The sequence below is a fragment of the Paraburkholderia sp. RAU6.4a genome (assembly GCF_050435625.1).
In the GTDB taxonomy this organism is placed as follows: Bacteria; Pseudomonadota; Gammaproteobacteria; order Burkholderiales; family Burkholderiaceae; genus Paraburkholderia; species Paraburkholderia tuberum.
The window spans coordinates 3,213,082-3,269,300 of sequence record NZ_JBNDKQ010000002.1 but is presented as its reverse complement, the minus strand read 5'-3'; the positions used below and the strand labels follow the sequence as shown (position 1 = coordinate 3,269,300).

Annotated in this window: 54 protein-coding genes and 3 pseudogenes (2 of these 57 only partly in view); 13 read left to right on the top strand and 44 right to left on the bottom strand. The window is 63.6% G+C overall.

Annotation, left to right across the window (positions count from 1 at the left end):
• Positions 1-323, bottom strand: the 5' portion of a protein-coding gene (locus OKW40_RS19915) for a GDP-mannose 4,6-dehydratase (protein ID WP_429492003.1). The gene continues 616 nt to the left of window position 1, outside the view; only the first 323 of its 939 coding nucleotides appear in the window; the start codon lies at positions 321-323; its stop codon lies off the left edge, out of view.
• Positions 324-534: 211 nt separating this feature from the next.
• Here OKW40_RS19915 and OKW40_RS19910 point away from each other — a divergent pair.
• Positions 535-648: pseudogene (locus OKW40_RS19910) on the top strand (symmetrical bis(5'-nucleosyl)-tetraphosphatase); the annotation flags it as partial.
• Here OKW40_RS19910 and OKW40_RS19905 read toward each other — a convergent pair.
• From OKW40_RS19905 to rfbB, 10 genes are all read right to left on the bottom strand, one after another.
• Positions 636-1,298, bottom strand: coding sequence for a hypothetical protein (locus tag OKW40_RS19905; protein ID WP_184069180.1), 663 nt, complete (start codon positions 1,296-1,298; stop codon positions 636-638). The pseudogene OKW40_RS19910 and the gene OKW40_RS19905 sit on opposite strands and share 13 nt — an antisense overlap.
• 363 nt (positions 1,299-1,661) lie before the next feature.
• On the bottom strand, positions 1,662-1,817 hold the full coding sequence (locus OKW40_RS19900; protein WP_429491123.1) for a GtrA family protein: 156 nt from the start codon (positions 1,815-1,817) through the stop codon (positions 1,662-1,664).
• The gene (locus OKW40_RS19895) at positions 1,780-2,082 is read right to left on the bottom strand and encodes a GtrA family protein (RefSeq protein WP_429491121.1); all 303 of its coding nucleotides are present in this window, start codon (positions 2,080-2,082) and stop codon (positions 1,780-1,782) included. Before OKW40_RS19895 ends, OKW40_RS19900 begins: the two co-directional genes overlap by 38 nt.
• Before the next feature lie 74 nt (positions 2,083-2,156).
• A complete protein-coding gene (locus tag OKW40_RS19890; protein ID WP_429491119.1) occupies positions 2,157-2,897 on the bottom strand; it encodes an SDR family oxidoreductase in 741 nt (246 codons plus the stop codon).
• Positions 2,894-4,222, bottom strand: coding sequence for an FAD-binding oxidoreductase (locus tag OKW40_RS19885; RefSeq protein ID WP_429491118.1), 1,329 nt, complete (start codon positions 4,220-4,222; stop codon positions 2,894-2,896). Before OKW40_RS19885 ends, OKW40_RS19890 begins: the two co-directional genes overlap by 4 nt.
• A gap of 3 nt (positions 4,223-4,225) precedes the next feature.
• The gene (locus OKW40_RS19880) at positions 4,226-5,650 is read right to left on the bottom strand and encodes a UbiA family prenyltransferase (RefSeq protein ID WP_429491116.1); all 1,425 of its coding nucleotides are present in this window, start codon (positions 5,648-5,650) and stop codon (positions 4,226-4,228) included.
• Between the two features lie 121 nt (positions 5,651-5,771).
• Entirely contained in the window at positions 5,772-6,641 is an 870-nt protein-coding gene (locus tag OKW40_RS19875; protein ID WP_429491114.1) for an SDR family oxidoreductase, read from the bottom strand.
• A gap of 9 nt (positions 6,642-6,650) precedes the next feature.
• A complete protein-coding gene (gene rfbC, locus OKW40_RS19870) occupies positions 6,651-7,202 on the bottom strand; it encodes a dTDP-4-dehydrorhamnose 3,5-epimerase (protein WP_429491112.1) in 552 nt (183 codons plus the stop codon).
• On the bottom strand, positions 7,187-8,080 hold the full coding sequence (rfbA, locus tag OKW40_RS19865; RefSeq protein ID WP_429491110.1) for a glucose-1-phosphate thymidylyltransferase RfbA: 894 nt from the start codon (positions 8,078-8,080) through the stop codon (positions 7,187-7,189). The genes rfbC and rfbA overlap by 16 nt, the downstream gene beginning before the upstream one ends.
• A 10-nt stretch (positions 8,081-8,090) precedes the next feature.
• Entirely contained in the window at positions 8,091-9,152 is a 1,062-nt protein-coding gene (rfbB, locus tag OKW40_RS19860; protein ID WP_429491108.1) for a dTDP-glucose 4,6-dehydratase, read from the bottom strand.
• A gap of 733 nt (positions 9,153-9,885) precedes the next feature.
• On the opposite strand from rfbB, the gene OKW40_RS19855 reads away from it, so the two are divergent.
• Entirely contained in the window at positions 9,886-10,758 is an 873-nt protein-coding gene (locus tag OKW40_RS19855) for a symmetrical bis(5'-nucleosyl)-tetraphosphatase (protein ID WP_184062178.1), read from the top strand.
• A 46-nt stretch (positions 10,759-10,804) separates the two neighbouring features.
• On the opposite strand, the gene OKW40_RS19850 is transcribed toward OKW40_RS19855, so the two are convergent.
• From OKW40_RS19850 to OKW40_RS19810, 9 genes are all read right to left on the bottom strand, one after another.
• Positions 10,805-11,662, bottom strand: coding sequence for a lysophospholipid acyltransferase family protein (locus tag OKW40_RS19850; RefSeq protein ID WP_429491106.1), 858 nt, complete (start codon positions 11,660-11,662; stop codon positions 10,805-10,807).
• 38 nt (positions 11,663-11,700) lie between these two features.
• Entirely contained in the window at positions 11,701-12,981 is a 1,281-nt protein-coding gene (locus tag OKW40_RS19845; protein WP_429491104.1) for a dihydroorotase, read from the bottom strand.
• Positions 12,982-13,041: 60 nt separating this feature from the next.
• Complete coding sequence (locus OKW40_RS19840; RefSeq protein ID WP_090803276.1) at positions 13,042-14,067, bottom strand: aspartate carbamoyltransferase catalytic subunit; 1,026 nt, start codon at positions 14,065-14,067, stop codon at positions 13,042-13,044.
• Positions 14,064-15,470, bottom strand: a complete 1,407-nt coding sequence (gene iscB, locus OKW40_RS19835; RefSeq protein WP_429491102.1) for an RNA-guided endonuclease IscB — start codon at positions 15,468-15,470, stop codon at positions 14,064-14,066. Before iscB ends, OKW40_RS19840 begins: the two co-directional genes overlap by 4 nt.
• A 460-nt stretch (positions 15,471-15,930) precedes the next feature.
• Entirely contained in the window at positions 15,931-16,470 is a 540-nt protein-coding gene (gene pyrR, locus OKW40_RS19830; RefSeq protein ID WP_429356683.1) for a bifunctional pyr operon transcriptional regulator/uracil phosphoribosyltransferase PyrR, read from the bottom strand.
• Positions 16,457-16,897, bottom strand: coding sequence for a Holliday junction resolvase RuvX (ruvX, locus tag OKW40_RS19825; protein ID WP_429491099.1), 441 nt, complete (start codon positions 16,895-16,897; stop codon positions 16,457-16,459). Before ruvX ends, pyrR begins: the two co-directional genes overlap by 14 nt.
• A gap of 10 nt (positions 16,898-16,907) precedes the next feature.
• Positions 16,908-17,486, bottom strand: a complete 579-nt coding sequence (locus OKW40_RS19820; protein WP_090803272.1) for a YqgE/AlgH family protein — start codon at positions 17,484-17,486, stop codon at positions 16,908-16,910.
• A 308-nt stretch (positions 17,487-17,794) separates the two neighbouring features.
• Positions 17,795-19,201: a hypothetical protein gene (locus OKW40_RS19815; protein WP_184038464.1), complete on the bottom strand. Its 1,407-nt coding sequence runs from the start codon at positions 19,199-19,201 to the stop codon at positions 17,795-17,797.
• 379 nt (positions 19,202-19,580) lie between these two features.
• On the bottom strand, positions 19,581-19,751 hold the full coding sequence (locus OKW40_RS19810) for a rubredoxin (RefSeq protein WP_006047743.1): 171 nt from the start codon (positions 19,749-19,751) through the stop codon (positions 19,581-19,583).
• 384 nt (positions 19,752-20,135) lie between these two features.
• Here OKW40_RS19810 and OKW40_RS19805 point away from each other — a divergent pair, with 384 nt between their 5' ends.
• Positions 20,136-20,999 carry a hydroxymethylpyrimidine/phosphomethylpyrimidine kinase gene (locus OKW40_RS19805; RefSeq protein ID WP_090803266.1) on the top strand — a complete coding sequence of 288 codons (864 nt, stop codon included), beginning with the start codon at positions 20,136-20,138 and terminating at the stop codon, positions 20,997-20,999.
• Positions 21,000-21,307: 308 nt separating this feature from the next.
• Here OKW40_RS19805 and OKW40_RS19800 read toward each other — a convergent pair whose 3' ends face one another.
• Positions 21,308-21,475 (bottom strand): hypothetical protein, encoded by a 168-nt coding sequence (locus OKW40_RS19800; protein WP_429407261.1) that lies wholly within the window; start codon positions 21,473-21,475, stop codon positions 21,308-21,310.
• 21 nt (positions 21,476-21,496) lie between these two features.
• On the opposite strand from OKW40_RS19800, the gene OKW40_RS19795 reads away from it, so the two are divergent.
• Together OKW40_RS19795 and cysC are read left to right on the top strand one after the other, a co-directional pair.
• Positions 21,497-22,516 carry a chondroitin 4-O-sulfotransferase gene (locus OKW40_RS19795; RefSeq protein ID WP_429407263.1) on the top strand — a complete coding sequence of 340 codons (1,020 nt, stop codon included), beginning with the start codon at positions 21,497-21,499 and terminating at the stop codon, positions 22,514-22,516.
• 26 nt (positions 22,517-22,542) lie between these two features.
• On the top strand, positions 22,543-23,181 hold the full coding sequence (gene cysC / locus OKW40_RS19790) for an adenylyl-sulfate kinase (protein WP_429407265.1): 639 nt from the start codon (positions 22,543-22,545) through the stop codon (positions 23,179-23,181).
• 203 nt (positions 23,182-23,384) lie between these two features.
• Here the strand turns inward: cysC and groL are convergent.
• The 5 genes and pseudogenes from groL to OKW40_RS19765 form a co-directional block, all read right to left on the bottom strand.
• Positions 23,385-25,026, bottom strand: a pseudogene (gene groL / locus OKW40_RS19785) (chaperonin GroEL).
• A 53-nt stretch (positions 25,027-25,079) separates the two neighbouring features.
• On the bottom strand, positions 25,080-25,370 hold the full coding sequence (gene groES / locus OKW40_RS19780; RefSeq protein ID WP_008923887.1) for a co-chaperone GroES: 291 nt from the start codon (positions 25,368-25,370) through the stop codon (positions 25,080-25,082).
• A 534-nt stretch (positions 25,371-25,904) separates the two neighbouring features.
• Positions 25,905-26,615, bottom strand: coding sequence for an FkbM family methyltransferase (locus OKW40_RS19775; RefSeq protein WP_429491097.1), 711 nt, complete (start codon positions 26,613-26,615; stop codon positions 25,905-25,907).
• A 361-nt stretch (positions 26,616-26,976) separates the two neighbouring features.
• Entirely contained in the window at positions 26,977-27,969 is a 993-nt protein-coding gene (locus OKW40_RS19770; RefSeq protein WP_090812378.1) for an IS5 family transposase, read from the bottom strand.
• A 279-nt stretch (positions 27,970-28,248) separates the two neighbouring features.
• The gene (locus OKW40_RS19765; protein ID WP_090803262.1) at positions 28,249-28,638 is read right to left on the bottom strand and encodes a hypothetical protein; all 390 of its coding nucleotides are present in this window, start codon (positions 28,636-28,638) and stop codon (positions 28,249-28,251) included.
• A 350-nt stretch (positions 28,639-28,988) separates the two neighbouring features.
• Here OKW40_RS19765 and OKW40_RS19760 point away from each other — a divergent pair, with 350 nt between their 5' ends.
• Together OKW40_RS19760 and OKW40_RS19755 are read left to right on the top strand one after the other, a co-directional pair.
• Positions 28,989-29,612, top strand: coding sequence for a hypothetical protein (locus OKW40_RS19760; RefSeq protein WP_429472670.1), 624 nt, complete (start codon positions 28,989-28,991; stop codon positions 29,610-29,612).
• A gap of 83 nt (positions 29,613-29,695) precedes the next feature.
• Positions 29,696-31,081 carry a hypothetical protein gene (locus OKW40_RS19755; RefSeq protein ID WP_429491095.1) on the top strand — a complete coding sequence of 462 codons (1,386 nt, stop codon included), beginning with the start codon at positions 29,696-29,698 and terminating at the stop codon, positions 31,079-31,081.
• A 96-nt stretch (positions 31,082-31,177) separates the two neighbouring features.
• Here the strand turns inward: OKW40_RS19755 and OKW40_RS19750 are convergent, their stop codons facing one another.
• The 5 genes from OKW40_RS19750 to OKW40_RS19730 all read right to left on the bottom strand — a co-directional run bounded on the left by OKW40_RS19750 (position 31,178) and on the right by OKW40_RS19730 (position 38,779).
• Positions 31,178-33,421, bottom strand: a complete 2,244-nt coding sequence (locus OKW40_RS19750) for a polysaccharide biosynthesis tyrosine autokinase (RefSeq protein ID WP_429491094.1) — start codon at positions 33,419-33,421, stop codon at positions 31,178-31,180.
• Between the two features lie 49 nt (positions 33,422-33,470).
• Positions 33,471-34,610 carry a polysaccharide biosynthesis/export family protein gene (locus OKW40_RS19745; protein ID WP_429407277.1) on the bottom strand — a complete coding sequence of 380 codons (1,140 nt, stop codon included), beginning with the start codon at positions 34,608-34,610 and terminating at the stop codon, positions 33,471-33,473.
• 40 nt (positions 34,611-34,650) lie between these two features.
• A complete protein-coding gene (locus OKW40_RS19740) occupies positions 34,651-36,036 on the bottom strand; it encodes an undecaprenyl-phosphate glucose phosphotransferase (RefSeq protein ID WP_184062192.1) in 1,386 nt (461 codons plus the stop codon).
• 55 nt (positions 36,037-36,091) lie between these two features.
• Complete coding sequence (locus tag OKW40_RS19735; RefSeq protein ID WP_429491092.1) at positions 36,092-37,693, bottom strand: sugar phosphate nucleotidyltransferase; 1,602 nt, start codon at positions 37,691-37,693, stop codon at positions 36,092-36,094.
• Between the two features lie 90 nt (positions 37,694-37,783).
• Complete coding sequence (locus OKW40_RS19730; RefSeq protein WP_429492001.1) at positions 37,784-38,779, bottom strand: helix-turn-helix domain-containing protein; 996 nt, start codon at positions 38,777-38,779, stop codon at positions 37,784-37,786.
• Positions 38,780-39,657: 878 nt separating this feature from the next.
• On the opposite strand from OKW40_RS19730, the gene OKW40_RS19725 reads away from it, so the two are divergent.
• On the top strand, positions 39,658-39,807 hold the full coding sequence (locus OKW40_RS19725) for a hypothetical protein (RefSeq protein WP_176109418.1): 150 nt from the start codon (positions 39,658-39,660) through the stop codon (positions 39,805-39,807).
• A gap of 288 nt (positions 39,808-40,095) precedes the next feature.
• Here the strand turns inward: OKW40_RS19725 and OKW40_RS19720 are convergent, their stop codons facing one another.
• From OKW40_RS19720 to OKW40_RS19680, 9 genes are all read right to left on the bottom strand, one after another.
• A complete protein-coding gene (locus tag OKW40_RS19720; RefSeq protein WP_184062194.1) occupies positions 40,096-41,598 on the bottom strand; it encodes an MFS transporter in 1,503 nt (500 codons plus the stop codon).
• Between the two features lie 61 nt (positions 41,599-41,659).
• Positions 41,660-42,907: a CaiB/BaiF CoA transferase family protein gene (locus tag OKW40_RS19715; RefSeq protein ID WP_184038399.1), complete on the bottom strand. Its 1,248-nt coding sequence runs from the start codon at positions 42,905-42,907 to the stop codon at positions 41,660-41,662.
• Positions 42,904-43,920: a hydroxymethylglutaryl-CoA lyase gene (locus OKW40_RS19710; protein ID WP_184062196.1), complete on the bottom strand. Its 1,017-nt coding sequence runs from the start codon at positions 43,918-43,920 to the stop codon at positions 42,904-42,906. Before OKW40_RS19710 ends, OKW40_RS19715 begins: the two co-directional genes overlap by 4 nt.
• Before the next feature lie 245 nt (positions 43,921-44,165).
• Entirely contained in the window at positions 44,166-45,059 is an 894-nt protein-coding gene (locus OKW40_RS19705; RefSeq protein ID WP_429491090.1) for a LysR family transcriptional regulator, read from the bottom strand.
• Between the two features lie 194 nt (positions 45,060-45,253).
• Positions 45,254-45,757 (bottom strand): lysozyme inhibitor LprI family protein, encoded by a 504-nt coding sequence (locus OKW40_RS19700; RefSeq protein ID WP_429356670.1) that lies wholly within the window; start codon positions 45,755-45,757, stop codon positions 45,254-45,256.
• A 73-nt stretch (positions 45,758-45,830) separates the two neighbouring features.
• Entirely contained in the window at positions 45,831-45,998 is a 168-nt protein-coding gene (locus tag OKW40_RS19695; protein ID WP_409259510.1) for a glycoside hydrolase family protein, read from the bottom strand.
• Between the two features lie 565 nt (positions 45,999-46,563).
• A complete protein-coding gene (locus OKW40_RS19690; RefSeq protein WP_429491088.1) occupies positions 46,564-47,493 on the bottom strand; it encodes a 3D domain-containing protein in 930 nt (309 codons plus the stop codon).
• Between the two features lie 2 nt (positions 47,494-47,495).
• Positions 47,496-47,927: a hypothetical protein gene (locus tag OKW40_RS19685; RefSeq protein WP_429407289.1), complete on the bottom strand. Its 432-nt coding sequence runs from the start codon at positions 47,925-47,927 to the stop codon at positions 47,496-47,498.
• A gap of 129 nt (positions 47,928-48,056) precedes the next feature.
• Complete coding sequence (locus tag OKW40_RS19680) at positions 48,057-48,230, bottom strand: hypothetical protein (protein WP_429491086.1); 174 nt, start codon at positions 48,228-48,230, stop codon at positions 48,057-48,059.
• A 121-nt stretch (positions 48,231-48,351) separates the two neighbouring features.
• On the opposite strand from OKW40_RS19680, the gene OKW40_RS19675 reads away from it, so the two are divergent.
• Both OKW40_RS19675 and OKW40_RS19670 read left to right on the top strand, forming a co-directional pair.
• A complete protein-coding gene (locus OKW40_RS19675; RefSeq protein ID WP_184062202.1) occupies positions 48,352-48,999 on the top strand; it encodes a LysE family translocator in 648 nt (215 codons plus the stop codon).
• A gap of 255 nt (positions 49,000-49,254) precedes the next feature.
• Positions 49,255-50,043, top strand: a complete 789-nt coding sequence (locus tag OKW40_RS19670; RefSeq protein ID WP_429491084.1) for a sulfite exporter TauE/SafE family protein — start codon at positions 49,255-49,257, stop codon at positions 50,041-50,043.
• A 41-nt stretch (positions 50,044-50,084) separates the two neighbouring features.
• Here the strand turns inward: OKW40_RS19670 and OKW40_RS19665 are convergent, their stop codons facing one another.
• Both OKW40_RS19665 and OKW40_RS19660 read right to left on the bottom strand, forming a co-directional pair.
• Positions 50,085-50,333 carry a hypothetical protein gene (locus OKW40_RS19665; protein WP_184055491.1) on the bottom strand — a complete coding sequence of 83 codons (249 nt, stop codon included), beginning with the start codon at positions 50,331-50,333 and terminating at the stop codon, positions 50,085-50,087.
• Between the two features lie 348 nt (positions 50,334-50,681).
• Positions 50,682-51,026 (bottom strand): BON domain-containing protein, encoded by a 345-nt coding sequence (locus tag OKW40_RS19660; protein ID WP_184055489.1) that lies wholly within the window; start codon positions 51,024-51,026, stop codon positions 50,682-50,684.
• Positions 51,027-51,590: 564 nt separating this feature from the next.
• On the opposite strand from OKW40_RS19660, the gene OKW40_RS19655 reads away from it, so the two are divergent.
• The 3 genes and pseudogenes from OKW40_RS19655 (at position 51,591) to OKW40_RS19645 (ending at position 54,963) form a co-directional block, all read left to right on the top strand.
• Complete coding sequence (locus OKW40_RS19655; protein WP_429491082.1) at positions 51,591-52,994, top strand: TAXI family TRAP transporter solute-binding subunit; 1,404 nt, start codon at positions 51,591-51,593, stop codon at positions 52,992-52,994.
• Positions 52,995-53,154: 160 nt separating this feature from the next.
• Positions 53,155-53,811 (top strand): 2-hydroxychromene-2-carboxylate isomerase, encoded by a 657-nt coding sequence (locus tag OKW40_RS19650; RefSeq protein ID WP_187617873.1) that lies wholly within the window; start codon positions 53,155-53,157, stop codon positions 53,809-53,811.
• Positions 53,812-54,011: 200 nt separating this feature from the next.
• Positions 54,012-54,963 (top strand): annotated as a pseudogene (locus OKW40_RS19645) (LysR substrate-binding domain-containing protein).
• On the opposite strand, the gene xdhC reads toward OKW40_RS19645, so the two are convergent.
• Together xdhC and xdhB are read right to left on the bottom strand one after the other, a co-directional pair.
• Positions 54,960-55,550, bottom strand: a complete 591-nt coding sequence (gene xdhC, locus OKW40_RS19640) for a xanthine dehydrogenase accessory protein XdhC (RefSeq protein WP_429491080.1) — start codon at positions 55,548-55,550, stop codon at positions 54,960-54,962. The pseudogene OKW40_RS19645 and the gene xdhC overlap by 4 nt on opposite strands.
• Before the next feature lie 31 nt (positions 55,551-55,581).
• Positions 55,582-56,219, bottom strand: the end of a protein-coding gene (xdhB, locus tag OKW40_RS19635; RefSeq protein ID WP_429491078.1) for a xanthine dehydrogenase molybdopterin binding subunit. The gene runs 1,732 nt beyond the window's last position; 638 of the gene's 2,370 nt are visible here — the last part of the coding sequence; its start codon lies beyond the right edge, outside the window; its stop codon occupies positions 55,582-55,584.

The window sequence follows — 56,219 nt, the reverse complement described above, 5'->3', positions numbered from 1 at the left end:
GCGGCACAGGCTTCGAGCAGGTTCTGCGTGCCGATCACGTTGACGCGATAAAAGTCGAGCGGATCGTTGTGCCCCACGAAGCTGATCGCGGCCAGATGCACGATGAAATCGGGCCGCACGGTGTCGAGCACGCGCCGGCAGTCTTCCGGTGAGGTGATGTCGAGTTTGACGCGTGTCGGCCTGTCGGGCTCGTCGCGGCCGGACACCGCTTCGATCACGGTATGGCCGCGCCCGGTCAGCTTCTCGACCAGATAGCGGCCGGTAAAACCGTTCGCACCGGTGACGAGCGTGCGAAATGATTGCTTCGCCGCGGAAGACGGCATGCTGGCTTCGTTCACGAGAGAGTCATCCTGTTGTTGTATTGGAATCGCGCGCGGTCCATGCGTGGCTGCCGCCGTGCCGTGTTACGGCGGTGTTCCACCCGCGTCCCGCAACGTGATCGCGCGATACCCGAACCCCAAACGGGCTATTATGTCACGCTAGGTTGCCGCGCTGCGCAGCACGGCACGCGCCTTGCAACGCCTCGCGTATCGAATCGCCTTGATTTCCTCTATGACTCCGTCCACCGCTTCCAACACGTCTGCTCCCCTCGTCCCTCTTGCTTTCGGCGATCTGCAAGGCTGCCGCGCACCGTTTCAGCAACTGCTCTGCATGCCGAACAGCAGCGAGGAGCCCAGGTAGATCTGACTCGAAAGACTCAATAGCGTCAGCGCCAGCCACAGAGACCAGACGGGTGCAGCGACACCTGCGAAAATCCGGCGCCCAAGCACTAACCCCGCGATCAGGACCAGCAGCAACAGACCGAGTCCGAGGTATTGATAACCTTCGTACTGTCCCGCGGTGCCGGTCGGCAACGGCGAGACATACATCGACGTATTGTGTCCGTTCGCGCCGAGCGGGTTGATGAGCGCGTTCAGGTTCATCGAGGAGAAGCCGAAACCGTAGCTGTCGCTGCGGAAATCCTGGAAATAGCCCGCCACAAACATTGCCGACAGCATGACGACGAGAATCATGCAAGCCTGACGTGCAACGAACCGCAGCGTCGCCGTGTCGACGCGATAGTTGCAAGCACGCCACTGCGCCAGAACTGCCATCAGCACGAGAGGCGACGTGAAGTAGAAGTGCGTGAACGGCGAAAAGAGGACTAGCGCGAGAAAGATGCGTAACCGACCGGTAGACCTCATTGATGCCGAAAGAAGCGTGCCCCAACCAATGATAATCAGAAAATGCGGCAGCAGGTTGAGGTGGCCAATCCGGTAGTAAAACGTGGGCAGGAGCCCGATCAACAGCGTGCCCAAGAACGCGCACACCGACGAGACTGCGTGCTGCCTCAGCGCCCAATAAATCGCCCACAACTGCAGCAGCGCGCACAGGCAGATCCACGCGCCGTATGTCTGCGCGGACCGGGCCGAGGAACGGCCCGAGCAACTTCGTGACGATCGCCAATAGCAGGTTGCCGTCCATGAACACGATATTCGTGCCGACAGGAAAATCGCTCGTCCCGATATGTCCAAGCGGAAATTGCCACGGCGCGCTACGGAACAGGTTGATTGCGGCCAGGTCCCGCCGGTAGTCCCCGATGTACAACCATTCGAGTTGCGAAGGACGCAAGGCCGACAGGCGGCGACGATTCGGATGCGGGGCCGCGCTGTGCGCCCGCCTCACGAAAAAACGAATCGCTTGTCGAGTTGGTATTTCACTACATAGCCGATCGTGAGGCCAATGGCGCCGCCGACGAAACGCGCTGGCTCGGAATGAAAGATGGCGTCCGCTCCGAACTCAAATCCCCAGAAGATGACCGTGGTCGCCACGCCCATCAACGAGTACAGGAAGAAAACTCGCCACGCCATGCGAAATATTCTTGTGGCGGTAGCGAAAGATCCAGATCTTGTCGAGTACGAACTTCAGCACGAGGCCGCCTCCGGTGCCGACCAGCACCGAGAGCATCACGTCGAAACGGCCGCCATAAGCCATCAGCGACAGCTTTTGCAGACCGATGTTCGCGACGATGGACAGCGCCGCGAAGAGCGCATAAAGGACCACGAGGTGGGGCGTGGCGAGTGGTTTGGCCGATGAATTCACGGTATCGATGCGTTGATGTATCGAGTGCCGGAAACGGTCGGCCTTCGCGAGCGCGACAGGCCGACCGCCTTCCATTACAACGACAGACGGTTATAGATGCGGCGCGGAATCGATCGAATGATGAGCATGATGCCCGCCCAGAACCACGGGGTATACAGCACGTCGCGGTGACGCGACACGGCTTTCACGATGTCGGCGGCCACGGCTTGCGGCGTCGCCACGAGGGGCTTTGGCAGCGGCAGGCCCTGCGTCATCGGCGTGGCGACGAAGCCCGGCTTGATCGTCACCACATGTGCGCCGACCTTCTTCAGGCGCGCATTGAGCCCTTCGCAGAATGTGGCCAGTGCGGCCTTCGCACTGCCGTACAGGTAGTTCGATGGCCGACCCCGATCCCCTGCGACCGAGGCGATCACCGCCAGGGTGCCGCTGCGCTGCTGCTCGAGGATGTTCGCGAAACGCGTAAGCAGTGCGATCACCGAAACGACGTTCGTCGTGAATTCGCGCACCGCGACGGCCGCGTCGCGCTCGCATTCATGCTGATCGGGCAAGGTGCCCGGCGCAACCAGCACGATGTCGATGCTGCCGAGGGCGCTCTGGCATGCCTGCACAACGGCCGCGTGCGCATTCAGATCGTCGATGTCCAGATGGTGGCAGGTGACGAGCTCGGCGCCGCGCGCCTTCAGGTCGTCTGCAGTTTCCTGAAGGCGCCGCGCGTTGCGGGCGACCAGCGCGAAGCGCACGCCCGGCCCATTCCATGCACGTGCACAGGCCGAAGCGATGGCCGAAGTTGCACCAATGATCACAATGTTCTTCATAAGCGAGTCGTTCGCTCCCAAAATCGAGAAAGCAATGCAGGGTCCCTCAGTGCCTCCAGATCCGTCCAACGGGGGTAGGCTGCGCGAAAATCGTTCCCCGACATGTGCGCATCCTTTGCCGGATAGAGGCGTCCACCGCTCTCGCGGACGATCGCATCGAGTGTGTCGAACAGGCGCTGGTTCGACGCCTCGCGCTGCGGGAAGTCGAGCGCAAGGGAAGTCCCCTCCCGCGGAAAGGAAAGCCACCCCGGCGACAAAAGATCACCGCAGCGCTTGAGCACGGCGAGGAACGAGCCGGTGCCGCTGCGCGAAATCGCATCGAGCACTTCGCGTATAGCTTCGCGTGCGCAACTCGGCGGAATCACGCATTGATATTGCTGGAAGCCGGAGCGGCCATAAACCCGGTTCCATTGCAACAGCGCGTCGAGCGGATAGAAATAGCTATCGTATCCGACCTTCGCCTTTATCTCGCCCGCAACCTGGCGGCGATAATACGCCTCATTGAGCACGCGCAGCGTCACCTTGTTGAACACGGGGACTGGTGAGACGATCGGAATCGTGTGCTTCTTGCGGCGCTCGACTGCGAGCGGCCCTTCCGCCGCATGGTCGCCGACCATGAAGATGCCACGTCCGAGCGCCGCACCGCGGCTTTGGCAATCGATCCATGCGACGCTGTATTCATGAAGCGGATCGAGGCGCTCGGACAGGACAAAGAATTCGTCAACGTTGTCGAAGCGGATGCTCGATACATCCATCAAGCTCGTGCGGATCGGCATGAGTTGAATCTCAACCCAGGTAATCAGTCCCGTGAGCCCCAGTCCGCCGATGGTCGCGCCGAAAAAATCAGCCTCTGCGCCAGCCCCGTCCCCAGGGGTACATTCGTGCTCGCTGCCATCGCTGCGCAGTAGGCCGAAGCGGCGCACGTAGCGGCCGAAGGTACCTCGCACGTGATGATTCTTGCCGTGAACGTCATTGGCCACGGCTCCGCCAAGCGTAACGTACTTGGTCCCCGGCGTGACCGGCAGCATCCAGCCGCGCGGAATCGCGAGCTCGAGAATCATTTCCAACGTTACGCCCGCCTCCGCGCGCAACACGCCGCTCGCGGTGTCGAAGTTGATCAGACGATCGAGGCCGCGCATGCACACGACATGGCCCGAAGACGCGAGACAGCTGTCGCCATAGCTGCGGCCCTGGCCAAATCCGAGCGTCGTGCCGCTATGTGAAGCGGCCGCGCGCCACGCCGTTACTACTGCGTCGCGCCACGCGGGTGTGTGCGGATTCTGCGGTGCATACGGATAGAGCCCCCAGGACTGAACGTGCGCCATCTTCTAGATCGCCAACCAGAAAACGACGGCGCACAACCCGATTACAACCCAACTACCACGATCCTTGGCGGCGAAAACGACAGGATCGTCATGCATGTGACCACGATGGGCGATGATCCAGATACGGCTTACCCAGTAGAGTAGAAGCGGGCAGGCAAGCCAAATATATTGGGGATGGCGATACAGCAAACGTGTATTGTCGTCCTGGATATAGAGCGCCAGCACCAGCACCGACAGATAGCCCGCAGCCGCACCGAGCGATGAGACGAGCGACAGGTCACCCGCCATATATCCCCGGCCCCGCGACTTGACGAGTCCGCGCGCCTGCAGCAGATGCAGTTCGGCAAACCGCTTGACGAGGGCGAGGCTCAGGAAGATGAACATCGAGAAGGCGAGCAGCCAGAAGCTCAGTCGCGCGTCGATGGCCGCGCTCCCCGCAACGATGCGCGTAGTGTAGAGGCAAGCGAGCGCCACCACGTCCACCATGACTTGCTTCTTCAGATAGAACGAATAGGCGAGCGTGAGCGCGTAGTACGCGAACAGCACCAAGGTAAATCGGATGGGCAACAACAGGTGGGCGATACAGAATCCGATCACCATTAAAACCGGAAATAATATCGCGCCCTGCCATAGCGGCAAGGTCCCTGCCGCGAGCGGGCGCCGACGCTTGGTCGGGTGATGCCGATCGTCCTCGAGATCGAGCAGGTCGTTCAGCAGGTAGACGCTCGACGCGCACAGCCCGAACGAAACGAAACCGAAGACGGCCGCGGCGAGCAGATGCATCGACGATACCTCGTGCGCAGCCAGCAGCGGCAAGAATATGAGCAGGTTCTTGAGCCATTGATGCAGCCGCAATGACTTCGCCCAAACCTTGGTACGCGGCGGACGCGTCTCGATGACGTTCTCGACATTACCTTGCCTGCGCGCGACCCGCTCGACTCCTACCGACGGATTGACCACGTAGGCACGGTCGGCGGCCTGCCACACGGCGATGTCCGCGTGCGAATTTCCGGCGTAGTCGAAGCCCTTTTCGCTGAATTCGGCGACGAGCCGATCGCGCTTGTTGCGCGAGCTCAGATTGACGTTGCTATTGGTAGCGAAGGTTTGGTCGAACAGACTCAGGTGATCGGCAATCGCGTACGCGAAGCGCTCATGGCTCGCGGTGGCGAGGACAAGACGGCGCCCGGCCGCGCGTTCCTGCTTGAGCCATTCCAGCACCTTCTCGTCATAGGGCAGCACCGTCACGTCGATATCGGTCGTCTCAGCGAGACGGGACTTGAGCCCTGGCTTGCCAAAGCGCATCAGCCAAAGCAGCGGCTGATAAAAACGATGAGGCGCGGCCTTGAAAAACGCAAAGACGGATTCGATCAGAACGTCGGAGCGCATCAGCGTTCCATCGAGATCGACTACGAGGGGCTTTTGGCTCATTTGAATGGCCTTGAATTCCGAAAAATGTGAATGAGCAAAAGTCTGCTCCGCTCCTCGTGACATTGAATGATGGCAGTAAGTGACGGCCGGCGCGAGAGTCTCGCTCGGCAGAGACGCTGCGTCAGCAACGATTGACAGGCGAGCTCGGAAACCCATCCGTCAGGCACAACCTCAACGCATCCTTCCAATGCGGCGCGGCGAGCCCGAACACGCGCGCCAGCTTGTCGTTCGACATTCTGGAATTGGCTGGGCGCCTCGCGGGCGTCGGGGAATCCGTGGCCGGAATCGGCAGCGTGTTCGGCCTGTTCGGCAAATCCGCGAGTTCAAAGATCGTCGACGCGAAACCGTGCCACGACGTCGAGTCGCCCGCGCACAGGTGATAGATGCCCGAACGCTCGTCCCACCACTTCGCGCCGTCTTCGGCGGCGAAGGACTGCGCGCACAGATGCGCGCTCAGCGCCGCGATCGTGTTGCACCAGGTGGGCGCGCCGAACTGGTCGGCCACCACCTTCAGCTCCGGACGATCGGCGCCGAGCCGCAGCATCGTCAGCAGAAAGTTCTTGCCTCGCGTGCCGTACACCCAGCTCGTGCTGCGGCCGTAGACGTTCTGCGGATCGGTTGGATCGTCTTCGACGTACGCGCCTTCTTTCGTGCCGTTGAACACGTAGTCGGTCGAATAGTGGATCAGCGCGGCGCCGAGCTTTTTCGCTTCCTCGGCGAGCACGCCCGGTGCTTCGCCGTTGATGCGCATTGCCAGGTCGCGTTCTTCTTCGGCCTTGTCCACCGCCGTATAAGCGGCCGGATTGACGATCAGCGCGGGACGCAGGTCGCGCACCACCGCGCGAATCTGATCGAGGTTCGACAGATCGAGCCGCGAGCGGTCGACCGCGACCACGTTGCCGAGCCCTTGCAGCGTGCGCGCGAGCTCATAGCCGAGCTGGCCATTTACGCCGGTGACGAGAATCGTCCGTTTCGCGTCGTCTGCGCTCATGCGATCCCCTTATGCGTAGACTTCGGCGTCGGCGAGACGCTTGCCCGCCGCATCCTTGGCCGCGAGCAGCGGCTCGAAGTCGAGCGGCCATTCGATCCCGATCGCCGGATCGTTCCACACGATGCTGCGCTCGTGCTCGGGGAACCAATAATCCGTGGTCTTGTAGAGGAACTGCGCGGACTCCGACAGCACGACGAAGCCGTGCGCGAAACCGGGCGGCACCCACAGCTGCCGATGGTTCTCGACCGACAGCGTCACGCCGACCCACTTGCCGAAGTTCGACGAGCTCTTGCGGATGTCGACGGCGACGTCGAACACCTCGCCCTCGACCACGCGCACGAGCTTGCCCTGCGCATGCTGGATCTGATAGTGCAGACCGCGCAGCACGCCTCTCGCCGAACGCGAATGATTGTCCTGCACGAACTCGACGCCCGGCTCGACCTTCTCGGCGAATTCGAGCGCATTGAAGCTTTCGAAAAAGAAGCCACGCGCATCGCCGAACACCTTCGGCTCGATGATCTTGACTTCGGGCAGCGAGGTTGCGGTTACCTGGATGGCCATGCGACGTGATCCGTGAGAATGTTTTGCAGGTATTGCCCGTAGGCATTCTTCGCGAGCGGTTTGGCGAGCGCGAGCAACTGCTCGCCGTCGATCCACTGACGCCGGTACGCGATCTCTTCCGGACACGCGACCACCAGACCCTGGCGCTTTTGCAGCGTTGCGATGAAGGTCGCGGCTTCGATCAGCGAGTCGTGCGTGCCGGTGTCGAGCCACGCATAACCGCGGCCCATGATCTCGACGTTGAGCGCCGCGTTCGCGAGGTAGCGCGAGTTCACGTCGGTGATTTCGAGCTCGCCGCGCGGCGACGGCTTGATGTCCGCGGCGATGTCGCAGACCTGCTTGTCGTAGAAGTACAGACCCGTGACCGCGTAGTTCGAACGCGGCCTGGCAGGCTTTTCCTCGATCGACAACGCGCGGAAATGCTTGTCGAATTCGACGACGCCGTAGCGCTCCGGGTCCTGCACGTGATACGCGAACACGGTGGCGCCGTCGGTTTGATCGTCGGCGCGTTCGAGTTGCTTCGCGAGATCGTGGCCGTAGAAGATGTTGTCGCCGAGAATCAACGCCGACGGATCATTGTTCACGAACTCGCGGCCGATGATGAAGGCCTGCGCGAGTCCATCCGGCGACGGCTGCACCGCGTACCGGATGTTCATGCCCCACTGGCTGCCGTCACCGAGCATCGCCTCGAAGCGCGGCGTGTCCTGCGGCGTGGAGATGATCAGCACGTCGCGAATACCCGCCACCATCAGCGTGGACAGCGGGTAGTAGATCATCGGCTTGTCGTACACCGGCAGCAGCTGCTTGGAGACGACGTGCGTGATCGGATACAGGCGGGTGCCCGAGCCGCCCGCGAGAATAATGCCTTTGCGCGCCATTGCCGTGCCTTTACGCGCGCTGCGCGTAGTTGGTCTCGACCCACTTCCGGTATTCGCCCGAAGCGACCTCGTCGACCCATTGCTGGTTGTCGAGATACCACTGGACCGTTTTGGCGAGCCCCGTCTCGAACGTTTCCGCCGGCTTCCAGCCGAGTTCGCGCTCGAGCTTGCGGGCGTCGATCGCGTAACGGCGGTCGTGACCCGGACGATCCTTTACATAGGTGATCTGGTCGCGATACGAGCCTGCCGCCTTCGGGCGCTGCTGGTCGAGCAGGTCGCACAGCGTGTGCACGACCTCGAGATTCTTCTTCTCGTTCCAGCCGCCGACGTTGTACGTCTCGCCCGGCGTGCCGCGCCCGAGCACTTCACGGATCGCGCTGCAGTGGTCGCCGACGTACAGCCAGTCGCGCACGTTCTGCCCGTCGCCATACACGGGCAGCGGCTTGCCGCCGAGCGCGTTGGCGATCATCAGCGGAATCAGCTTTTCGGGGAACTGGTACGGGCCGTAGTTGTTCGAGCAGTTGGTGGTCAGCACCGGCAGGCCGTACGTGTGGTGGTAGGCGCGCACGAGGTGATCCGAACCGGCCTTGGTCGCCGAATAGGGGCTATTCGGCGCATAAGGCGTCGTTTCGGAGAACTGCGGATCGGTTGCCGACAGCGAGCCGAACACTTCGTCGGTCGACACGTGCAGGAAGCGAAACGCGGCGCGCTCCGCAACGCCCAGCGTGTTCCAGTAGCTGCGCGTCGCTTCGAGCAGCGTGAAGGTGCCGACGACGTTGGTTTGCACGAAATCGGCCGGACCGTGGATCGAGCGATCCACATGGCTCCCGGCCGCGAAATGCAGCACGGCGCGCGGCTTGTGCTCGGCCAATAGCGTATCGAGCGCGGCGCGATCGCAAATGTCGACGCGCGCGAAAATGTGTTTGGGATTGCCCTGTAGCGACTTCAGCGTGCCCAGGTTGCCGGCGTAGGTCAGTTTGTCTACGTTGAGCACCGCTTCGTCCGACGCATTCAGCCAGTCGAGCACGAAATTAGCGCCGATAAAGCCGGCACCGCCCGTTACCAGGATCATGTAATTCCCTTGTCGATGTGAGTGGCGCCCGGAATCGACTCGCCGACCTTCCCATGATGCGTGATGGTTTCCGATTCTGCAGCAGTCCGTTGCATCCGCTTGTGCGCAAGCAAACGCTCGGACGCTATTCTTATGATGACCCGATTATAAGGTTGTCCACGCCAAAACTCGAACCCAACAACTTGAAACAGCTTCACCAGTCTGGTTGCCGTTGACTGTCGTAGTGACCATTTATGCGGCCGATAGCGCGAACCGAGCACAGAAACGCTATGCCATCTCGCGATCGGCACCGCCGGTGAATCGTGTCAAGCCGAGCGGACGCCGCCGCGACACGTGCCGAGTCCGACGCGTGTCGGCCTGTCGGGCTCGTCGCGGCCGGACACCGCTTCGATCACGGTATGGCCGCGCCCGGTCAGCTTCTCGACCAGATAGCGGCCGGTAAAACCGTTCGCACCGTGACGAGCGTGCGAAATGATTGCTTCGCCGCGGAAGACGGCATGCTGGCTTCGTTCACGAGAGAGTCATCCTGTCGTTGTATTGGAATCGCGCGCGGTCCATGCGTGGCTGCCGCCGTGCCGTGTTACGGCGGTGTTCCACCCGCGTCCCGCAACGTGATCGCGCGATACCCGAACCCCAAACGGGCTATTATGTCACGCTATCTTGCTGCCCTGCCCTGCCCAGCGTGGCATGCGTCGTGCAGCACCGCGCGTATCGAATCGCCTTGATTTCCTCGATGACACCCCTCAACGCTTCCAGTACCTCCGCTCCCCTCGTCCCTCTTGCTTTCGGCGATCTGCAAGGCTGCCGCGCACCGTTTCAGCGACTGCTGGCCAAAGCCGCGCCGCCGGACGGCACACCGCTGTGGTTCGCCGGCGATCTGATCAACCGCGGCCCCGACTCGCTCGACACCTTGCGCGACGTGATCGCGTTCGGCGAGCGCGCGGTGCCGGTGCTCGGCAATCACGATCTGCATCTGCTGTCGGTGTCGGCGGGGATTCGCAAGTCGAAGAAAGGCGACACGATCGAAGAGATCCTCGCCGCGCCCGATGCCGCCGATCTGCTCGAGTGGATACGCCACCGCCCGCTCGCGCATTTCGACAACGGCATGCTGATGGTGCATGCGGGCGTGCTGCCGCAATGGGATGCGACGCTGACGCTCGAACTCGCCGACGAGTTGCAACGCGCGCTGCGTGCGCCGAACTGGAAAGAGACGCTTGCCGGCTTGTACGGCAATGAACCGAACCGCTGGAAGCCGGGCCTGAAGGGTATCGAGCGTCTGCGCGTCACGTGCAGCGCGTTGACGCGCATGCGCTTTTGCAGCGCCGATGGCGTGATGGATTTCAGCAGCAGCGGCACGCTCGCATCCACGCCGAGCGGCTGCATGCCGTGGTTCGACGTGCCGTCGCGCCGGACCGCCGACGTGACCGTCGTGTTCGGTCATTGGGCCGCGCTCGGCCTGATGTTGCGCGACAACCTGATCGGCCTCGACTCGGGTTGCGTGTGGGGGCAGAAGCTGTCGGCGGTACGGCTCGCGAATAACCCGGCTGAGCGGACGTTGACGCAAGTCGATTGCGATTCGCGCGGCGTGCCGCGCGGGGGCAACTAAACAGAACTAAACAGAAGACGGCGACGCTGCCCGGCAGCGCCGCCGCTTAGACCGAGCGGCGCGGCTGCTCGACAGGCTCGATCAGCGTTTGCGCCGTCTCAGCGGCGTCGCTCGACGACGCAGCATCTACAACGTCGCCCTCTTGCGCGACCGTCCCCGCTACTGCGTTGCCGGCCTGCATGTCCCGCAACGCGTTCGCCACCACCTGCTGAGCCTGCGCCGCGAGCACCCGCCGGTCCGCGTCCGGCGCGAGCGGTGCGCCAACATATACGTGGGCGGTCAGCGGACCGCCACGCAACAGCATGTCGAGCGAGTCGGACAACGACACGTCGTCGATATATGCGGGTGCCGTCGACTGCCGGCCCTGCGCGTCCTCGTACATGATGCACAGCGGCTGCACCGGCACACCGGCCGACACCGCGGCCTGGAACATGTTCGCGTGAAACGGCAGCAACTCGAGCCCGTTCGACGTCGTGCCTTCGGGGAACACGCACATCAGTTCACCCGCGCTGAGCCGTGTGGCGAGTTCGTGCATGATGCGCTTCGCGTCACTGCGCTTCTCGCGCTGGATGAACACCGTATCGAGCTGCTGTGCGAGCCATCCGACCACCGGCCATTGCCGGATCTCCGCCTTCGAGACGAACGGCGTCGGCCGCCACGCGTTGATTACGTAGATGTCGATCCACGAGATGTGATTGGCGACGACGAGCACGCCACGATCGAGCCGCACCGCGTCGTTATGCACGACGAGGCGCATGCCGCACAGCCGCAGCATCTTCAGCGACCACGCGCGATTGAGCGCGTGACGCCGCTCGGCGCTCGCGTTCGGAAAGCGCGTCGCGACGGTCCACATGCCGTGCAGCAGATGCGTGATGAGACGGACCTTGCGTAACGCGAGCTTCATGGCCGGAGCTTTCCTTGACTGGACCGAAACGATACCGCTCAGCGCTGTTCGTAGGCGAGCTGACCGGACACGACGGTCGCGCGCACCTGTGCCGGCAGCTCGTAGCCGAGGAACGGCGTGTTGTGCCCCTGGCTCTTCAGCGCACGCGGCTCGACGCGCCAGTGAGCGTGACGGTCGAACACGCAGAGATCGGCCAGCGCGCCGAGCGCGATGCGGCCAGCCGCTTCGAGGCCGAGCACCTGCGCCGGCGCCGCGGTGATGCGATTGAGCGCGGTCGCGAGCGGCACGCCCGCTTCGTCGGCCCACTTCACCGTCAGCGACAGGAACAATTCGAGGCCGGTTGCGCCCGGCGTCGCTTCGGCGAACGGCAGCAGCTTTTCGTCGTCGTCGACCGGCGTGTGCGCGGAGCAGATCGCATCGATCGTACCGTCGACGAGGCCCGCGCGGATCGCTTCGCGATCGCGCTGCTGGCGCAGCGGCGGATCGAGCCGGAACTGCGCGTCGAAGTAACCGATGTCGAGGTCGATCAGATGCACGTGGTTCACGGTGACGTCGCACGACACCGGCAGGCCCTCGCCCTTCGCCGCGCGCACGAGCGCCACGCCCGCCGACGACGACACATGCGACACATGCACGCGCGCGCCGGTTACGCGCACGAGTTCGAAGATCGTATGCAGCGCGATCGTTTCGGCCGCCACCGGGACACCCGACAGCCCGAGCCGCGACGCCAGCGCGCCGCTCGCGGCGACGCCGCCCTTGCCCAGATACGCATCGACGGGACGCAGCCACACGGTGAAATCATAGGTCTTCGCGTATTGCAGCGCGCGCATCAGCACCTGGGTATCGACGATCGGCGTGTCGGCCTGCGAGAAGCCGACGCAGCCCGCCTCGGTCAGCTGGACCATCTCGGTGATGGTCTGCCCTTTGAGACCGACCGTCAGCGCGCCGAGCGGATACACGTGCGCCTTGTTCTGATTGCGCGCGCGGAACTTCAGCATTTCGACGAGGCCCGGTTCGTCGAGCGTCGGATCGGTGTCCGGCGGACATACGAGGCTCGTCACGCCGCCCGCGAGCGCCGCGGCCATTTCCGAGCCTAGCGTCGCCTTGTGCTCGTAGCCCGGCTCGCGCAAACGCGCGCACAGGTCGACGAGACCCGGCGCGATCGACAGACCGCGCGCGTCGAGCGTGCGCTCCGCCTGGAAGCCGGCCGGCGCGTTGCCCAAGGCGGCGATCTTGCCCGCCTCGATAAAGATGTCCTGCTGCTGTTCGGTGCCCGCTGCCGGATCGATCAGCGTGCCGCCTTGAATATGAATCTTCATGCGCTGCCTTTGTTAAACCTGTGGTTCAGCCTATCGTTCGGCTTCCTGATCAGTCGTTGCTTAGTCGTTATTGCCCGCGACGATCCCCATCACCGCCATGCGCACCGCGATACCGAACGTGACCTGATTCAGGATCACCGATTGCGGGCCGTCCGCGACCTGCGAGTCGATCTCGACGCCGCGGTTCATCGGGCCGGGGTGCATCACGATCGCATCGGGGGCGGCGAGCGCGAGACGCTCGGGCGTGAGCCCCCAGCTCTTGAAGTACTCCTGCGACGACGGCAGCAGCGCGCCGCTCATGCGTTCGTTCTGCAGGCGCAGCATGATGATCACGTCGACATCCTTGAGACCTTCGTCGAGGTTGTGGAACACGCGCACGCCCATCTGTTCGAGCCCGCCCGGCAGCAGCGTGCGCGGACCGATCGCGCGCACTTCGGGCACGCCGAGCGTGGTCAGCGCATGAATGTCCGAGCGCGCGACGCGCGAATGCAGGATGTCGCCGACGATCGCCACGCGCAGCTTCGTGAAGTCCTTCTTGTAGTGGCGGATCGTGTACATGTCGAGCAGACCCTGCGTCGGGTGCGCGTGACGGCCGTCGCCGGCGTTGATCACGTGCACGTGCGGCGCGCAGTGCTGCGCGATCAGGAACGGCGCGCCGCTCGACGCATGACGCACGACGAACAGATCCGCGTGCATCGCCGACAGGTTGTTGATCGTGTCGAGCAGCGATTCGCCCTTGCTCGTCGACGAAGCGTTGATGTTCAGATTCAGCACGTCGGCCGACAGCCGCGTGGCCGCGATCTCGAACGTGGTACGCGTGCGCGTCGAGTTTTCGAAGAACAGGTTGAACACCGACTTGCCGCGCAGCAGCGGCACCTTCTTCACTTCGCGATCGGTCACGCTGACGAACTGGTCGGCGGTCTCGAGAATGTGATTGACGATGGCCTTCGGCAGCCCCTCGATCGACAGCAGATGTTTGAGCTCGCCGCTCTTCGTGAGCTGCGGGTTGCCCTTCAGGAAGCCGTAGCGGAAGCGCTCGGATGCGCTAGCGGAGGAATCTTGCGGAGCCGGGGTGGCGGTGTTCATCCTTCATCGCGGGAAACCTCGGCCGCCGGGCCGGGGAGGGATGGCGCGGGCCGCATAACAGCCCCTACTCCCGCTTCTCCTTTGTTAGTTGCCATCCTTGAGTAGCCATAGCCGTCTGCGCGCTGCAGCAACCGACAATAGCGGTGAGCAACGCCCTGTACGACCCGGTCGTGGGTTTGAATGTTGAAATTCCCCTTGGCGCGCACGGCTACACGCCCATGATATGTGCCTGCTTTTTTGCCTGTAGGCACGTCCGCCCGCACAACGTCTCCCGTCCCGAACCCTTGAACGCGTTTTGCCCGCATCAGATAGCCGACAGGAAAACCATACTTGTTTCGGCGCGTTCGCTGATAGCTGCCCCGACCAGTGCACTTCACCTGCAATGTCGGCTTTCGCCACCCCAACACAGTCGAAACGTCGCCCACGCACACGGCATCCAGCGCATGAGTCTTCGGGATGCCAAGTTGGCTACGGTTGTGTTTCGTTCGTCCCCCGGAAGCTGTTTCGACAGGAACACCCGTGGCGCGCAAGGCATTGACCAGCGCCCAACGGGTGGTATTGACCGCCGATGCATCCTTCAGGGGGCGCAGGGCTTGGGCAATGATGCGCGCGAGGCGCGCCTCGTCCTTTACGAAGACGTCGAGCCGCCGCGCGCCCTTGCTGACGTTGCAGGCTACACAAGCAATTGCCAAGTTGGAAACCCGTTTTGAGCCACCGCGCGCGCGCGGCACCAAGTGCTCGATATTCAGAGGCACGTTCTGAGCGTCACAGTAGCAGCACTTGTGTGTCCACTTCTGCAACAGATACTCACGCAGCTCATATCCGAAAAGAGTTCCATGCTGATACTCGATGCCGGTGACTTCTGGGTTATCGAGTGCCTGCATGTCAAAGCGTACGAGTTCAGTACTCACCGCCACTATCGGGGCCCAACACCGAAGCCGTTCGACCCAAGCGAGCGTCGTATCCACCCGGTGTTGCAGCGATGGGGGGAGCCATCCTGCAGGCCGGGTACGGTTTAGAAATCGCGGTGCACGATAGCGCAGGGTGCTGCGCCGATGGCGCCGCATGGTGCGGCGCGCAGTAAGCGCCTCACTGATTTGCCGACCGCGGTGGATCAACTCGAACAGGTTAAGCACCACGGCGCCGCGATGGATTTCTCCCGTCGAGGTGTCGACGTGTTCCGCGTCGCGCACAAGCGCCAGTCCGGTGGCCTTGCTGCCGGGGTCCAGCTTGATGCGCAGGGGTTGCAATGCACTGCTGTGAAGCTCCCGGTCGACGAGCCGAATAGCGAAGGGCATGAGGCGATGAACCCGCGCACGTCCACGCGCGAGCAACAGCCTCGCGCGCTTCTCGCTGCACGGCATCAACGGCCGCCCAACCTTGTCTAAAACGAATACCGCCAACTGTAGCTCCTGGTGCCCAACCGGAAAAACTCCGGCGCGTTGCCCTTACGGGCCTGGTGACGGGCGCCTCGCGGCGCCGCTCCCCTCGACCATGTTGTGCAGCAGGGGCGGATTACTCCTACCGGCCGCAGCCCGTTTCACACCTACCCGTGGCTTGTCTGCTGCTGCGACTTCCAGAGCGCCAGACTGAGGAAGCATCCGGCGGTGGGTCTGCAATCTTCTGCACAACGGTGCGTCTTGCGACGCATGGTCTGGTCAATCTCAGACTCGCGGACTTTTACCCCCGCAAGCCTCGGCCTATAGGCCGGGGTGATTGACGATGTACCTGCTTCAAACACGGACCTCAAGTCTATCGCTGCAGATGCACGCTGCTTGCCACGGTTCGGGGCGACTCCAGCATCTCACCAAACGCAGCGCGCTCCACGTATGTTGCGTGGCATTGCGTTGCGCAAAACTGCCTTCAATCGACGCGTGCTTCAGTGTGAAAAGAAAACCGTTGGCCGCCCGCGCCGTCGTCTTCACGGGCCAGCACGAGCGTCGCGTCGGCGGGTACGTCGACCACGCCACCGACGAAGCGCGCCGCCACCGGCAACTCGCGTCCGCCCCGATCGGCGAGCACCGCGAGTTCGACCGATGCCGGCCGGCCATAGTCATACAGCTCGTTGACTGCCGCGCGAATCGTGCGGCCGGTGTACAGCACGTCGTCGACCAGCACGATGCGGCGGCCATCGACCTCGAACGGCAGCGAGGTCGGGCTTGCTTGCGCGTGCAGCCCTTTCTTCGCGTAGTCGTCGCGATGCAGCGCGACGTTCACCACGCCGAAGCTCGGCAGTTTCAGGTCGCGCGCGAGCCGCTCGGCGAGCCACGCGCCGCCGCTATGGATACCCGCCAGAACCGCCGCGTCGGCACCGTCTTGCGTGGCGGCGAGATGGTCGCCGTACGCCGCGCGAATCTGGTCGAGCAACGCGCGATACAGCGCTTCGGCGTCAATGGAACTCATGATCGTCGGAAAGTCCGTCAAGATATTGCTGGAGGATGATGCTCGCGGCTTCGGCGTCGAGCATGTCGGCGCGGGCATTGCCGGCGCGGATTTCCGCCTCGGCCTCGACCGACGAGTAGCGCTCGTCGACCCACGTGACCGGCAGATTGAAGCGGCCGTTCAGCTGGTTGCCGAAGCGCTTCGCGAGTTGCGTGCGCTCGTGCGGTGTGCCGTCGGGGTGCATCGGCAGGCCGACCACCAGCGCATCGGGCTTCCATTCGGCGATCAGCTTGCCGAGCGCTTCGAAGCGGTAGTCCCTGCTGCGGTTTTGCACGACGACGAGCGGCCGCGCGCGGCGCGTCAGCGAATTGCCGACTGCCACGCCGATGCGTTTCTCTCCGTAGTCGAACGCAAGCAGCGTCGCCTCACGTCCGGCCGACAGATTCATGCGCGGCCCCTCATGCGTGCCCGGCCTCGCCCGACAGCATCGACAACGACACGCCCAGGAGCGCGAGCGCCGCTTCGAGACGATCTTCGGCGGGCACGTCGAAAACGATCTTCGGATCGGCCTCGACCGTGAGCCAGCCGTTCTTGGAGATTTCGTCTTCGAGCTGACCCGCGCCCCAGCCGGCGTGGCCGAGCGTCAGCAGGAAACGCTCCGGACCGTTGCCGCTCGCGACGGCCTCGAGCACGTCTTTCGACGTGGTCATTTCGAGCCCGCCCGGCACCGACATCGACGACGTGTATGCGCTGCCGCCTTTCGGATCGTGCAGCACGAAGCCGCGCTCGGTTTGCACCGGGCCGCCGAAATACACGGGGACATGGAGAAGCGGTTCGATCTCGAGCTTCAGATCGATGCGATTGAAGAGCGCTTGCAGGTCGATATCGGTCGGCCGGTTGATCACGAGGCCGAGCGCGCCGCGCTCACTGTGATCGCAAAGGTAGACCACCGTTCCTGAAAACGTCGGATCGGCCATGTTCGGCATGGCGATCAGGAACTGGTTGGTCAGATTGATGCGATCGGTACTCTTGGACATAGTTCGGATTTTAGCAAAGACGATGCGTCATGGCGGGCTGCTTTGAGCATTGCAACGCGTTGGGTTGCACGCTACGCGACGCGCCATCGACGCCGGATCAAGTTGCACTCTATCACGCGCGCGACTTGCGCCATGCCGCGATCAGGCGCCGAAACACCGCGTAGAACGGCACGTTCGGCGCCCGTCGCGAAGTTGCGGCATTGTGACTTGTCACAATGGGTTTCAGCGGGTTCGGCGCGCGTCGGTCGAAGCGTTGCGGACGCAATTCGCGCGCCACGTCGCGCGTTTGGTTCGACCCGGCTTGCGCTTCACGCGCCGCCCTGCTCGATCGCACGCGTGAGCGCGGCGAGCGCCGCCTGCGTGAAGCTGCCGCCCGCCGGCCCAACGCCCGCGGCGACCTTGTGCAGCGACGCACGCAAGGCCTCGGCGGCCTGCTCGAGCGTGTCGGCCGGCGGCGCGCCGACGATCACGTGCGCGCGCACCGCCGGCGTCGCGACGCTCGCATGCGCACGACGCCGCCATGCGAGACCGAGCGCGTCGGCGAGCAGCGCCACGTGACCGAGACCGAGCGCGCAGGCGGCCGAGCCGAGCCGGTAGGCGGCGTCGCCCGCCTGCAGCGCTTCGCTCGGGTCGGCTTTTTCCGGCTGATCGGCCGCGCGCGCATGGGCGGCCAGCGCCTCGATGGACGCGTCGGCGGTCTGCAGGAAGTCTTCGTACGCGTTCGCGTTGACGCTCAGCACGCCGAGATCGCGCGTGTGCGGCAGCGACTGCGCCTCGAGCGCGCCCGCCTCCCACAGCGCTTCCGACGACTGCGTGCCGGCGACGTGCCAGTCGACGGTCAAGCCATAATCGTGCAGCACCTCGACCTGGTCGGCGTCTTGTGCGGCCGCGCCGAACAGCGCGTAGTCGCGCCACAGCAGCGCGAGCGTCGCGCGCACCAGCGAACGCGGCGCGCGCTCGATGCCGCGCGCGTGATCGGCGAGCGCCAGGTTGCAGCGCGCGTAGAAGCGCCGCGCCTCGATATCGCGGATTGCGTGGCCGCGCGCGCGCAGCGCCTTCGCGCAGGCGCGCGCGAGCCGCCAGAAGTCATACGGATCCGGGCCGGCGAGTTCGGTGAACACGGCGTCGAGCTCGTCGAGCGCGGCGTTCGTGACCGCAAGCGCTACCGCGCTGCCTGTGTCGGCCTGCGAGCGCAGCACCGGCAGCAACGCGCGCTCGTAGCGCGCCCGCAGATGGGCAAGCTGATCGGCCGATTGCGCGTGCAGCGAAGCCGGCGGCACTGGCCGCGCGCACAGCGCGAGGTCTTCGAACGCAACGGCGGAGCCCGGCGTGGGTTCGATGAGTTGCGCACACAGCTCGCGGTAGTGGTTGAACAGCGTCGGCGAGCAACTGAGCTCGCGCAGATTGTGACGCTCGAGCGCCGCGCGGAAGTCGCGCAGCGCCGCGCCGAACACTGGCCGCGCGCTTTCCGCTTCGGCTGGCTCGCCGCTCGCGAGCGGCGAGAGCCGCACGAGGGCGTCGGTGAAACGCTGCGCGCTGAGCCAGCCCGCCGTGCGCAATGCATGCGACGCGCGCAGCAGCGCGGCACCGCTCTCGTCGCGCTGCTCGAACGCGAGCGACGCCTCGGCGAGCGCGAGTTCCGCAGGGCGGACCGCGCCGCCGCGCGGGTTCGGCAGTGCATCGATGGAAACGGGTGCTGCGGATCGAAGAGTCATGGGCAGGCGACACGAAGCTGACGGGGCCGTCGCTTCGCGCCGCATGCTGAGTGAGCGGCCACCGCGCGAACCGGCGACAGGACAATGACAGACTACCGTTGCGACACGACGCGACCGGCGATGTTCCGCGCCGGCGCGCTCAGACAGGCGCCGGGCGTGCCGGACGCATCAAGCGATTGCAGCAATTGCGCGGCGGATGACGCCGCTGACTTTTCGGGATCGAAGCTCAGGGTTCAGGTTCGGGACCGAATCTAGGGACCCGGTTTGGGGGCCGAAGCTTCCGGCGTGTCGCACGAGCCCATCAAACCGCGACGCCGGAACAATGATCAAGCGACGCGAACGACCGACCGACCGGCTGACGCCGGCGGCTTGCCGAACTTCAGATCTGGACCATTTCGAAGTCTTCCTTGCGCGCTCCGCACTCCGGACACGTCCAGTTGATGGGCACGTCTTCCCAGCGTGTGCCCGGCGCAATGCCTTCGTCGGGCAAGCCGGCCTCTTCGTCGTAAATCCAGCCGCAAATCAGGCACATCCAGCTTTGATATTCCATTCTTTTGTCGCGTCGTTGAGTCCGTGGAAGCGGGAGCCATGATGGTACCGTGTTGCCGCCCCCATGCCTAGCAATCGAAAACTCGCAATCGTAGCGTGGACCGGGCTTCGGCGGTGCGCCCGCGCGCCGTGCGCACGACGCTCGCGGCGTCAGGCCGCATGGCGGTGGGGGACACCCGGCAGCGCCATAGAGGGCGCCCTCGGCAAGCTCGCGGCGCTAGCGTGACAACCTCAACGCGATCCCCGCCGGCTGCGCGTCAGCGGGCCGCGAGCCAGCCTCTGGCGATCCCCGCCGCGCGAAAAAACGCCCTCTCCACGGTTTAGGCCGCATAATTGAGCCAATTGCGCATTGCGCGCCGAAATCCTGCTTTCCTTATCCATTTTCATGCCCAGCGACACGCCTCCGATCGTCCTCACCTTCGGTCTCTCCGACCCCACCGGCGGCTCCGGCCTGCAGGCGGACCTGTTGACACTTGCCAGCATGGGCTGCCACGGCGTTTCCGTGCTCACGGGCTATACCGTGCGCGACTCGGCGAACTGCGACGAAGTCACCGGGCTCGACCCGGACATCGTCGCGACGCAGGCGCGCATGCTGCTCGAGGACATGCCGATCGCCGCATTCAAGGTCGGCGCGTGCACGCGCGCCGAAGTGGTCAGCGCGATCGCGGAAGTTGTCGCCGACTACGACGACATCCCGCTGATCCTCGCCCCGGACTTCACGCTCGACGACGAGCACGTGCTCGCCGCCGACGAACTGCGCGAAGCGATCGCCGATCTGCTCGCGCCGCAAACCACGCTGCTAGTCGCCGACTCGGCGACGCTGCTCGCGCTCGCGCAGCCCGACGGCGACGCTGAGGCGCCGAGCCTCGACGCGGCGATCTCGCATCTGCTGTCGCAGGGCTGCGAGTACATTCTGTCGACCGAAACCGGCACGCATCGGCTCGTCAACACACTCTTCAGCGAGGACGGCCAGTTGCGTCAGGACATGTGGGACCGCGCGCCGCATCGGTTGACGGGCCTGACCGATACGCTCGGCGCGGCGATCGCCGCGCTTCTCGCCAACGGCCAGGAGCCCGCGGAAGCGGTGCGCGAAAGCCAGGAGTATCTGTATCAGGCAGTGCGCAATGCGTTCCGGCCCGGCATGGGGGCGTACATGCCCGATCGCTTCTTCTGGGCGCGCAGCAGCGATGAAGACGAAACGCCGCCCGCGCAAGGCAAGGGCGCGGCGCCGGGGGAAGCGCGGCACTGAGCTCGCCATTCGTCGGCATCGACTAAAAACCCGCTGTCAGCCGTTTTTTTCATTAATGCGACTTTCGCGATTGGTGCGACTTTCCATTCGATTTATCCAAATTTAACAATGTAATTAGCGCGTAGCTATCGATACTGCCGCGCCCAATTCGTCTCGCAGGCATCCTGGTCAATTTATTTTGCATAGTCGCATGAATCTTGCTGTCGGCGATGCAGCCAGGCGTTTTACCGCGTAATCAAACGTTACAACGCCGATGACATCTTTTGTCTAGACTTTACGCATCACGATCAGTCATATGTCCCCACATGTCATTTCCCACCTTCTTCATCCATCCACCGAAATGCGGCGGTTCGACCGTTATTTCGTTTTTTGATTTGAATAAAGGTAATGACCAATTCATTAGCTTTGTCTGGGATCAGGATGGCTGGGGAAACTGTCGCGCAAAGCTGCTCGCGACGCAGGTAGGCGGCGGTCATCTACCGTATGGCATTCATCGGATGATCAAACATCCGGTCAACTACTGCACGATCCTGCGCGATCCGCTCGCGCGCCAGATCTCGCACTACTGGTATGCGGCGAACGGCAAGAACGGCCAGATCACGCGCGGCGTCAGCGTGTCGGCGACCGAGGCTCTGGCGCTGCAAGGTGTACTGTCGCTCGACGAGTGGGTCAGCGAATCGCTCGGCGGCAGGAACCTGTTCGTGCAGATGCTGAGCGGCGAGCCGGCGGTCAACGAAGCGAGCCTCGCCGTCGCGCAAATCCATTTGCGCGAACAGATCGGTACCGTCGGCGTCTGCGAGGACATGAGCGAATTCTTATTGCGGCTGTGCGGTTCGACAGGGATGAAATTACCTTTCTGTTTCGTAGCGAATCGCACCAATGGTGCGCCGAAAGGCAAAGCTCACATCAGCGAAGCAGCCAGACAAAAGTTCATCGACGACAATAGCCTCGATTACGAACTGTTCCGCGACGCGAACCGAATCGTCGAAGCCTATGCGAATGAAACGGGCAGCGTCTTTTCGAATGCGCTCGAATTGGTCCGCGTGATTCAGTCCGAAATAAATCAGCTCGAGAATCCGCACGTCTACAGCGCGACGGTTTTCGGCATCGATGGCTCATTCCTGTCGCGCGTGCATGAGGTGATCCGCCGCTTCGATCTCGCGCCGATCGACACCTATCTGGAGTTCGCGCGAAGCCGGCAGCGTCCGCCGGTCGACCTGTTCGACGGTTTTGTCGACACGGTGCGCGACGGCGTAGTGTGCGGCTGGGCCGTCAACCTGAGCGAGCCGCAGCGGCAGGTACCGCTCGAGGTGCGGGTCGGCACGCAGATCGTCGCGACCGGCTGCAGCGGCGAGCCGCGGCCCGATGTGGCGAGCGCCGGCTATCCGAGCGCATACAGCGGATTTTCGATTCCACTGCCGAATGATATTCCGGAAGGCTTTCGCGTTACCATTGCCAATTCCACCGAAAGCCTGCACAACGCCGGCACGTGGCGGCAAGGCTGGCACTGCGAATGAGCCAGAAGAGCCAAGAGAACCGATCCATGAAAGAGCCGCCCCAGTTCGTGCAACGCTTCCACGGCAAGATCGCGGTGCAGGACCGCATACGCATGTTCGATCAGATGCCCGCCACGATCTGGCTGACCGGCCTGTCCGGCGCCGGCAAATCGACGCTCGCGTTCGCGCTCGAGGAGCAGCTGATCGCGCTCGGTCACGCCTGCTATGTGCTCGACGGCGACAACATCCGCCACGGTCTGGCGAGCGACCTTGGATTCGAGCCCGACGACCGGCGCGAAAACATCCGCCGGGTCGCGCACGTCGCCCAATTGATGAACGACGCGGGTCTGATCGTGATTTCCGCGCTGATTTCGCCGCTACGCGAAGATCGGGCAATGGCGCGCGCGATCATCGGAGCCGACAAGTTCGTCGAAACCTATGTGTCCGCCTCGCTCGCCACCTGCGCGAGCCGCGATCCCAAAGGTCTTTACGCGAAAGCGAGGTCTGGCGAGATCAGCTCGTTCACCGGCGTATCAGCGCCCTATGAAGCGCCGATCGATCCCGACCTGCACGTCGACACGGGAACGCTGAGCCCCGCGCAAAGCGTCGCGCAGATCTTCCACTACCTGCGGGAAAAGTGCCTCGGAAGGTCCTCTCATCGCACGGCTCGCGCCGCGGGCGCCTGATCCGGACAAAAGGGCGTCCGGAAGCGCTCGCCAGCAAGCGCATCAACGCCGGCCCCAAACGAAAAAACCCGCATAAGCGGGTTTTTTCGTTTGGGGAAACGCCTCGCGGCGCACTCCCCACATGGACTTCCAGCCGGGCCTCGGCCGTGATCCAGACGCGCGGCAGTTCAACCACGCGGCCGGACCACGAGGCCCGAGCGGAATTACATGTCCATGCCCATGCCGCCCATGCCGCCGGGCATGCCGCCAGGCATCGGAGCATCTTCCTTCGGCAGTTCGCAGACAGCTGCGTCGGTCGTCAGCAGCAGGCCAGCAACCGAAGCTGCGTTTTGCAGCGCCGTGCGCGTCACCTTCGTCGGGTCCACGACACCTGCGTCGACCAGGTCGACGTACTCGCCGGTCGCTGCGTTGTAGCCGTAGTTGCCCTTGCCAGCAGCAACCGCTGCCACGACGACGCTCGCTTCTTCGCCACCGTTGGCGACGATCTGGCGCAGCGGCTCTTCCATGGCGCGCAGAACGATCTTGATACCTGCGTCCTGATCGGCGTTAGCGCCCTTCAGGCCAGCGATTGCCGTACGTGCACGGATCAGCGCGACGCCGCCACCCGCCACGATGCCTTCTTCCACAGCCGCGCGCGTTGCGTGCAGTGCGTCTTCGACACGTGCCTTCTTTTCCTTCATTTCGACTTCGGTCGCAGCACCGACCTTGATCACTGCAACGCCGCCTGCCAGCTTGGCGACGCGTTCTTGCAGCTTTTCACGGTCGTAGTCCGAGGTCGCTTCTTCGATCTGCGTGCGCACTTGCTTGACGCGAGCTTCGATGTTCGCTGCTTCGCCAGCGCCGTCGATGATCGTGGTGTTTTCCTTGCCCACTTCGATGCGCTTCGCCTGGCCCAGTTCAGCCAGCGTTGCCTTCTCGAGCGTGAGGCCGGTTTCTTCAGCGATGACCTGACCGCCGGTCAGGATCGCGATGTCTTCCAGCATCGCCTTACGACGATCGCCGAAGCCCGGAGCCTTGACGGCAACGGTCTTCAGGATGCCGCGGATGTTGTTGACGACCAGCGTTGCGAGCGCTTCGCCTTCGACGTCTTCAGCGATGATCAGCAGCGGACGGCCAGCCTTCGCGACTTGCTCGAGCACCGGCAGCAGGTCACGGATGTTCGACACCTTCTTGTCGTGCAGCAGCACGAACGGGTTCTCGAGCACGGCGACTTGCTTGTCCGGGTTGTTGATGAAATACGGCGACAGGTAGCCGCGGTCGAATTGCATACCTTCGACGACGTCCAGCTCGTCTTGCAGCGACTTGCCGTCTTCGACGGTGATCACGCCTTCCTTGCCGACCTTGTCCATTGCTTCAGCGATGCGCTCGCCGATCGACGAATCGCTGTTCGCCGAGATCGCGCCAACCTGGGCGATTTCCTTGTTGGTCGTGCACGGCTTGCTGATCTTGCGCAGTTCTTCGATTGCGGCTGTAACGGCCTTGTCGATACCGCGCTTCAGGTCCATCGGGTTCATGCCCGATGCGACGTACTTCATGCCTTCGCGGACGATCGATTGCGCGAGAACCGTAGCGGTCGTCGTGCCGTCGCCTGCGTTGTCGCTGGTCTTGGAAGCGACTTCCTTGACCATTTGCGCGCCCATGTTCTGGAGCTTGTCGTTTCAGTTCGATCTCTTTCGCGACCGACACACCGTCCTTGGTGACCGTCGGGCCGCCGAAGCTGCGCTCGAGAACCACGTTGCGGCCCTTCGGACCCAGCGTGACCTTCACGGCGTTGGCGAGAATATTCACGCCTTCGACCATCTTGGCACGGGCGGAATCACCGAATACGACGTCTTTAGCTGCCATCTTCTAACTCCTTGAATACTTTGGATATAACCGGTGAAGTAGCGACCTTGCGCTTACTTCTGCACCACGGCCATGATGTCTTCTTCGCGCATCACGAGCAGTTCGTTGCCGTCGACCTTGACGGTCTGGCCTGCGTACTTGCCGAACAGGACGCGGTCGCCGACCTTCACGTCGAGCGCAATGGCTGCGCCCTTGTCGTCGCGCTTGCCCGGGCCGACTGCGAGGATTTCACCTTGATCCGGCTTTTCCGCTGCGGCTTCGGGGATCACGATGCCCGACGCGGTCTTGGTTTCCTGATCCAGACGTTTGACGATCACGCGATCATGCAAAGGACGAAGGTTCATACATACTCCTCTCTGATTGAGACTGAAGAACGCTGAGAAAAACCCGGCTGGCCGAGCCAACCGGAGATGTTGTTAGCACTCTCGTGCAGCGAGTGCTAATTATATGGACGGGCAGTGACAAATTCAAGAAGCGGGGAACGCGGTCGAAGTTCACTGATCCTCAAATGTGATTCGCTCGGGCTTGAACCCCGCCCCGTGCGGAACGTCTGCCGTTCGGTATTTTCTCTAAGAAAACAATAATTTACCGACGTGTTACGTTGAGATTCGGCCCTTCGTGAAAGAAGAGGCGAGCCATGACGAGGCAGCGACTTGGGAGCGGAGCGCCCGCTCGAAACGTCAAACCCAGGGAAATCCCCCATAAGCGCGGGCCGTTACGATCGCCAGCCTTCAGGCAAGTCGAGGGGGCTCATGAATGTGCTTCGCGGCTGAGGCACCAGTCGGTCCAGGTATATCTGGACCGTTGCAGCGGCCGTTGAATAGTGGGATTGTGAAATTGATAGCAGCTGCAAGGACGATACGTGCAGAACCGCAACGCTATAACTGAGTGCGAAAGATTTGAGATCTTTCCACTCTGAAGATCAGCGACAAATATGTCCAACTGACCAGTCGGTAATTGCGCTCCTCCAGATAGCGAAATATGGCGGAATCTATTACTTCCCTTATCGAAGTCAGCGTAGACTCCACAATAATGATCTTTGGTTTATACCTGCTGATATCAATCGAGCGCAAGACTTCGTAATCGTGACCTTCCACGTCGATGGAAAGCAGATCGATTTCCTGGCCGGCGTACGGGGTGTGCTCGAGAACGTCGTTCAATGTGGTAGTTTCAACGGTCCGGACGGAGATAGGCTTCTGGACTTCGGCCGCAGCCACGATGGGATCTATGGTCGAAGTCAACCCATAATTTGAAAAATTATAGACTTCCTTGAGCTGTTTCTCGTTCGAGACGGCCGCACATACATTGACATCACCGGACCGCGCAAGAGAAAACGTTTCAATTTTCACTGAATCCATGTCTATGTTGATGCCGCGCCAACCACGCTTGTAAAGCGCATGTGTGTTCGAGAACTTGACAGGGTGGTATGCACCAACGTCGACATAAACACCCTTATTGCACCGGGGACTGATTATCTCGCGCAACACCGCGCCCTCTCCAAACTGCGAGTAGTACAAACGCGGCCCGCGTGTTATCCACGTCTTGCGGACGAGCCAAAGGAAGTGTCCGAACGTCTTCGGGTTCAACATAACCGCTCCTCACTTCGAAACGATAACGGCAAAAGGTCAAACAGCGTTTGATCTGGAAGCTTGCCGAGCAGAAGGTCGGTCCGGTCCGGCATTACGTTAGCTAATATTCACATATAGCAGGCCTCATTACCGCCGCAAATGTGCCGCAGTACGGACCAAACGATATTCGCGAATTAGTTACATGCTCGAAAGGTCGTTGAGCGTTACATCTGCAGACTACTCGACGGTTAGGGAAGCGCTGATCAATGGACCAACTGCCCAAGTTGCAGACGAGATGCCGTCGAATTTTCCGGATGACGAAGCGAATCGATGCTCAACTCGGTGAATTGGACGCGCAAACGAGGCTCCCTGCTCGCATTTTTTATACGCATGACGGATTGCTCCCATGGACCGATCGCGACAGATTTCGCGCAATCACCAGATTCGCAAGAGCGAACAGGCTGAACAGTTGCGCGGTGTTCTTGGCCAAGCCCTTGTATCGCGTCTTGCGATGGTGAAACAGGTTCTTGACGATATGGAATGGATGCTCAACCCGCGACCGGATCTGCGCCTTGGTTCGCTCGACCGCGATCACCAGGTTCTTCAGCGCCCCGTCCTGCATCGCCTTGATCTTTCCCCGCTTGGCAGCGACGTGCCACTTCACGGTCTTGCCCGCCATTTCCTCGCGCTTGTCTACGCCAATGTAGCCCGCGTCGGCGAACGCCTGCTCTTCATGTCCGTGCAGCAGGGCATGCGCTTGCGATACATCCGACACGTTGGCCGATGTGCCAACCACACTGTGGATCAGGCCCGAATCGGCATCGACGCCAATGTGGGCTTTCATTCCAAAGTGCCATTCGTTTCCCTTCTTCGTCTGATGCATTTCCGGGTCACGACTCTTCCCGGCGTTCTTGGTCGACGGCGGCGCTTCAATGATCGTTGCGTCAACCAGCGTGCCTTCCTTCATCATCAGCCCACGCTCGCACAGCGAGATGCCAATCTCGTCGAACAACTTCCGTGTCAGTTCGTGTTCGATCAGCAGGCGCCGGAATTTCAACAGCGTGGTCGCATCAGGCACGTTCTCAACTGCCAGATCGATGCCGGCGAAGGCTCGCAGCGCGATGCTGTCATACAGCGCGTCTTCCAGTCCTTCGTCCGACAGCCCGTACCACTGTTGCAGGAAGTAGATTCGCAGCATTCGCTCCAGGCCAATCGGCGGGCGGCCTCGCGTGCCCTTCGGATAGTGCGGCTCGATTGCCGACAGCAAGCGCTGCCACGGAACGACCTTCTCCATCTCGGCGAGGAAGCGTTGGCGCCTCGTCACTCGCTTCTTGCCTGCAATTTCCGCTTCGGCGAAGCCGATCTGCCTCTTCATCAGTGTGAGTCTGTTCCGTGAGTTGCCTTCTATAACGTCCTCAGCTACGCCAACGATGACCACCGAGCTGAATAAATCAGCGCTTCCTTAGCCGAACATTAAGCGAAAGTCATAATAATGTGTATTTTTGGCCGAAACCGTCGAGTATGCAAAAAGCTTCCGGTTCCAGTCGGTTCGCGTGTCGTCGACTACAGCCGCGCGAGATTCAGTCCGGCGAAGCCTTCTGCATCAGGCCACGATGCGCCAGTTTCGGTCGCCCGACAGCGCGCTCGTTTCACTTCACTTCTGCGCAGGCCGGTGCAACGCATTACCCGCCATCCACTTGAGCCGTTCGCAATTGACCTTGATGCGCGCCGCGAATTCCTTCGGATCTCGCTCGCGCAGTGCGTTCATCTGGCTATTGGTGATGTCGGCGCGGTGCCAGCCCGTGTCCCAGTGCTGATCGAAATCGGTCGCACCGGTCAGGACCTTTCGGAGCCGCTCCTTATAGGCGTCGATCCGCTCGGGCGACACGTCGCAAAACGCCCGCGCGAAGCTTGCACGCTCGCCCGCCGTCTCCGCGCTCATGTTGGCGTCGCTCGCGCCGCTCGCGAGCGGCGCGGCGAGCGACAGCACCGACAGACAGAACGCTGCGCAAAGCGGCCGATAGCGATACGATAGGTTTTTCATCTTCGACTCCTGACGATCCTTCGTGGCGACCAGGGATTGTCCCGATCTTCAACGCCGCCTCGCCGATTGTGTCCTGATTGCACTGCACGATGGCGTTTTCGCGCGCTATCCGATGCATCGCGTGGCCAAACCGCGGTGCTACGCTCGTTAAAGCGGCATTCGCGACGTGCCCGTTCCGGGGAGCCGTGGCGCCAAGCACCGCAACGCCACGGCCTATCGGCAGGCCGCGACAGAAGCACGAGCGCCAGGCATGAGAACGAGCTCGAACACGACGCGCAACGAGCACAGAACGAAAGCACGACACGAAATCAAACACAAAAAGGCGAGACATCGCTGCGGGAGTGACTGCGATGGCATTTAGAACATATACCGTACTGACGCTGTTGGTGACGAGCACTGCCGCGTTCGCGTGGCGGCCTGTCACCTATCCGATCCGAAGTCAGAGCCCTTACGAGCGCAGCATCGACAACGCGATGTGCTACGCCGAGGCGAACCGCGTGACCGGGGTCAACATGGCCCACGAGTCGCAGATTCCGCCGCGTCAGCCGCCCGCGGCCAAAGGTGCGTCGACCGGCGTACCGTCGAAGCCGCCGCTTCCGCCTAGTTCCTTCTCAGCCACGCCGCTGCCGTGGAGCGCGAGCGCGCCCGAAGCCGCGAGCGCGCCGTTGGCTGGCGCGCAAGCGCCTGGCGGCGCATCGTCGGCGAAACCGGTGGACGAAGCCGCGGCCGGCGCCAGCGCGCCAGGCGCGCCAGCCACCGCGGCGGCGAATGCACCGCCGAACGCATCGGCAGCGGCAACGGGCCCCAGTGCGACCGCGGCACCCGGCGCGTCGGATGGGGCGGCCGCTTCGCTGCAGGCCAACGCGGCGTCGAACGTAAAGCTGCCGCCGCTGCCCGCGCCCGAGCCACCGATGACCCGCTATTGGGCCGCCTACGGCGCGTGCATGCAGGCGCGCGGTTACGTCGTTCAGTAGTCCGGCCGACGCCGCTTGCGGGCGTCGTTGCATTCATTCTTTTTGATGGCGCCGCCCTTCGGCGCCAGTGGAGCGACACGGCCATGCCGCGCGACACGACCTCCGACCAGCCATTTTTCCATCACTGCGCATACTGCGGCGTGCCGCTGTCGGGCCGCTTTTCGCCGTGTCCCGCATGCCACGCACTGCCGATCGATTCGTTCGATACGGACGACAAGCCCGGCGAGCGCTCCGCGCGATCCCGGGCGCTGAGCGCATCGCGCACGCAACTCGAACCGCTGCCAGCGGCCGCGAGCTTGCCCGCGGACCGTTCGTCGCGACGCTCCGCGCAAACGAAGATGAGCCCCTACGATCTGATCGACGAAGCGACGTTCGAGCCGGGCGGGCGTCGACGGCGGCATCCGCTCGCGCTTGCCGCAGCCGCGCTCGCGACGCTCGGCGTCGTGTACGTCGGCTTCGTTCTACTCAACGACGACGATGCGAGCGTCGACACGCCGGTCACGGTCTTCGGCACGGTGCGCCCGGACAACCCTGGCCAAGCCCCTGCACAGAACGTTGCGCAGAATGCGGCGCCGTCGGTTGCCGCGGCGCCGAAGCCGGCGTCGATCGTCGCGCAACGGCCGCGTCCCGTTGTCGTCGCGCGGCAGCAACCGGCGAACGTGCACGCGGCCCCCGTCGCGCCACCGGCACCGCCCGTCGTTGCGACCGCACCGACCGTTGCGCCATCGTCACCGCCGGTCGTTGCGACCGCGCCCACCGTAGCGCGATCGTCACCGCCCATCGTGGCGACCGCACCGACCGTTGCGCCATCGTCACCGCCGGTCGTTGCGACCGCGCCTGCCGTAGCGCGATCGGCTCCACCCGTCGTGGCGACCGCGCCCGCCCCAGCGCGACCGTCAACGCCCGTCGTCACGACCACGCCGACCGCAGCGCGACCGACACCGCCCGTTGTCACGACCGCGCGCGCCGTAGCGTCAACGAAGACATCGAGCGCGGCCATCTCCGCGCCCACGCCGCGTGGCACGGCGCTCGCGTCGACCAGCACCAACACCAACACCGACACGATGGCCGCCCCGCTCACGCAAGCCGACAAACAGCGCGCCGACGCCGAGCGCAATCTGAAAGCCGCGCACGGCTATCTGCGACGAGGCAATCTGGCGGCGACCAGAGCACGCCTCGCCGCCGTAATCACCGCGCAGCCCGACAATCGCGACGCGCGCAGCATGCGCGCCCAGGTGAGCACGCTAGAGCAGCAACGCGACGCGTTGCTGAGCCTCGCGCGCGGCTGCAGCAACGTGGGACATTGGGAGTGCGCGTCGCACAACGCCAACGAAGCGTTGCGGATCGATTCGAGCAGCAAGGCCGCGCAACGGCTCGTCGCGCTCGCGTCGCACGAGTCGGCGTGGCAAACCATGCAGCCGACGGCGGAAGAGTCGCGCGCATTGCGCGATCTGCTGCGTCACCACTAAGGATTGCGAGGTATCTCGCGGGACGGCGGCACGGGCGTGCAGTCGATCACGCCCGCCCGCGCGGCGCCCCGAAAGACGCGCGCGCGGGCAGCAGTGTCAGCCGGCGATGCTGTCGTAGCCGTAATAGCCGCCCTGATACCCTGAGCCGAGAAACGCCGCTTCCTGCGGCACGTCGGTGAGCAGCACGCCGCGCAGACCGACGCCACCGTTACGCAGGCGTTTGGTGGTTTCGATGATCTCATGCAGCGGTTGACGCCCATGCCGCACGACGAGCAGCGTCGTCGCCGCGTATTTGCCGATCAGCGTCGAGTCGGTCACGGCGAGCACCGGCGGCGTGTCGATGATCACGACGTCGTATTGCGGCTTCAACGCCTCGAGCATCGCTTCGAAGCGTTTGCTCATCAGCAGCTCGGCCGGGTGCGAGGGCAGCGTGCCTTTCGCGAGCACGTCGAGGTTGGGCAGCACGTCGCGCTGGATCATCGCGTTGAGATCGCCGCCGCACAGCACGTCGGACAGTCCCGGCCGATGGCTGACGCCGAAATGCGAATGCACGTCGCCGCGTCGCATGTCGCCGTCGATGATCAGCACGCGCTTGTTCGCCGACGCGACCAGCGTCGCCAGATTCACCGACAGAAACGACTTGCCCGCATCGGGCCGCGAGCCGGTGATCATCACGACGTTGTTGGCCGCATGATCGAGCGACAGCTGCAGCGAGGTGCGCAGATTGCGCACCCCTTCCACCGCGATATCTTCGGGCGCCTGTTGCGCCAGCACATGCTGCCCGCGCTGGCGCAGCGACACCTTTTCCTGCAGGCGCAATTGCGTCTGGCTGCGCGGCACCACCGCGAATACCGGCACGCCGAGCATCCCCTCGAGTTCGTCCGGGCGCTCCACGCCGCCGCGCATCGCGCGCCGCAAGAAGACCAGCAGCAAGCCGAGCGCGAGGCCGCCGCCGAGCGAGATCAGGATCACCAGCATGCGCTTCGGCCACACCGGATCGTCGGGCGTTTCGGCGAAGTCCACCACGCGCACGCCGCTCACCTGCCCCGCCTGCGCGACCCGCAGTCGCTGCACGCTGTTGAGCAGGTTCATGTACAGATCGGTGTTCACGTGCACGTCGCGCTGCAGACGCAGCGCGGTCTGCTCGGTGTCGGGCATCGTCGAGACGCTGTGGTTCATCGTGCTCTGCGCGCCTTGCAACGCGGCGATCTGCGCATCGAGCGCGGCGACCATCGGATGATTCGGCGTAAAACGCTGCAACAGCTCCGCGCGCTGCTGCTGCAGATCGAGCAGCTTCGTCTTGTTGTCGACGATCTGCTGCAGCAGCAGCTTGCTTTCTTCACCGAGATCGACGGCGCCATGTGTATTGCGGAACTTGCCGTAGCGCTCTTCCGCGTCGTCGAGCGCCTTGCGCGCGTCGGGCAGTTGCTGTTCGAGATACGCGAGCGTGTGGTCGGATTCGGTCGAATGGCTCGCGAGATCCTGCCGCACGAACTGGCGCGCCACGTTGTTGACGATCGCCGCGGTCAGCGCCGGATCGGCGCCTTCGAGACTCACGCGGATCACGCCGGAGTCCTCCGCCGTTTCCTGCACGACCATTGTCTTCGCCAGACGCTCCACCGTGCCGAGCGTCGACGCGCGCGTCAGCTCGAAACGCGAGCCGGGCGCGCCGACCAGTGTGTCGACGTGCAGCGTGACCGGGCCGACCGCGGTATCGGTTTGCACGGTCTCGCCGACGCGCCCCGACAGGATCGCGCTGCCGTGAGGATCGCGCAGCATGAAGGTGTTGCCGGCGCCCGCGACTAGCGTGAAGGTCTCGCCATACAAGTCCTTCGACGTGTCGAAGCGCGACACGGCGATGCTCTCGTTGCCCCACGCGAACCCGCGCAGGTTGACGAACGACGGCAGCCGGAACCACCAGTGCCCGTTCACGAGTCCGGCGATCTTGCTGCCGATCACCGGCAGATAACGCGGCTTCGCCGTGATGTCGAGGTGCAGCGCGCGGACCGCCTCCTCGGTGACGAGACGCGACTTCAAAAGCTCGATCTGCGCCGCGGTCGACGGCTTCGAATCGTACGCGCCGGGAAGCGGCGCCGCCGCGTCCCGGCCGTTCGCATTGACGTTCATCGCGTTCGCCGTCCTGTCCTGGACGTGAAACAGCACGTCCGAACGATAGACCGGCGGCGTGAGGAACGCGTACGCGCAACCGAGCGCGAGCGCGATCAGCGTCACGGTGAGGATCGTGCGCCAACCGCGCACGATCGTGCGCACGTAGTCCGACAGATGCAACTGCCCCGGTTCATACACGCCGGCGTAACGGTTTTCGTAATTGATTGCCATGTTTTCACCCAACAAGGCCTGCCGGTTCAGATATCGCGTCACGCATGCGTCACTTCGACACGACGACTCCCGTCACCGCCGCGTTGATCGCGGGCAACAGCAGGTTCAACACACGGTTGAAGCGAACCAGACCGCCCTGACCGACGTACACGATGTCCTTCGGCTGTAGCTCGAACTGGTTCGCGAGCAGCATCGCCACCGGCGAGGTCGCATCGAGGTGATAGATCTGCGGCGAGTCGCTGGTCGAATTGCGGATCACGAACAGCTGCTGCCCCGAGGCCGTATTCGAGTCGAAGCTGCCGCCGTCGGAGATCGCCTGCGACAGCGTCAGCGAGCCGTTGCGCAACGGCAGCACCGTGGCCGGCTTGTTGACTTCGCCCATCACGTAGACGCCGCTGTCTTCGCGCGCGTTCACGCGCACGGTATCGCCCGGCTGCAGATAGATATCCGACGGATTGAGGCCGCGCTTGATGAGCTCGTCGATGTTCAGCCTATAGGTCTTGCCGTCGCGGATCAGATCGACCCGGCTGCGATCCGCGGTCGTGTTGAAGCCGCCGCTCAGGCCGATCGCGTTCGTCAGCGACAGCGGAATGTCGTTGATCGATTGCGTGCCCGGTGTGCGCACTTCGCCGTCGATATACACCGTCGCGTTACGGAACGACGCGACGCGCACCGTCACCTCGGGCTTCTGATAGACCTTGCTCAGCCGCGAATACAGCTCGCGCTGGATCGTCGCGACGTCCTTGCCGGCGACGTGCAGGTTGCCCGCGTACGGAAACTGGATGTCGCCGTTCTCGTCGATCAGGAAGCCCGGAATTGCATCGGAAGGGCGCGAGGTCGTCGGCGGCTGTCCCAGCGCGGCCGCGAGTTCCGGGTGATCCCACACGACGATCTGCAGCACGTCGCCGGGGCCGACCCTGTACATGGCCGGCTTGCCGAACAGACCCGTCGTCGTCGGCGGCAACACCGAGGCAGTCTGGTCGGCATTCATCTTCTTCAGCAGTTCCAGATTGATATCGGTGATCGGAATCTGCTTCTGCTGCGAGGCTTCGGTACTGAATTCGCCACCCGTGTCCTGAATCGCGGCCGGCGTGACCATCCGTTGTCCCGGTACGATCTGACATCCGGAAAGCAATGCTGCGCTTGCGAAAACCACAAGACTTCCTGTGCGAAAACCAAGTGAGCTCATGATCTTTACTCCTTCGCCCCGAGGCGTTGTTATCGACTTTCTAGTAAGCGTTTCGATGCACCAGTCCGGCGACAATCGTCGCGCCGATGATCCGCATGTCGAGTGCGAACGACCAGTGACCCAGGTAGTACAGGTCATGTTCGACGCGACGCTCCATCTTCTCGATGCGGTCGGTTTCGCCACGGAAGCCGTTGATTTGCGCCCAGCCCGTGATTCCCGGTTTGATCCGGTAGCGATTGATATAGCCCGCGACCACCTTCTGATAGAGGTCGTCGTGCTCGAGCGCATGGGGACGCGGTCCTACGACCGACATGTCGCCACGCAACACGTTGAAAAATTGCGGCAGTTCGTCGAGGCTCGTGCGGCGCAGAAACGCGCCCACTTTCGTCACGCGCGTGTCGTTGCGCGTCGCCTGGCTCAAAGTGCCCTTCGCTTCGGTATGCACGCGCATCGAGCGGAACTTGTAGATCGTAAACACACGGCCGTCCGCGCCCTTGCGCTTCTGCTTGAACAGCACCGGTCCGCGCGAGGACAGCTTGACCGCGATCGCGATGCCCAGCAGGAGCGGCGCGAGGGCAACGATCGCGGCCGCGGCGAACAGCCGGTCGAAGACTTCCTTTTTCAGCATCGCGTTGGCCGACAGCGGCGAGGCGACCAGATTGATCGCCGGCACGCCGAGCAGATCGACCACGCCACTGCCTTCGAACAGCGCATGGCTGCGCACGTCCGGCATGAAGCGGATATTCACGAGGTCGTCGCGGAACTCGTCGATCAGCGCGCAGATCAGCGGCTCCTCGGACAGCGACAGCATCAGCCATAGCTCGTGCACGTCGTTGGTGCGGATGTAGTCGGCCAGCAGATCGACGCGATCGAACACCGGCACGCACGGATTCGTCACGCCGGAGTCGTCCGGGCGCGTGTTGTAGACGGCGGTCGCGCGAAAGCCCGCGGTCGGCGCCGACTCGATGCGGCGCAGGAGCGCATCGCACTGCGAACCGCTGCCGACGATCGCCACCTGATGCAGGTTCATACCCGCGCCGCGCGCCCGCGCGAGCACCGCGTGCGCGATCACCCGATTCGCGATCAGCAGGCCACCCGTCGTCGCGGTCCAGTACGAGAACCACAGCCGCGACACGATATCGATGCGATGCAGCGAGTACATCAGCACGAGCGCGCAGGCCTGCACGATCAGCCACGCGAGCGACACCTGACCGGCGAGCCCGAGCTTCGAGCGGCCGCGCCATGATTCGTAGACGCCGAACGCGGGGAAGATCGCGAGCGCGAACGCAGCCGAAAACATCACCAGCGCCCAGTAGAAACCCGACTGGCCGAGATAATCGAAGCGGATCCGCGACGCCACGGTCGCACCCGCCAATACCAGAGCGACATCGAAAATCCGCGCGAGCAGATCCTGAAACTTGCGCATTTTACTTACCTCGTTCTGCCGTTCCTGTACGCAAAAAGGGGCGTGCATGGGCTGCCTACGGGCAGCGGCCGTAGTTGTCGTCAAACCTCACGATGTCGTCTTCGCCGAGATAGGTACCCGACTGGATTTCGATGATTTCGAGCGGCACCCTGCCGGGGTTTTCGAGCCGGTGACGCGTGCCGAGCGGAATGTAGGTCGATTCGTTTTCGCTGAGCAGGAACTGCTCTTCGCCGCGCGTGACGAGCGCGGTGCCGCGCACGACCACCCAATGCTCAGCGCGATGATGATGGAGTTGCAGCGACAGCTTTGCGCCGGGCGTCACGACGATGCGCTTGACCTGGAAGCGCTCGCCGCGATCGATCGAGTCGTAGAAGCCCCACGGGCGCCGCACCTTGCGATGCGCGTCGGCCTCCGGCGCGTGCTGCGCCTTGATGCGCGACACGAGCCCCTTGACGTCCTGCACATGCGAGCGATCCACCACGAGCACCGCGTCCGCGGTCTCGACCACGACGACGTTCGCGGTGCCGACGCACGCGACGAGCCGCCCTTCCGAATGCGCATAGCAGGACACCGCGCCTTCGAACGCCACGCGGCCGCGCCCGGCGTTGCCGTTCGGGTCCTTCTCCATCGCGGCCCATACCGCGTCCCATGAGCCGAGGTCGGACCAGCCGGCTTCGAGCGGGATCACGACGCCGGGGGGAATGACCCCGGCTCGACTTTGAGCTTGCATATCGTTCTGTGCCGCGCCTTGCGCTTCGACGTTGCTCGCGCTGTCGTCTTGCGCCGGCGCCGGTTCGGTCAAACGCTCCATCACCGCGTAGTCGATCGAATCGGCGGGCACGTCGAGGAACGCGTCGTGCGATGGCCGGAATACGTCGCCGTCCTGCTTGCCGCTCGCGAACGCGGTTGCGCACGGCGCATGCATGTCGGGCCGCAGCGCCGCGAGCGTGTCGAGCCACACGCGCGCACGCACGATGAAGATGCCGCTATTCCACCAGTAGGTGCCGGCCGCCAGGTATTGCCTCGCGATTTCCTCGGCGGGCTTCTCGACGAAACCGTCGATCGTGTGGCCGCCAGCGGCCAATGCCGCGCCGATCCGGATATAGCCGAAGCCGGTGTCGGCACGCGTCGGCGGCACACCGAGCGTCGCAATCGCGCCCTCGCTCGCGTGGTGCGCCGCGCACGCTAGCGCGCGCTGCAGGGCAGGCACGTCCGCGATCGCGTGGTCGGCCGGCATCACGATCAGGATGGCGTCGTCGCCGGCCGCGCACGCGAGCGATGCCGCGAGCGTCAGCGCGGGCGCCGTGTCGCGGCGCGCGGGCTCGACGATCAGACGCGCGTCGACGCCGTTTTCATGCAACTGTTCGGCGATCACGAAGCGATGCTCCTCGCCGCACACGACGATCGGCGAAGCGTCGACGCTCCAGCCCGCCGGGAAGCTCTCGAGCCGCCGCGCGGTCGCCTGCAGCAGCGAGTCGGAGCCGACCACGTCGATCAGCTGCTTCGGAAAGTTTTCGCGCGACACCGGCCAAAGCCGCGTGCCCGAGCCGCCCGCGAGAATGACCGGGACGATGTGCGCGCAGCGCGCGCCAGCAACCCCGGCGCTTGCGCCGTTCGGCTCGACGGATCGGGCGCTCACACCTGCCTGCGTCAACATATCGGGAATCCTTTTCGATCTGCAAGGTACGACGAACAACGGACCCGTCCCCGCCTGTCACGCGCGGTTACCGGGCTGGCTCCGTCGGTGCTACTCGCCTGCCATGCGGCGGCTTTGAATCCTGAACTCGGTCGGCGAAATCCTCATCCGCTTGCGAAACACTTTCGCTAGCCGGTCGCCGTTGCCCATCCCGGTGCGCCGGGCGATCTTGTCGACCGGCAATTCCGATTCGGTCAACAGGCTGCACGTCACCGCGAGGCGCTCGTGCAACAGGAAACTCGACGGCGTGATACCCATTTCCATCTTGAAGCGGCGCAGAAAGTTGCGCTCGCTCATCGCCGCGAACTGCGCGGCATCCGCAATCGAAATCGCCTGCTGGCAGTTTTCCTGCAGCCAGCGCGCCGCCGCGCGAACCTTGTCGCCGGGACTCATGCCGCCGTCCTCGCCGAGCAGCGGCGCGAGGTTCGTGCACGAGTCGGACAGCAGCCGCTCGGCAGCCGAGCGCGCGGTCGCGTTGCCCAGATCGCGCTTGATCATCGCGAGCGCGCTGCGCATCGATTCCAGCCGGTCGTTAAGGTCGACGACGCCCTGCTCCGCCGAGCCCGCGCCATTTCTGGCCAAGGCCGGCTGGTGCGGGTCGCTCCCGTCCTTGTCCTCGGGCAGGGCCGCCGCGTCGAGCACCGCGCGCCCTTCGGCGATCGGCCGGATCATCGAGGTGTTGCGACGCACGCGCCGCAGCCATCCAAGCAGACGCTCATCGCGCGCCGCCGACGCCGCGCCCTTGCCGCCCGCCACATAGAGCGCGTCGAAGCCGCCGTAATGGCGCGCGTCGAGTCCGTCGGTCCAGACGCGCAAACCCGACGACGAAATCACCATGCCGCCGCCGGCGGACAAGAACGATACGTCGTACAGCCACGCGCCCGAACCGGAAGTGGCGAGTTCGTTGGCAGCCTGGAACACCTCGGCGATCACGCCCGCCCCTTGCAGCGAGCAGTCGTTGAACAACAGAATCGCGACACGACGCACGCCCTTGTTCGGAGCATGCACCCAGCGCAGCATTGCAGACTCGAGACTCGCGCAGGTCATAGTCATCCTCTCGACAGAAAACGATCTACTACACCTTTTACGATCACGCACAATGCGAACTCCGCGCAGTGCATCATAGCGACGGCCTCCGGCGCTCTGCCGTCATGTCCGAAAGTGCAGACATATTGGCACTATGAATACGTGATCGGCCAGTGCAATTCGGCACAATACCGAAACGACCGTCTTTTCACTGGATTAATCGTCTAACCGCATATGGTTGAATATGCACTCGCAAATCTTAATGCAATTTAAAAAATGAATGCGTACGCCAGCGCACACTGCGCGGCTACTCGAAAAGCGGCGTGTCCCGCTTTATATACCCCCCGAGGCGGCATTTGAAAAGAGATTTTTTGCCGGAATTGGCTATCGATGAGTGAAAACCCCCGGCCCTACCAAGCGGGTCCGGCTGCGTCGACAACTTCCCCTGACGATCCGCGCAAGCGCCGCGCAACCGACCCTTCCGCCGTCCAATGCAAGCACTCAACGCGCCAGAACAGATTATTTAATCTATTTTTTATTGATGACGGGAATATTAACGTGGCGATTAACGTTTCAAACCTGAAACAACGATATCGGACGACTTTAGCGCCCCCGCAATAGATGGGCCAATGGCGGAATAAGTCGGGTGCGAGCGGGTGCATTTCCGCCAACCGATTGCGGAAATGGACTACGAGGTTTCCGCAAAGGGGCTTGGGGACAGCGAACGAAGTCCGCCATCCCCTATGCAACGACTGTGACACCCGTCGAGAACGCGCCGCGTAATGGCACGACGCGACGATAGTTCGGCGTCGCCTGACAGGTTTACGGCGGGCAAGCGCACATAAAAGTGGTTCTGAACGGGGTACGATGCCCCCGACAAACGCGCTGGACCCGCACACATGAACGGCATTTCATGGATCACGCTGATACTTGCCACGATGATCGGCGGGTTCCTGTTCGCAATGATCGGCGTGGTGCTGCTCGCGCTGCTGCTCGGCAACGTATCGGACCGGCTGTCGAGCAACGACGAGACTCGCCAAGACTCATAGGGCCTGTTCACGCTAATAACGGGCTTGCGCTGGCCGCCAGAAGGGCCGAGCGCAAGGAATGCGACGCAACGAATACTCGACGTATTCGCAAGGAGCATGACGCGGCGATCGGCCCTTCTGGCGGCCAGCCCCTTGAAGGTTTTTTTAATACAGGGGAACGTGCCTTTCCGCCCGTATTGCGGCGTCGGTCGTCGCTTGTTTGGCTCGGCCAAACGGCGCTCCTCTCTCCTTGCACTACGCGCGGAAAGGCACGTTCGCAAGCCCGTTATTAGCGTGAACAGGCCCTAGCTACTTCGAAAGATCCTCGAGCGCGACATCGCGCGTCTTCGGTCCCAGCGTACCGATCGCGACCATGACGATCGCCATTGCCCCCGAGATGAACACGAACACGCCGTTCACGCCGAAGCGACCGAGGCAGGCGGCGATCACGAACGCCGAGAACATCGCCGAAATCCGGCTCCACGAGTAAACGAAGCCGACCGCGCGCGCGCGGATGCCGGTCGGAAACAGTTCGGCCTGGTACGCGTGATAGCTGTATGAAATGATGTTGCCCGCGAGCACGAGGCACACGCCGAGACTCACGAGCAGCACCGTCTCGCGCGCCTGGCTGAACGCGAGTCCGCACACGACGTTGACCGCCGCCATGCAGACGATGACGGTCTTGCGCTCGAAGCGATCGGCGATCAGCAGCCCCAGCAACGGCCCGAGCGGCGCCGCGATCGCGATGATGCTCGCGTACATCAGACTCGTCGTCACCGTGATGCCCTGCTTCATCAGCAGCGTCGGAATCCAGTTCGCGAAGCCGTAGTAGCCCATCGTCTGGAACACGTGAAAGATGATCAGCATCAGCGTGCGCCTGCGATACGGCGGCACCAGCAGATCGCGAAACGCCGCCCGCGCGCGCACCGGTTCGGGCAGCGCCGGCTCGGGCAACGGCAGGCCGCATTGGCGCCGATACTCGCGCGCGACGCGTGCTTCGAGACGCGTCATCACCGCGTCGGCTTCGTCGAGGCGGCCTTTTTGCGCGAGCCAGCGCGGGCTCTCCGGCAAGCCGCGGCGAATCCACCACACCACGATCGCGCCAATCGCGCCGATCAGCACGACCACACGCCAGCCGTCGAGACCGAACAGGCGTTGCGGCACCAGCAGATACGACAGGAACGCGACGATCGGCACCGCGCAGAAGCCGACCGCCTGCGAGCACGCCGAAGCGCGCCCGCGAATGTGCTTCGGCACGAGTTCGGAAATATACGTGCCGATCGTGACGATCTCGACGCCGATGCCGACTCCCGCGATAAAGCGCCAGCAGTTCAATCCGAGCGCCGTGTGCTGGAACGCCATCACGACGTTGGCCGCCGTGTACCACAGCAGCGACCAGGTGAAGATCGCGCGCCGGCCGAAGCGGTCGGCGAGAAAGCCGCACGCCGCCGTGCCGATGAACAGGCCCGCGAACAGCGCGGCGATGAAACTCGCGACGCCGCTCGTGCCGAACAGGCCGCGCGTCGTGGCCGTCAGCAGGCCGCTGTGCACGAGTCCCGGCGCGATATAGCCGGAGTACATCAGGTCGTAGAGTTCGAAGAACATGCCGAAGCTCAGCAGCATCACGAGCTGCCAGATCGTGCGGGTCGCGGGTAGCCGGTCGAGCCGCGCGGAAATGCGCGCGCCGTCGAGCGCGATCGCGCCGGCGCGGTCAGAGCCTGCCGCATCCGCGCCCGCGTCCGTGGGTGAGCCGTCGAGCGCGCCGGCATCGCCGAGCGCCGTTGAGTACATCGCCTGATTCGACGATTTCATCGTCTGTCTCCAGAATTATTGGTCTATTGCCCGCTGCAGCGGGTCAAGCGCGGCACGACGCTCACGCAGCCGCGCGCGGCGCCCGCGATTGCACGCCACCGCCGAGCTCCGCGATCCGCGCGTCGTCGAACCCGAGTTCGCGCAGCACCTCGACGGTGTGCTCGCCGATCTTCGCGATCGGCCGACGCGGCCCGAGACGCGCACCGTCGAGCGAAATCGGCAGCAACGGCATCGCGGTTTCGCTGCCGTCGTCGAGCGTCAGCGGCACGAGGCCGCCGCTCGCGTTCAGGTGCGGATCGTCGAACAACTCCTCGGGCTTCGTGATCGACGCGAACGGAATGTGATTGCGCTCGAACAGCGGCACGAGTGTCGCGCCGTCGAGACGGCTCAGGCTTTCGCCGAGCGTCTGCAGCAGCCAGCCGCGCGCGAGCACGCGGTCGTTGTTGGTCGCGAGGCGCGCATCGGCGAGCAGATCGTCGCGTTCGAGAATCGCGCACAGCGCGCGCCACTGCGCGTCGCCGGTCGCGGCGATGAACATCTGCTCGCCGTGCGCGAGCGTAAACACGTCGTAGACGGCCCAGGCGCTGATGCGCTCGGGCATCGGCGCGGCGGCCACGCCGGTCGCCGCGAACTGCTGCATGTGCTGCGCCGAGAGCAGCACGCAGTTCTCGAACAGCGCGCTCTGCACCTCCTTGCCGCGGCCGCTCGCGTGCCGTTCGTGCAGCGCCGCCAGCACGCCGATCGCGCCGAACATGCCGCCCATGATGTCGTTGACCGAGCTGCCCGCGCGTAGCGGACGGCCCACCGGACCGGTCATGTACGCGAGGCCCGCCATCATCTGCACGACTTCGTCGAGCGCCAGACGATGTTCGTACGGACCATTGAGAAAGCCCTTGTGGGACACGTAAATCAGCCGCGGATTGCGCTCGCGCAGCGTCGCGTAATCGAGGCCGAGACTCGCCATGCGGCCGGGTTTGAAGTTTTCGACGAAGACGTCGGCGCTATCGACGAGTTGCTTCAGCGCGGCGAGACCGGCTTCACTGTCGAGATCGAGCGCGACGCTCTTCTTGTTGCGATTGAAGGTGCGGAAAAAGCCCGCGCCGGTGCCGAGCAGCCGGCGCGTGCTGTCGCCGCGCGGCGGCTCGACCTTGATCACTTCGGCGCCGAGGTCGCCGAGAATCATGCCGCAGGTCGGACCCATCACCATATGCGACAACTCGATCACGCGGATGCCCGCGAGCGGCAAGGTACCCGGCTGCGGCGAGGACGTCGACGACGAAGCTGAAGTAGCGGAGGAAAGCGGAGTCATTGCGGCACCTGCGGAACGGAAGAATGGAGACAATGCAAAGATTCGGCGTAGCTGGCGGAGTCGCGCGCGACCGCTTGCGCGTGCGCGAACTGTTTCGGCAATCCCGCTCGCGCGAGATAGCCGTACAGCGGCTCGCCCGGCAGCGCTTGCGCCAGCACCGCGCGCGATGCGAGTAGCCGCGCGATGTCGATACCGGTGTCGTAGCCCATGCTGTGAAGCATGAACACGAGGTCTTCGGTATTGACGTTGCCGGTTGCGCCCGGCGCATGCGGACAGCCGCCGAGACCAGCCAGCGACGCATCGAACTCGCGGATCCCGTGCTGCAGCGCGACCAGCGTGTTGGCGAGCCCGAGGCCGCGCGTGTCGTGGAAATGCAGCGAGCGCAGCCTGTCGCCCGCGACGTCGCGCACCAGCTCGATGACCTCGCCAACCTGACGCGGCGTCGCTTCGCCGGTCGTATCGCCGAGCGCGATCACGTCGGCGCCGGCCTGCACCGCGGCGCGCGCGATCGCGGCAATATCCGCGTACGGCACGGCGCCCTGCAGCGTGCAGCCGAACACCGTCGACAAACCGGCGATCAACTCGACGCGGCGCCCACCTGCCGGGGACGCGCCATCGATCAGCTCGCGCATCGCGGCGAACGCGTCGATCATCTCGGCGGGCGTCTTGCGCACGTTCGCGACGCTATGCGCGGCGCTCACCGAAATCGGCGCGACGATGCGCTCTACGCCAGCCTCGAGCGCGTGCTGCGCGCCCTTCAGGTTCGGCACGAGCGCGCTCACGCTGAGATCGTCGTAGCTACGGGCGTGGGCGACTACGTCGGCGGCGTCCGCCATTTGCGGCAGCAGCTTCGCCGGCACGAACGACGCGACTTCCATGTGGCGCACGCCGGCCGCGTAGGCGGCGTCGATCCAGCGCCGCTTGTCGTCGGTGGACATGATGCGGGCAATGCTTTGCAGACCGTCGCGCAGACCGACTTCGGTCACGACGACGCGCTCGCGGGTTTCATTCATTGGTTGGAATCCTGGTCGTGGACGCGGGCTTCAGAGGCCCGTTGGATGGAAGTGGTGCGCTGACTGGGTCACAGCGTGCCCGCGTGACGACGCGCGGCAAAGTCTGCTTTGACGAAGCACACCATCGCCGCTCGCGATGGCCGCTCAGGCCGATGGCGCGGGCTTTGGCGCTCGCCTGGGTGAAATGCTTAGGGGTTTGTCTGGGGAGGTAGCGAAGGCGCGGGTGACGAAGCGCGTCGCCCGTCTTATCTGGCGCTCAGCAGATGCTCGAGCAATCGCGCGGCCGCCAGCGTCAATGCCGCGCGATCGCGCATGCAGATCACGAAGCGCCGCGCGGCCCAAGCCTCGCGCAACGGCACGGCGACGATGCCGTACTCGTCGGCCGCATGGCGCGGCAGCGCCTCGCGCGGCAGGATCGCGACCGCGAGACCCGCCTGGATGAAGCGATAGGCGGCATCGAACGTCGATACATAGGTGCGGTAATTCAACTCGCTGCCCTTCTCCAGCGCGATGCGCTGCATCAGCGCATTGACCGACGCATTCGATGCGAGCCCCAGATGATCGAACCCGAGCGTCTGCTCGAAGCCGATCTGCGCCTCGCCCGCGAGCGGATGCGCGCGCGGCACGATCAGCGCGAGATGGTCGGCGCGATACGGCAACGTGTCGAGACTGCCGAGCGGCACCGTGTCGCGGCAGACGCCCAGATCGGCCACACCCTCTTCGAGTCCGCGCACGATGTCCGCGCTGACGCGCTCCTCGACGTCGACGCGAATCGCCGGATTCGCCTGCAGAAACGCCGACAACGCCTCGGGCAAAAACTCCACCATCGACGACACGTTGGCGAGCACGCGCACATGCCCACGCGCGCCGGCCGCATACTCGCTGAGTTCGGCCTGCAGGCGTTCGTGGCCGCGCATGATGAGCCGCGCGTGGCGCAACAGCGCTTCGCCGGCGGCGGTCGCGCGCACGCCGCGCTGGCTGCGCGACAGCAACGCGACATCGACGAGCGCTTCGAGATCGGCGAGCCGCTTGCTGACCGCCGACGGCGCGATGAACTCACGCTCGGCCGCGCGCGCGATCGTGCCTTCCTCGCACACGGCGATGAACAAGCGCAGCGTCACCTGATCGATTTGCCACATCGGCGCAGCGGATTTGTGGGTTGGGGGTGGGGGAAATTATGGTTGATCGTGGAAGGCCGTGGAGGATTTCTGTCGCTTGCGGTGCGGCTCGAACCACGGCTTGCCGTGCAAAGCAGTGCAGAAACAAGCACGTTGACGCTCGAATGGAAAGCCCGCAAAGCGGGGCGACTTGTTTGAGGCGCGGTTGCCTTCCGTTAGTCTTCCGTGCTCTTCAGATCGCTTATCCGCCCTTTCGTTATGCGCGCCATGCAATCCCAAAACGTCATATAACGCACCGACGCTTCGCCTAATGAATAGCTCTCAGCGTAACACTGGTTGTCGCGATACTCGACCCATGCCCTTTGTCCTTTCTCAAAGTAAGGCAATGCAACAGGATTGTTATCGACCTTCAAATCAACATCGCCTTTCCTCAACTCAGTTTCCAACGATTTAATCGTGGAATTCAATTCTGCGTAAATTTGTTCGAAATTCCTGTGGCTGCACGCAGCGATATCGGCGGTTGCCGCGTGCTCACCGGTCTTGCAAAGACGGTCAATTTCCTCGCGCAATTTTCCAGAAAAATAAACCGATGATGGCGCTGCTTTTTTGTAGTCGAACTGCACCGAGTAAATTGTTTTGCTCAGCGCAGTTGAATCAAGAAAATTAAACATCGAAACCATGATAAGCCGCACAGCAAGCATTCTAGTGGGACGCATCATATACACCTTCAGAGAACACTCCAGCCTCCGTTTCCCGGCGTTGACGCAAGCTCGAGGAACAGCGAAATCTTTTTTATGTAATTCGGAATATTTCGGCAGTCACCTGATTTTCGCGATGCGTCAATTCGTCCGCAGCATGGTCTGCTACAGCATTAAAAGAAACACTCACCAATGCATCGTACACGTACTGAAACAACGGTACGTGCACTTTTGCATTGATGGCGCGTTCTGTTCGCCTCAAGTCCTTTCAAAAACTCTCTGGCGTGTTGACTGATACTGCTCTGCCCAAGGTGCAGATTGTCTTCCGGCAAGACAAGATGGAAGGTCCCACAAAGCGGGCCAACGATTGCGGTCATAGGATGCGCAAGCTATTGTGTTTGGGCTGGCTCGACTTCAATAGAGTCCAGCGTTTCCGTAATCGAAGTGGTTCCGCGTAGATCGCTACCGGTTATTTGCCGACGGTGGCGATCAAAAAACTCCGTTTTAGTATCAATTACAAGAGTAACAGGAGTGTCGCCACGCGGACTATGCCAGATAGCCTGGAATCTGTATGGTCCCATTCGCGCGCCGCCCATATGGGGCATTGTCGGACTATTTATTCGGATTCCCCATCCCGTATCCGTAACCGAAAACGATTGCAGTATAAATTCCTTAAATTGGGGGCGATCCTTCAGCATCGGCACGATGTAATCGTTGAAGCTAATCGACCCGTCAGCGTAGACAGTCGGAACAAGCAACGTACAAAACAACCCGGCGCTGAGTCTATGTGCTAAGCGTTGTTTACTCATAACTCTATTCCTCGACGGTCATCCAATATACTTAACTTTGCGCTGCGTATTGTTTACCGCCCCATGCTCCCAAGCGGACTGGACAACGGCGCCCGCACCGACGAAATTGTCGATGTGATGGCCGGTAATCGCGCTGCCAGTATCATCGGCGAAGCGTCTGCCGACGATCTCTATTTCGACTTGAGCGTGCTTCGGTATGACGTTAGGATCGACCGCTATCGAACGATTCTCCGTAACCGGTCCGAATGCGCCTTGCACTGAATCCGTGTAAGAGAAGGCTACGCCATCCGGGTTGTTGAGATAGTCGCGATTGCCGTGACTATTTCTATGCCAACCTGAATTCACCTGTATTGGTCGAATATAGCGCCCGTTAGATGCTTTACCGGTTCCCTGCATGACAACGCCTCGCGCGCCATAGAGAAAATCGCGCTTGTGTTGATCGCTGGTTCCGCGAGCAATCACAACTTCACCTGTAAAATCCTGTTCGAAGCAAACGTGATACCCCGTAATAAGAAACGTGCTCTCGTACCATGCGTCCTTGAACCTCAAACGCAGCGGGACCGAGGTTATATCTTCGTCAGCTACGGTGAGTGTCAAATCCCCGGGTTCGCGCGATTCGAGAATAACCGTCGCGCAACCGTCTAAATCGGTCGGACCTGAAATCCGTATTGTGTCGCCCGGACGGCTGCTCCTGATCGATAGGGCACGCCCGAAAACCGAATCTCCTCGACGACTTTTCACTGCGGCCTGGATAGCCAGACGGTACAGAATCTTTCCGTGCATCACACGCGAGGATGAGGGAATGATAGGCAACTTGTCACCATAACTGTTGTCTGGAATATTCCACGACAACAGGTTCGCTGCAATCCGAACTTCAACGCATGAGTTCGGGTTCGTGTTTGTACACGCGGTGTCGTGAACCGTTAGCCAATCCGGACTTTCCGGCATTCCTATTTCTCCAATTGAAGTTTGAGGCTTGCCGTTCCGCGAGTAACTACGCGCACAGTGTGTCCGCTCTGGCTTGTGGTTCCCGTTATCACCCGTTTACCGTCAACGACAATTCTGTAACGCACGTTGGCGAGGGGTTGGCCATCGCTTTTTTTGAGCACGTAATACTCGTCGTGAGTGCGAATTTTCGACGTCAGCGCTGAGGCCGCCGTGCGACCGCGGCAATCGCACGCCCATGCATAACCCAGGGCGTCGGCCATTTCGTAACCGTTCGAATACGACCGAAGCCTATCCTGCGGAAACCATTCGCCAGTTTCGACGTTCATCGCCATTGCAGACGGCATTGGCGGGAAGTTTGCGTATATTGAATAGGTGACACGACAAACTTGGCACTCTTCCTCGCCCGCGGCACCTGCCTGTTTCTGTTGTCCCATTTGACCTCTTTTGATTTTCCAGAAAACACCCGGCAAATTAAGCATCTAAACGGGGGCACGGTCAATGATTTTAATTTGAGACAAAAACTTCATTGACAGATATTAACGATTGCTCTGGCCATCTCATTTTTAGGCGAATTTTCCCGATATCACGGCCAAACAAAAAAGCGGCATTGAGCCGCAATGCCGTTCAGTTAAGCAACTGAGCGGCATTTTTGTTTTTCTGACAAAAGAGCCGTTGTAAGCGAGCGCGGCGATGTCAGCTTTCATCGCCATGCTGGCCGATCCGCTGAAGCGAGTCATCGCGCGTCGAGTCTCACCCATCCCCGCCCTTGCCCGCGATTTTCGGGATGGCTATGCTGGCGGGTGCGCCGGCTGCCCGCAGGCGACCGCCCCAACCAGAACAACGCTCGAGAACCTGCCCATGTCCACCACCAGTCTGTTTTTCACGGCCGCCGGCGTCGGCCTCGCGATCGCCGCGCCGGTCGGCCCGATGGGCATGCTGTGCATCCGCCGAACGCTGAGCGGCGGTCCGCGCGCGGGACTCGCGATCGGCTTCGGCATCGCCAGCGGCGACGCGGCCTACGGGCTGATCGCGGCGCTCGGCCTCGTCGGCATTTCTCAGTTCATGCTCGCGTACGACCGCCCGCTGCATCTGCTCGCGGGCCTGTTCCTGCTGTATCTCGGCGTGCGCGCGCTGCTGCAGAAGCCGCCCGCTGAAACCGCCGACGGCAATGGCAACGGCAACGGCAAGCTCGCGCAGATCGGCCGCGCCGGCGCGCTGCGTGCGTACGCGAGCGCGCTGCTGTTGACGCTGACCAATCCGCAGACCGTCATCATGTTCGCGGCGCTATTCACGACGCTCGCGCCACGCGGCGCGTTCTCGCCGGCCATCGCGCTGACGACGGTCGGCGGTGTGTTCGCCGGCTCGATCGCGTGGTGGTGCTGTCTGGTGACCATGGTGTCGCTCGCGCGTCATGCGATCGGCAGCAGGCTACGCGTCGCGATCGATCGCGTGGTCGGCTTCACGCTCGCGGCGTTCGGCGTCGTCGAAATCCGCCGCGCGCTCTGAGCGGCACCTCACACGCCATGCGGCACATCAGCGCCGCACACGCCGAACGCAGCCCGCTGCCAGCGGCGACGCGCTCCCCCTGAACAAGTGCCGCACGCTGGCGCGGCAGTTTTGCGACAATAGCGCCTTTCGCCGCTGAGGCGCCGGCCGACGCGGCCGTGCAGCGCACCGCACGCCGCCGCACCCACCCGCCCCGGCGCCTACGCCGGTCTTGCCGCCCAACCCTTCACCCGCGCTGCGTCAGCTTTCCGTTCAATGGCTCTACCCCACATCGATCTGCTGTACTCCGTCTCCGGCCTGTTCGTCGGCTTTCTGGTCGGGCTGACGGGCGTCGGCGGCGGCTCGCTGATGACGCCGATCCTCGTCCTGCTGTTCAAGGTGCACCCTGCCACCGCGGTCGGCACCGACCTGCTGTACGCGGCCGCCACCAAGGCGACCGGCACGCTGGTGCACGGACTGAAGGGCTCGGTCGACTGGCAGGTCACGCTGCGCCTCGCGGCCGGCAGCGTGCCCGCGGCGACCGTCACGCTGATCCTGCTGCATCGCTATGGAATGGATACGCCTGGCGCGGGCCGGCTGATCCAGGTCGTGCTCGGCGCGGCGCTGCTGATTACCGCGATCGCGCTGGTGTTCCGTCCGCAGCTCGCGGCGCTCGGCGCGCGCAAGCAACGCGCGCCGAGCCAGGCACGCACGCTCGCGCTGACCATGCTGACCGGCGCGATCCTCGGCGTGCTGGTGTCGTTGACGTCGGTGGGCGCGGGTGCGATTGGCGTGACGGTGTTGATGCTGCTGTATCCGATGCTGCCGACGACGCGCATCGTCGGCTCCGACATCGCGCACGCGGTGCCGCTGACCTTGCTCGCGGGCGCCGGACATTGGCTGCTCGGCTCGATCGACTGGTCGATGCTGCTGTCGCTGCTGGTGGGATCGCTGCCCGGCATCGCGATCGGCAGCTATCTGGCCTCGCGCGCGCCGGACGCGCTGCTGCGCAATCTGCTCGCCGCGACGCTGACGCTGGTCGGCGTGCGGCTGGTGTTGTCGTGAGGCGCTGAAGACGCGTCAAGCGCGCACGCCGTAGCCCGTGTCTATTTGAAAAACCGGCAGGTCAGATCCGCCTCGAACTGCCTGACCCACTGACCGTGGCGGTCGTAATACGACTGTGACCAGCTGCCGCGCCGCACGGTGACGACCCGCTCGTGCGCCGGCTCACCGGGTGCCACGCTCGCGCTGATGTCGAAATGCGCGGGCGCGAAACCGTGTCGCGCGCACACCAGTTCGAATGCCGCGCGATCGCCGATCGGCAGATCGATATAGCGAAACAGCGTGGTTTCCATGACCTTGGCTCCCCCTTCCGTCTTGGTCACAGTACGCCTCGCGATGCGTCGGTAATGTGTCGCAGCGCACGAATCCGCGACGGCCGCGCCTCCATCAGGACCTGTGCGTGCGGCAAGCCGCATTGCTGCGGTCCCGCAAACCTCGCGAGTGCCACGCCATAAAACCGGCGGCGAAAAAAAAGCTCCGGCGATCATGCCAGAGCCTCCAGGTTGATAGATAGACCTCGCGACGCGATGCAAGCGCGGCGTCAAACCGTCTACGCGACGCCGGTGACGGCGCCCATGCACCAAGCCGCTGCGCACCACCGCGCGACGCGGGCCTTGCGGCGCCGCGCGCACGCGTACCGCTTACTGCTGCACCACTTTGAGCTTGTTCGACACTGACATTACGCCGTCGACACCCTTGGCGGCTTCGCCGGCCGCATCGATCTGTCCCTGGGTCGGCACCGAGCCAGTCAGCGTCACTGCGCCGCCGCGCGCGCGCACGGCGATGTGCGACACGTCGAGACCCTGGGTCTTCGTCAGCGCGTGGCGCACCTTACGGCCAAGTTCGTGATTCGCTGCCTTGCCGGCCTTGACGGCGGCTGCCGCCGACGCCGTATCGGTTGCCGGAGCGTTTTGGGCGTAGACGTTGCACGCCACCACCATCGCCACCACCGGACCCAGTGCTTTCAGAAAACCGACCGTCTTCATAGCTCTCTTCTCCTTGGCTTCACATTGGACCGCATGAACAAGCGGCATTGTTACGACTACGGGCGGCCGTCATCGCGCGAACGCGCGCGTGAGCGTCGGCCATCAACGGCTGTGACACGATGTGCAAGAGGCGAAAGAGGCTGATTACCGGTAACCGGCAAACCGCGACGTCCGCCGACGCACCCGGTTCTTGTCCGTCTTGCCGGGGTCGCGCCGCAAACGTTGGATCGCGGTAGCGATGCACAATTTAATCTAGCCGGCACAGAAGCGCAAAGGATTTAGCGCGCGGCGTGGCGCGCCGACAGCGGGTGCGTCATGCGTGCCGGAGAGAAGCAGACACGCTCCGTGGTCGCGCAAGAATTTGCACCGGCATCATGCCAGCGCTCATGCCGGCGTTCACCGCGGTGCTCACCATTTGTTACGCGTTTGTCGGCGTGACGGGCGGCTACGCGTTTCGCGGCCGCGCCAATCTCAGGTACCATCGGCGCGACGCGTGCTGGCGCGCGCCGCCCAAGCCGCCTTCGCGCATTCGAGCCCGATCGACCGCCGCTTTCAGATGATCCGATGAAGCCTGACACCGGCCGCACCCGCCCTACCCATCTCGTCGCCCGTTTTGTCGCGATCTCGTGGCGCGACCTGGCGGTCTCGTTCGGCCCGCTCGTGCTGCTCGTGATCGTCGCAATCTGGGCCGCCGTGCGGCTGATCCAACCCGCCCCGCCGAATACGCTGACGATTAGCGCCGGTCCCGTCGGCAGCACCTTCTGGATCGCCGCACAAAAGTACAAGACGATCCTTGCGCGCAATCGCATTACGCTGAACGTGCTGGCCTCGCAGGGCTCGCAGGAAAATCTGAAGCGGCTGTTGGACCCGAACGCGGACGTCGACGTCGGCTTCGTGCAGAGCGGCATCGCGCCCGCCGGGCTCGACAAGGACAAAAGCCTGATGTCGCTCGGCAGCGTCGCTTACGTGCCGCTCGCGATCTTCTACCGCGGCGCCCCCGTCGACTGGCTGTCCGGGTTCAAGGGCGAACGCCTCGCGATCGGCCCCGAGGGCAGCGGCACGCGCGAACTCGCGCTCGCGCTGCTGAAGGCCAACGGCATCGTGCCGGGCGGTCCGACCCAATTGCTGCCGCTAACGGGCGACGCCGCCGCCGACGCGCTGATCGACGGCACGATCGACGCGACCTTCCTCGCGGGCGACTCGGCGCAGCCGGCCGTGATGGGCAAGCTCTACCGCACGCAGAACGTGCGCTTCTACGATTTTTCGCAGGCCGACGCGTACACGCGCCGCTTTCCGTACCTGACGCAGCTGAAGGTGCCGATGGGCGCCTTCGACCTCGGCAAGAACCTGCCGGCGAACTCGATCAGCATCGTCGCGCCGACCGCCGAGCTGATCGCGCGCGATTCGCTGCATCCGGCGCTGTCCGATCTGCTGATCGAAGCCGCGCGCGAGGTGCATGGCGGCGCGACGACGATGCAGCGCGCCGGCGAATTCCCCGCCCCGCTCGCGCACGACTTCCCGCTTTCCGACGACGCCGCGCGCTACTACAAGTCGGGCAAGAGCTTCCTGTACCGAACGCTGCCGTTCTGGATCGCGAGTCTCGCGGACCGCCTGCTGGTGATCATCGTGCCGCTGATCGTGCTGCTGGTGCCGGCGCTGCGCATCGTGCCCGGGTTGTACGCGTGGCGCGTCAAATCGCGCATCTATCGCTGGTACGGCTCTCTGATCGCGATCGAGCGCAGCGCGCTCAGCGAACATGCGTCGGCCGAACGCGCGTCGCTGATCGAGCGGCTCGACACGATCGAAGACTCGGTCAACGGCATGAAGATGCCGCTCGCGTACGCGGACCAGTTCTACGTGCTGCGCGAGCACATCGGCTTCGTGCGGCGGCGGCTCACGGAAAGCCGCGACACGCGGGGCGGGCTGGACGAGGCCGACGAGCAGGCGGCCGATAAAGTCAAAGGCTGAGCGCCCCTGACGGCACCGCCGGAACCTACGTCCACCGGCCGCCACCAGGGAATATCGACCGGTGCAAGCCGGGACCGCACCGCGTAAGATCGCTACAATTTTGATTAGGTAACGGACGCACCGTCCGCGTCGTCCGACACAGGCAATCCGGGAGACATTTATGACCGTTGGCATCGACGCCCAACAGCGGCAGTGGTTTTACGATTTCGTCTCGCCGTTCACCTACCTGTTGCTCGAGCAATACGACAAATGGCCCGGCTTCGACTTCGCGTTCACGCCGGTCGTGCTGAACGATCTGTATCGCCACTGGGGCCAGCGCTCCGCGTACAGCGTGCCCGCCAAGCGCACCTTCATGTACCGGCACGCGCTGTTTCGCGCGGAGCAGCTCGGTATCCCGTACAAAATGCCGCCCGCCCATCCGTTCGATTCGATGAAGCCGCTGCTGCTCGCGACCGCCGCGAACGGCGACGTGCAATTCGTGCGCGAGATTTTCCGCTTCATCTGGCGCGAGGGGCGCGATCCGTCGAGCGACGAAGCGTTCGCCGAGTTGTGCGAGCGCGTCGGCAAGCCGGACGGCCCGGAACTGATCCAGGACGAAGCCGTGCAGGCGCAATTGCAGCGCAATACCGCCGATGCGGTCGAACTCGGCGTCTATGGCGTGCCGACGTTTCGTCTGAACGATCAGCTGTTCTGGGGCGAGGACGCGCTGCCGATGGTGCTGTACTGCGCGCGCACGCCGAACTGGCTCGAATCGCGAGAGGTGAAGCGGATCAGTTCGCTGCCATGGGGGCTGCCGGACAAACCAACACCGGCATAACGCGGCGGCCGCAGCGGGCCGCGCCCTGGTTGCGGCTTCGGCCCGAACGAATCGACGCCGACAGGCGTCGCGCTGATGCCGGCCATACCGTGCCCGCTATGCCGCCGAAGCGCAAACGCGCCTAAGGTTAAGCTTTCGCACCCCACGCGCGCGCCGCGCGGCGAGCTCATCGGCAGCGCCCGCGCCACCACGCTTCGATCATGGACGACACCGCCGCCTCACTCGATATCTGGCTCGTGCGCGTGCTGCGCACGCTGCTCGTCGAGCGCAGCGTCACGCAGACCGCGTTGCGGCTGAACCAGACCCAGCCCGCGATCAGCACCGCGCTGCGCAAGCTGCGCGACACGCTCGGCGATCCGATTCTGGTGCGCGGCAAGTCGGGCATGGTGCCGACCGAATACGGCGAGTCGCTGCTCGCGGCCGCGCAGCGCGTGCTTCGCGATGTCGATTTCGTCGCGACGCCGCATGGCGATTTCGACCCGGGCCGCTCGCGCCGCACTTTTCGCGTCGCCGCGCCCGACTATCTGAACGACTTCTTCATGCCGACCGTGATCGCGCGGTTTCGCGAAGCGGCGCCGCATGCGCGGCTCGAAATCGAATCGCTGGGGCCGCTGCTCGATCATTCGGCCGCGCTCGACGCCGGCGAACTCGATCTGGTGATCGGCAACTGGCCGAAGCCCGATCCGCGCTTCGAGCGCAGCGACCTGTTCGCCGATACCGTCGTGTGCATGATGCGCGCGGACCATCCGCTGACTCACGAGCCGCTCACCCGCGAAGCCTATCTGGCCGCGCCGCATCTCGCGCCGACACCCTACAGCGGCGCGCGCGGCGGCGCGATCGATACCGGCTTCGCGCGGGCGAAGGCGAGCCGGCGCATCGTCGCGACGCTGCCCTACTTCGGCCTCGTCGCGCAGACGCTACTGCAATCGGATCTGATCTTCACGACGACGCGGCGCTTCGCGATGCACTACGCGAGCATGTTGCCGCTCGCGGTCGTCGACGTGCCGATCGCGTTTCCGCGCATCCCGCTGCTATCAGTTGTGGCATCCGCAGCCGGATCGGCCGAGCGATATCGGCTGGCTGAGGACGTTGATGTCCGAGGTGTCGGGTGAGCTGGTCGCGCGCAAGCCCCCGTTGCGCCGTATGGCCTAAACCGTGATCTGCTCCGTTGCGCGGACGTGGCTCGCGGCCTGCCCCAACGCATGAACCGTCGCGGCCTGCCGTGTCCTCAGTCGCAGCAGTTGCGCGCACACCGCAATCGCGATCGCGGCGGGCGCCTTGTCGATGATCCCTTCGACGCCGATCGGGCAGGTCATCTCCGCGAGCCGCTCCAACTCCACGCCTCGTTCGAGCAGTCGCCGCTCGAACTTCACGCGCTTCGTGTTCGAGCCGATCATGCCGAAGTAGCTGAAATCACGCCGTCGCATGATGCGCGAGGCCAGCGAAAAATCGAGCGCATGGTTGTGCGTCATCACCAGAAACCACGCGCCGGGCGGCGCCGCGTCGACGATCGCCTCGGGCGTGTCGGTCGCTTCGACCTGCACGTTGGGCGGCGTTTCGTCGGGGAACAGCTCGTCGCGTTCGTCGACCCACTGGACCACGCACGGCAGGCTGCCAAGCAGATGCGCGAGCGCATGGCCGACGTGTCCCGCGCCGAACAGCACGATGTGCATCGGCGCCGGCCGCGGTGCAAGCTCGGGTCCGCTCCCGCCCGGAGAACAATTCAGGCGTGCTTGCATATTGCGCTCCCAACTCGTTTGCCAGTCGCCATCACGCCTGCCGCGCGGCCGCTGTCGCGGCCCGCACCGCGCCGACCGCCTTCAGGATTTCCTCGCTGGTCGCGGGCGCATTGAGCGGCGGATTGACCTGATGGCCGCCGACCGCCGACACCGCGTCGCGCACCGCGAAGAACACCGAGAACGGCAGCAGCAGCGGCGGCTCGCCGGTCGCCTTCGAACGATGGATGCTGTCTTCCGCGTTGCGGTTCCTGAACAGCCTGACATTAAAAACCGGCGGCACGTCGTTGACGGTCGGGATCTTGTACGTCGAGGGCGCGTGCGTCATCAGCTTGCCGCCCGCGTCCCACCACAGCTCCTCGGTGGTGAGCCAGCCCATGCCCTGAATGAACGCGCCTTCCACCTGGCCGATGTCGAGCGCCGGATTTAGCGAGGCGCCGACGTCGTGCAGCGCATCGGCGCGCAGCACGCGCATTTCGCCGGTCAGCGTGTCGATCACGACTTCCGATACCGCCGCGCCGTACGAGTAGTAGTAGAACGGCCGTCCTTGCAGCTTCGACTGATCCCAGTAGAGCTTCGGTGTCGCGTAGAAGCCGTCGGACCACAACTGGATGCGCGCGAGATAAGCCTTCGCAACCACTTCCTCGAACCGCACGGCGACCTCGCCGACCA

What these genes read in the sequence shown, in the direction of transcription:
- OKW40_RS19900 (WP_429491123.1), bottom strand. Translation starts at nt 1,817, where the DNA reads ATGGGCGTGGCGACCACGGTCATCTTCTGGGGATTTGAGTTCGGAGCG.
- OKW40_RS19890 (WP_429491119.1), bottom strand. Translation starts at nt 2,897, where the DNA reads ATGAAGAACATTGTGATCATTGGTGCAACTTCGGCCATCGCTTCGGCC.
- OKW40_RS19885 (WP_429491118.1), bottom strand. Translation starts at nt 4,222, where the DNA reads ATGGCGCACGTTCAGTCCTGGGGGCTCTATCCGTATGCACCGCAGAAT.
- OKW40_RS19880 (WP_429491116.1), bottom strand. Translation starts at nt 5,650, where the DNA reads ATGAGCCAAAAGCCCCTCGTAGTCGATCTCGATGGAACGCTGATGCGC.
- OKW40_RS19875 (WP_429491114.1), bottom strand. Translation starts at nt 6,641, where the DNA reads ATGAGCGCAGACGACGCGAAACGGACGATTCTCGTCACCGGCGTAAAT.
- rfbC (WP_429491112.1), bottom strand. Translation starts at nt 7,202, where the DNA reads ATGGCCATCCAGGTAACCGCAACCTCGCTGCCCGAAGTCAAGATCATC.
- rfbA (WP_429491110.1), bottom strand. Translation starts at nt 8,080, where the DNA reads ATGGCGCGCAAAGGCATTATTCTCGCGGGCGGCTCGGGCACCCGCCTG.
- rfbB (WP_429491108.1), bottom strand. Translation starts at nt 9,152, where the DNA reads ATGATCCTGGTAACGGGCGGTGCCGGCTTTATCGGCGCTAATTTCGTG.
- OKW40_RS19855 (WP_184062178.1), top strand. Translation starts at nt 9,886, where the DNA reads ATGACACCCCTCAACGCTTCCAGTACCTCCGCTCCCCTCGTCCCTCTT.
- OKW40_RS19850 (WP_429491106.1), bottom strand. Translation starts at nt 11,662, where the DNA reads ATGAAGCTCGCGTTACGCAAGGTCCGTCTCATCACGCATCTGCTGCAC.
- OKW40_RS19845 (WP_429491104.1), bottom strand. Translation starts at nt 12,981, where the DNA reads ATGAAGATTCATATTCAAGGCGGCACGCTGATCGATCCGGCAGCGGGC.
- OKW40_RS19840 (WP_090803276.1), bottom strand. Translation starts at nt 14,067, where the DNA reads ATGAACACCGCCACCCCGGCTCCGCAAGATTCCTCCGCTAGCGCATCC.
- pyrR (WP_429356683.1), bottom strand. Translation starts at nt 16,470, where the DNA reads ATGAGTTCCATTGACGCCGAAGCGCTGTATCGCGCGTTGCTCGACCAG.
- ruvX (WP_429491099.1), bottom strand. Translation starts at nt 16,897, where the DNA reads ATGAATCTGTCGGCCGGACGTGAGGCGACGCTGCTTGCGTTCGACTAC.
- OKW40_RS19820 (WP_090803272.1), bottom strand. Translation starts at nt 17,486, where the DNA reads ATGTCCAAGAGTACCGATCGCATCAATCTGACCAACCAGTTCCTGATC.
- OKW40_RS19815 (WP_184038464.1), bottom strand. Translation starts at nt 19,201, where the DNA reads ATGACTCTTCGATCCGCAGCACCCGTTTCCATCGATGCACTGCCGAAC.
- OKW40_RS19810 (WP_006047743.1), bottom strand. Translation starts at nt 19,751, where the DNA reads ATGGAATATCAAAGCTGGATGTGCCTGATTTGCGGCTGGATTTACGAC.
- OKW40_RS19805 (WP_090803266.1), top strand. Translation starts at nt 20,136, where the DNA reads ATGCCCAGCGACACGCCTCCGATCGTCCTCACCTTCGGTCTCTCCGAC.
- OKW40_RS19800 (WP_429407261.1), bottom strand. Translation starts at nt 21,475, where the DNA reads ATGACCGCCGCCTACCTGCGTCGCGAGCAGCTTTGCGCGACAGTTTCC.
- OKW40_RS19795 (WP_429407263.1), top strand. Translation starts at nt 21,497, where the DNA reads ATGATCAAACATCCGGTCAACTACTGCACGATCCTGCGCGATCCGCTC.
- cysC (WP_429407265.1), top strand. Translation starts at nt 22,543, where the DNA reads ATGAAAGAGCCGCCCCAGTTCGTGCAACGCTTCCACGGCAAGATCGCG.
- groES (WP_008923887.1), bottom strand. Translation starts at nt 25,370, where the DNA reads ATGAACCTTCGTCCTTTGCATGATCGCGTGATCGTCAAACGTCTGGAT.
- OKW40_RS19775 (WP_429491097.1), bottom strand. Translation starts at nt 26,615, where the DNA reads ATGTTGAACCCGAAGACGTTCGGACACTTCCTTTGGCTCGTCCGCAAG.
- OKW40_RS19770 (WP_090812378.1), bottom strand. Translation starts at nt 27,969, where the DNA reads ATGAAGAGGCAGATCGGCTTCGCCGAAGCGGAAATTGCAGGCAAGAAG.
- OKW40_RS19765 (WP_090803262.1), bottom strand. Translation starts at nt 28,638, where the DNA reads ATGAAAAACCTATCGTATCGCTATCGGCCGCTTTGCGCAGCGTTCTGT.
- OKW40_RS19760 (WP_429472670.1), top strand. Translation starts at nt 28,989, where the DNA reads ATGGCATTTAGAACATATACCGTACTGACGCTGTTGGTGACGAGCACT.
- OKW40_RS19755 (WP_429491095.1), top strand. Translation starts at nt 29,696, where the DNA reads ATGCCGCGCGACACGACCTCCGACCAGCCATTTTTCCATCACTGCGCA.
- OKW40_RS19750 (WP_429491094.1), bottom strand. Translation starts at nt 33,421, where the DNA reads ATGGCAATCAATTACGAAAACCGTTACGCCGGCGTGTATGAACCGGGG.
- OKW40_RS19745 (WP_429407277.1), bottom strand. Translation starts at nt 34,610, where the DNA reads ATGAGCTCACTTGGTTTTCGCACAGGAAGTCTTGTGGTTTTCGCAAGC.
- OKW40_RS19740 (WP_184062192.1), bottom strand. Translation starts at nt 36,036, where the DNA reads ATGCGCAAGTTTCAGGATCTGCTCGCGCGGATTTTCGATGTCGCTCTG.
- OKW40_RS19735 (WP_429491092.1), bottom strand. Translation starts at nt 37,693, where the DNA reads ATGTTGACGCAGGCAGGTGTGAGCGCCCGATCCGTCGAGCCGAACGGC.
- OKW40_RS19730 (WP_429492001.1), bottom strand. Translation starts at nt 38,779, where the DNA reads ATGACCTGCGCGAGTCTCGAGTCTGCAATGCTGCGCTGGGTGCATGCT.
- OKW40_RS19725 (WP_176109418.1), top strand. Translation starts at nt 39,658, where the DNA reads ATGAACGGCATTTCATGGATCACGCTGATACTTGCCACGATGATCGGC.
- OKW40_RS19720 (WP_184062194.1), bottom strand. Translation starts at nt 41,598, where the DNA reads ATGAAATCGTCGAATCAGGCGATGTACTCAACGGCGCTCGGCGATGCC.
- OKW40_RS19715 (WP_184038399.1), bottom strand. Translation starts at nt 42,907, where the DNA reads ATGACTCCGCTTTCCTCCGCTACTTCAGCTTCGTCGTCGACGTCCTCG.
- OKW40_RS19710 (WP_184062196.1), bottom strand. Translation starts at nt 43,920, where the DNA reads ATGAATGAAACCCGCGAGCGCGTCGTCGTGACCGAAGTCGGTCTGCGC.
- OKW40_RS19705 (WP_429491090.1), bottom strand. Translation starts at nt 45,059, where the DNA reads ATGTGGCAAATCGATCAGGTGACGCTGCGCTTGTTCATCGCCGTGTGC.
- OKW40_RS19700 (WP_429356670.1), bottom strand. Translation starts at nt 45,757, where the DNA reads ATGATGCGTCCCACTAGAATGCTTGCTGTGCGGCTTATCATGGTTTCG.
- OKW40_RS19690 (WP_429491088.1), bottom strand. Translation starts at nt 47,493, where the DNA reads ATGCCGGAAAGTCCGGATTGGCTAACGGTTCACGACACCGCGTGTACA.
- OKW40_RS19685 (WP_429407289.1), bottom strand. Translation starts at nt 47,927, where the DNA reads ATGGGACAACAGAAACAGGCAGGTGCCGCGGGCGAGGAAGAGTGCCAA.
- OKW40_RS19680 (WP_429491086.1), bottom strand. Translation starts at nt 48,230, where the DNA reads ATGACTCGCTTCAGCGGATCGGCCAGCATGGCGATGAAAGCTGACATC.
- OKW40_RS19675 (WP_184062202.1), top strand. Translation starts at nt 48,352, where the DNA reads ATGTCCACCACCAGTCTGTTTTTCACGGCCGCCGGCGTCGGCCTCGCG.
- OKW40_RS19670 (WP_429491084.1), top strand. Translation starts at nt 49,255, where the DNA reads ATGGCTCTACCCCACATCGATCTGCTGTACTCCGTCTCCGGCCTGTTC.
- OKW40_RS19665 (WP_184055491.1), bottom strand. Translation starts at nt 50,333, where the DNA reads ATGGAAACCACGCTGTTTCGCTATATCGATCTGCCGATCGGCGATCGC.
- OKW40_RS19660 (WP_184055489.1), bottom strand. Translation starts at nt 51,026, where the DNA reads ATGAAGACGGTCGGTTTTCTGAAAGCACTGGGTCCGGTGGTGGCGATG.
- OKW40_RS19655 (WP_429491082.1), top strand. Translation starts at nt 51,591, where the DNA reads ATGAAGCCTGACACCGGCCGCACCCGCCCTACCCATCTCGTCGCCCGT.
- OKW40_RS19650 (WP_187617873.1), top strand. Translation starts at nt 53,155, where the DNA reads ATGACCGTTGGCATCGACGCCCAACAGCGGCAGTGGTTTTACGATTTC.
- xdhC (WP_429491080.1), bottom strand. Translation starts at nt 55,550, where the DNA reads ATGCAAGCACGCCTGAATTGTTCTCCGGGCGGGAGCGGACCCGAGCTT.